The sequence below is a fragment of the Staphylococcus sp. AS1337 genome (assembly GCF_051408735.1).
GTDB classification, from domain to species: domain Bacteria; phylum Bacillota; class Bacilli; order Staphylococcales; family Staphylococcaceae; genus Staphylococcus; species Staphylococcus xylosus_B.
The window spans coordinates 57,075-114,745 of sequence record NZ_JBOIHZ010000007.1 but is presented as its reverse complement, the minus strand read 5'-3'; the positions used below and the strand labels follow the sequence as shown (position 1 = coordinate 114,745).

Below are 57,671 nucleotides of genomic sequence, written 5' to 3'. Positions count from 1 at the left end.
TAAATAAGTTGCACCAGTTTGATTGATCATCTCAATGTGAATAGGTGTGAACATATGATGCAAGCCTAACATAACTAATGGTAGGAAAAAGGCGCCAATAATAAATCCACTAAAGACGCCACCAATATCGATAATTACATTGATAACTGAGACAAGTCCATCTGAAACGAAGCCAGCTAAAGGCATAAAAATAAAGATTGTTAGAAGTCCTATAATAAACAGAGTAATTGTTGGCGTAACGATAATATCTATGGCATTTGGAACAATTTTATGTAATCGTTTCTCAACGATACTAAGGAGCCATACTGCAAAAATTACGCCAATTATACCACCTTGACCAGCTTGTAACGGTTCGCCTGTGAAAATGTTGGTAATCATATTTTCATCAGTTAAACCCGTTAATAATGTTGTACCACCAATAACACCACCTAAACCTGGTGTAGCGCCAAATTCTTTAGCTGCATTGATACCAGTAAAGATTGCCAAATATGCTAGCATACCATCTTTAATAACATTAAAAACTGTGACGAGTTGTGTTACCCACTCGCCAGAAATCTGACCAGCTGCTAAAAGGTTACTTAAGACAGCTGCTATACCACCAATTAAACCTGCCCCAATAAATGCAGGGATAAGTGGTATAAAGATATTAGCAATTGTTTTTAGTAATTTATTAAATTTACCACGTTGCTGTTTACTTTGGAACGAAGTTTTATTTTCTTTAGCTTTCGCTTCAGCATCTGCACGGTAATTTTTAGTGTTATGGGGGATAGTTTCACCTAAACGTACACCACTTAAGTCGGACATATGAGTAGCAACTTTATTCACCGTTCCTGGTCCGACAACAACCTGTACGCGATCGTCTTTTACGACACCCATCACGCCTTTAATTGCTTTCAGTTTCTCATAGTCAACCTTATCTTCAGTGAGTACTTTTATTCTAACTCGAGTCATACAATTAATAACGTTATCCATATTATCAAGTCCGCCTACAGCGTCTATGATATTTTCGGCAAGTATTTGCTCTTTTGTCATAAAATGACCTCCTTTTTTGTCATTAAAGATTTATGAAATGTGTAAATAAGTGACAGTTGTATTTAAAAATAATTAGTCTTTAATGGCTTGTTTGATAATATTGTCGTTTTGTTGTAAACGTTTTGAAGCTTTCGATTTGGATATATCGCATAGGTGCATGACAACAGCAACTTTTAAATTTCGGTCTGCGTCTTCATATAATATTTGAGATTGCTCGTATGTGGTATCGCAAATATCTTGAATTATACGAATAGAGCGATCAATTAATTTTTGATTTGTTGCTTTAACATCAACCATAAGGTTGTCGTACACTTTACCAACACCAACCATTGTGATAGTAGATATCATATTCAATATTAATTTTTGTGCAGTTCCTGATTTTAGTCTAGTAGAACCAGTTAATACTTCTGGTCCAACATTAACTTCAATAGGGTATTGGGCTAATTTGCTAATTCGAGTGTCTACATTACAAGAAATTGCTACGGTAGATGCACCAACTTTGTTTGCGAATTTTAGTCCTCCTTTGACGTAAGGGGTACTACCGCTTGCAGCAATACCAATAACAACATCTTTTTCAGAAAGATGGATGTGTTTTAAATCTTCCTGTGCGAGGTTTTCATCATCTTCTGCACCTTCAACTGCAACAGTCATCGCGCGTTGTCCACCAGCGATTAAACCAATGATCTCATTTTTATTCGTATTAAATGTCGGTACGCATTCGGCGGCATCAAGTACGCCTAACCGACCACTTGTACCTGCTCCCATATAGATAATACGGCCACCTTGTTTAAACTGTTGTGTGGTAATTTCAATTACTTTTGTTAATTCAGGCAAGATGACTTTTATTTGCTCTGGTACCTTTTGGTCTTCTGCATTCATTGTTTCTAAAGCTTGTTGAATAGTCATTTCATCTAAATGCATGGTTGCTTCATTTCTTGATTCGGTTATTGATTTATTCATGATTTCTACTCCTTAGCATTTATAGTGAATTCAAATGAATCATTAGGTCGCATACAGTTGATGATGGGTATGTCGTCGGTATCAATTTGCGCTACAACATTGATATTTTTATGAGGTGGTAATACTTTCTTAATGATTTGTAATTCACCTTGATAACGTCCGTTATGTTTATTGTCTAAAGTTATTGCTCCGAGTGTCCTTTCGGTTATTAATGATGGCTGTATGTCAGCTTTACAGTAATGGCGTGCTTCTTGAGATCTGATTAAATTACCGGGATTGTCAGGACGAACTGTGTGAGGTTTTAGTAAAATCTCTTCCGCCTGTGTATCAAGTAATGTTATTGATAAGTTAAAATGTCTCTGCTTTAAAAATGAAATAAGTTGTTGCGCACGATGACAGTTTAAATACGGATCACCAATCATAATATGTTGTGTATTTAAGTCTTGAAGCAATTGGGCGCTCTCAATTGTATGCAAATATCTTGTAGTTTCTATTGTTGGTAAGCCTTTGAAAAGTGGCCCGCGAAGTGTAGTTCCTGCAATAAATCCATAAATATTAGCCTGAGGATTATACGCTAAAATCAAGTCGTTTTGTGATTTAACAAATTGCGTTTCTAACCCTGTGTCAGGCCGAGGATAATAGTTATGGCAATAACATAAATAATTAAAATGATTTAAGTGTTGATATAAATGTTGGAGTAAATGATCTGAAATAATACTAGCGTTTAAACAACATTGAAAATCATTACTTATAATTTCATTAACAATGTCAATGGAAGTACTATGATCAATTCGAATAATAAATTGCGCAGAGTCATATTGTTTTAAAAATTCATAAAAATGATGATCCAGCAATGAAGGATTAATATCAATCATATAGTTCAGCTGGTCGTTTGATAAAAAATCTAAAAGTTCTCCCAAATGGCGATATTTAGTGTCATCATTATCTTCAGGTATTTGAACTGAAGTAAAAATCGTTTTGTACCCTAGATCGACCATGCGTCGTATATACGACTTATCGATGGGGTGGCCGAGATAAATGGAAAAGCCATGCATCAGTTATCACTCCTTAATTACTGTAATCGTTTTCATTGTACAATACATGAAAAACTATTACAATTTCATTTTCAATAAAACCTTAAAATGAAATTTTATTACAAAATAAAGGAGAGTGATTTTAGTATTTTGAGTAATTGTCCTTGGTTAATTTCAATATGTTTAAGCGTATTGCCAATTGTGAACTCATCCATTGGATTTTCTATTTGATTGGATAGAAAGTTGAAATAGTTATAATGAAAAAGTGAATTGTGTTGTAAATTATTTTGAATAAAGTCGTTATAGTCGTGTTCTATGTATATATGTAAGTCTTGCTGAAATTTTAATTTGTCTCTATGATTGGTCATAATGCCATATTTGTATAATTCGATTAAATTTAATAATTTCATTATACGTTGTTCTAAGTTGTGTAATTCTAGGTGATACATAAAAAGACATCCTTTCGTAATTTATGATTTTAATATTAGATAGATTTTAAAGCGTAGATAAATATTTAAAATAAATGGATATTATTTAGTGGAATGTAGTAGAGGTTGTTATATTAGCTTAGTTTCAAGTTCAATTTACTTAATGGTAAATTGAACTTGGAACAAAACAGAAAATAATGAAAAATCCAACTGGCACATTAGGACTCAGTTGGATTTAAAAATTGCTGATAGTTGTTTATATTTATATCTTGTGTCTTAATTGTTTTTTCAAATGAATACGAAATATCATGAATATCAATAATCGGAATTTCATTTGTTTTACCGAGTCCAATTTCAAAGATAATTGCTTTCCATAATCCTTCATCACATAAAAGGCCAATAAAAATTACATTTTCTGTTACAACTTGATTGTTGTTGTAAAATTCCATCGCCATTACGTTTCTTTCGGTACTATAAATGAGTACATCAGAAAAGATGGGTGGTAAGTTTGTGTGTTGTTGTTTGTCAAATTTAATATAACGATCTAGTTTTTTTAGCGATCGTCTCATTTTAGTATAGGGTAAGTTGAGACATTTTTTAATAATAGCATTAATTTCTTCTCTGTATGGAAGCGTTGTATATGATTGACTTTCATTGAGTACCAAGAATAAAGCGGATAATTGATTCTCAGTCAGCTCAATTTCATAACTATTTGGCGTTTCTTGCAGTTGATAACCACCAAGTTTGCCATGTTTTGCTAGTATTTTAACACCTTGATCTTCTAAATCTTGAATATCTCTTAAAATAGTACGCTTTGACACATTTAAATTTGAAGCTAACTCTGATGCTGTAATTTGTTTATTCTCTTGAATGGCTAGAACAAGTTTATTTTGTCTTTCGCGTTTATTCATTAGAAAGTCACCTCCCGAATGATTACATATTACATTTATTATAGCATAAAAGTGACAATGACGACATTTAGAAAATAAATTTTTAAAAAATTAAAGAAAACGCTTACATTTTCAAACGGATTATGTTAATATGAATTTAGTAACAAGGGGATAGCGATTAGATGACAAAGGGGTAGGCTATTACATAATAGTTTTGTTAGCATCTATTCGTACGAGTTACTAATCAAACATCTTCAATATTTATTACTTACTTTCCTTTCTATTTAACCGACTAGCATCGCTAGTCGGTTTTATTTATGTTATAGATGGACTTTAAAAGCCTTATATTTAAATATAGGAGTTTTCAAAGTTAGTTTCTATCATATATTTCTTTGATAATTCTATGATAGAATATAACAAATTATACATAGCGATTATTTTGTTAACATACTATTTAAAAGAGGTGTACTACACATGGAAAAAACACAATTAAATTACATAGATGAGTCAGTAATAACTTGGTTAGAAACTTTGGACGAGATTATTCCTAGCCTTATACAAGAAATGGTAACGAGCACGAAACAGAATAGATTTGATTTAGTGACAAATGTTGATAAATCAATTCAACAAAACTTTGAACAATTTTTAGCTGAAAACTTTCCAGACCACCAATTATTTGCTGAAGAAAAATCTAATATTAATATCAATGCCAAACAAGGGCACGTATGGATAATGGATCCTATAGACGGTACGACAAATTTAGTTAAACAACAAGAGGATTATTGTATTATCTTAGGCTATTTTGTTGATGGAGAGCCTGCTTTGTCTTATATCTACGATTATCCACATAGAAAACTATATAAAGCAATTAAAGGACACGGTGCTCATGTAAATGGAGAGCGACTTGTAAAACCAGAACTTATAGATTTACAAGAGGCGATTATTTCATTTAATTCATTAGTGATTAATGATGAAACTATTCATGATTTACAGGAGGCATCATTTGGCTATCGTTGTATTGGTTCGTGTGGGCTAGATTCAATTCGTGTTATTAAAGGACAATTTGGCGCTCATATAAATACAAATCCTAAACCATGGGATATTGCAGCGCAATTTTTATTTGCAAGTGAACTTGGTTTGAAAATGACAACATTGGACAATACAGCGTTAGATTTTGCTAAAGCCGGTCCATTTATAATTAGCAATCCAGCATGCCATGAAAAAGTATTAGCAATTTTGAATTCAGGTAATGGATATAAGAAATAAAACTAATTTACTATATAAATATTTTATTCAATAAATAATAGGTCTTAAGAACTATGTCATCTTAAATGTAATACTATATAATGTATTATTAAATAGAATAGAAAATTGAATACGGAAATGGAGTATGATAAGAGTGAATCGTTCTGAGAAGAATAGGAAAATGGGCTTACCTGCTAAAATATTTTTATGGTTTTTTGGGATATTAGTTTTATTTGCTTTACTAGCAGTGATTTACCTAGGTTTCAAAATATTTTCTGTAGGTGGGTCAATACACAACCCATTAGATAGAGATAAATCATCATTAAGAGATAAAAATGTGAATTTAGATGATGGTGATCCATTTACTATAGCATTATTCGGTGTAGATTCAGATGCTAAAAGGGATGCAGCTGGAGGCGGACAACGTAGTGATACGGTGATGGTACTATCGATAAACCCACAAAAGAAAACAACTGAAATTGTAAGTATCCCTAGAGACACACAAGCTGATATAGTAGGTAAAGGAACTACTGAAAAAATTAATCATGCCTATGCTTATGGCGGTCCAGATATGGCAGTAAAATCAGTTGAAAAATTATTGAATGTCCCAATCGATCATTACGCAACGATAGATATGGATGGTATGAAAGATATGATAGATACGGTTGGCGGTATCTCAGTAACAAGTAACGCTACATTTTCTTATGATGGCTACCAGTTTAACCAAGGTGAAAACACAAAAATGGATGGCAAAGAAGCAATGGCATTTATTAGAAGTCGTAAAGAAGATGGCGCAGGCGGAGACTTTGGACGTCAAGAACGTCAACAATTAGTTATACAAGGTCTTGCGAACAAGTTAACAAGTGTAAGTTCAGTTACACACTTTAATTCATTGATGAATCACATTGAGGACAACGTTAAGACAGATCTAACAGTTGGACAATTAAATAAAGTTAGAAGTAATTATAAAGATGCTAATGACACTGTCAATAGACATCAATTAGAAGGTCAAGGTGGCATACAAGATGATGGACTTTATTACTTCATTCCAAGTGAAAGTTCATTAAGTGAAATAGAATCAACAATTAAAGATAATCTAGGTATATAATTTATAAAGCTATATGTTTGCACTATATGTAAATATATAGCTTTTTTATTTTGGCTATTGTAATGGTAATAGTTTAATGTTCTATACGTTTTATTTTGCGCTATATACTAAATAAAAAATAAAAAACAGTGAAATATAATAGAATACCTTAACATTTAATGTAAATACATATACAATGTAAGTAACATTATCTTAAAAAAGTGTGGGGCTTTTTAGGTGGAATGTTGACCAACATCTTATGAAGTTTTTACATGGGTAGAATAAATAATAGGGGTGAAGATTATGCAAGAACATTTAATTGTCTCTTTAGACGGTAAAGACTATCTTGTGGAACCCGGAACAAATTTACTTCAGTTTATTAAATCACAAGATACTTTTGTTCCGTCGATATGCTATAACGAATCGTTAGGTCCTATCCAAACTTGTGATACATGTACTGTGGAAATTGATGGTAAAATGCAACGAGCATGTAGCACGACGATAGACAGACCAATGATTGTTAATACGCAAAACGACAAAGTACAAACAAGTCAAAAAGAAGCACTTGATAGAATTTTAGAAAAGCATATGCTTTATTGTACAGTGTGTGATTATAACAATGGTGATTGTGAAATTCACAATACAATGGATCAATGGGGATTAGAACATCAAACTTATGAATATAAGGAAAAACCTTATGAAAAAGATTACGGTCCATTCTACCGTTATGATCCAAATCAATGTATTTTGTGTGGTCGTTGCGTTGAAGTTTGCCAAGACGTTCAAGTTAACGAAACACTTACAATTGATTGGGAACGTCAACAGCCACGAGTAATCTGGGACAATGATACAACGATAAATGATTCATCATGTGTAGGCTGTGGACAATGTGCAACGGTATGTCCATGTAATGCAATGATGGAAGTGAATATGGAAGGTAACGCAGGTTACATGACAGATTTAGAGCCAGGTTCACTTGCAGCGATGATTGATTTAACTAAAAAAGCAGAGCCAGGTTATGGTCCATTGTTTGCTGTTTCAGACTCAGAAGCGGCTATGCGCGAAGAACGTATCGAAAAAACTAAGACAGTGTGTACATACTGTGGTGTAGGTTGTTCTTTCGATGTGTGGACAAAAGATAGAGAAGTGTTAAAGGTTCAGCCACAACACGAATCACCAGCAAATAAAATTTCTTCTTGTGTTAAAGGAAAATTTGGTTGGGATTATGTTGATTCAGATGAACGTTTAACGAAGCCTTTAGTACGTAAAAATGGGCAGTTTGAAGAGGTTGAATGGGAAGAAGCATTGAAAGTTGTTGCGGATAATTTTAACAAGGTGAAAGCATCGCACGGCTCTGATGGTTTAGCATTTATTTCTTCTTCTAAAGCTACAAATGAAGAATCTTATCTCATGCAAAAACTCGCTAGACAAGTTATTGGTACAAATAATGTAGATAATTGTTCACGTTATTGTCAAGCGCCAGCGACTAAAGGTTTATTTAGAACTGTAGGACATGGCGGTGACTCAGGCTCAATAGACGATCTTGAGATTGCAGATATGGTTGTATTGATAGGTACAAATACAGCAGAAGCACATCCAGTAATTGCATCTCGTATTAAACGAGGACATAAATTATATAACAATACTTTAAATGTTTTTGATATACGTAAACATGAAATGGCAGAGCGTGCCGACAATTTCTATCAACCAAAACCAGGTACAGATTTAGTGTGGTTATCCGCTGTAACAAAATATATTATTGATAATGAATTGCATGATAAGTCATTTATTGATGAATGGGTAAACCATTTTGAGGATTATTATAATTCATTAGCACCATATACTATGGAATTTGCAGAAGAAACTACAGGTATTTCTAAAGAAGAATTAATCGATTTTGCACAACAATTAGTAGACGCTAAGTCAGTATCTATTGCATGGGCTATGGGTGTTACACAACAAGATATAGGTAGTGATACGTCAACTGCAATTTCTAATTTATTGTTAGCAACAGGTAACTATAGAAAACCAGGCACAGGGGCTTATCCTTTAAGAGGGCATAATAATGTTCAAGGATGTAGTGATATGGGTAGTATGCCTGATCAATTCCCAGGCTATCAAAAAGTTGTAGACGGCGAAATTAGAGCTAAATTCGAACGTGAATATGGCGAAGCATTACCAAGCAAAGTTGGTAAAGATAATCATCAAATGATGGAAGGTATACACGAAGGTGAAATCGATTCCTTATATCTATATGGTGAAGATACAGGGATTGTCGATTCTAATATCAACTATGTACAAGCAGCATTAGAGAAAGTTGGATTCTTAGTAGTACAAGATGAATTCTTTACATTTACAGCAACGTTTGCAGATGTTGTATTACCAGCAAGTCCTTCACTTGAAAAAACTGGAACATTTACAAATACAGAGCGTCGTATCCAACGTTTATATCAAGCTTTAGATACTAAAGGCGATTCTAAACCTGACTGGGAAATTATCCAAGCAGTAGCCAAATCATTAGGATATGATTGGGGCTACACACATCCAAGCGAAATAATGGATGAAATTGCTAGAGTTACACCGCTTTATTCAGGTGTAAGTTACCACAGACTTGAAGGATATAATAGTTTACAATGGCCAGTTGCTGAAGATGGTACAGATGAACCAACCTTATATCTTAATGGATTTAATTTTGAAGATGGTAAGGCTAATTTCTATCCATTAACATTTGATAACTTCTTTAAAGTGAACGAAGAGTATGACTTACATGTTAATAACGGACGTTTATTAGAACATTTCCATGAAGGTAATATGACTTATAAAGTACCAGGTTTGGAATATAAAATGCCACATGCATTCGTAGAAATATCTCCTGAACTTGCTAAAGAAAGAGATATTCATGAAGGCGCAGAAATTAAATTGATTTCTGAAACTGGCGAAGCAGAATTAATTGCTCACGTAACAGATAGAGTAAAGGGTAAAGAAATTTATATTCCTTTAAATAATAATGCAATGGTTCATGGTGATAAAGGTGCAATCAACTTATTAACTAATAGTGATGTTGATAAAGATACAGATACGCCATCATACAAACGCACAAGTTGTCGTATGGAAGTTAAAACGCGTAGGGGTAAATCACCACTGAATCCTACGAACTTCCGTGTTAATAAACAACGTCAACCACAATATAGTGTTCGAGTTCAAGACAAATGGAAACGTGAGGATTATACATTCCCAGGAAGTCAGGTGGATAAATAATGGCTGAAAGAATAACTAATATTAAACGTATGCAAAAGTCCGAAGAAGAACTGAAAAAAGATAGTTTGGCGGAAGTTACAGATGCAATTGTTGCCAATAAAGATAGTATCTTAAAAGCAATTAATATTATCAGTACATTAGATGATGCTAAATTATTAGATGCATTATCCGGTGCAGTGAAAAGCAGAGGCGTCATTGCTAACAAGTTTGCAGTTGAACTCAACAAAGAACAGTATACAGGGTTAATTTCAAATATGGCTTCACTTGTGTTCTTACTTGGTGACTTAGATGTAAATGACTTATCGACAATGCTTAATAAAGTAAATAAAGGTTTGAGTGTTGCTAATAAAGCAAATCCTAATCAAAAGACATCTATTACGGGTTTAATGGGTATATTGAAAGATGATGAAATGAATCGTAGTTTAACCTACATGCTGAATATGCTAAGAGGTATGTCTAGAGAATAGAAAGTTTGCAATTATAAAATTTAAAAAATAGGCGAGGCTAGGATAGTTATTATTGTCCTAGCCTCTACTATGTTCATAGGTAGGATTAATCGACATCAATTGATACATATTTAGTTACTTAAAAAGTAAATAAACAGTTAGAAATGTACAAAAATTAATCATGAAATTTGATTTTCTTTTGATCAACTTACTGTTACTGTTTTTAAAATGACATATTGAAAGATGATTAAATGTGATACAATTTCTATTATTAGTGTTTTATTTAACTTATTATATAAGGCAAGGAGTGGAAGACGTATCAATCCGAAAATGATAAAAATCTCAGCTATAATGTCTAATATATTTCTAGTGATTGGAATTGTATTTTTATTAACTTTTAATATTTTAATGGCGATGACGATGTTTGTGTTATCTCTAGTCATTAGTTTAACTATATTTAACACATTATTTAGAGATCGAAAAGGTATGAGAATAGTAATTAATGTTTCCTTTATAATCGTTTTAATTGCTATTGTATTTGCTTATGTTACATTAACAAAATAAGTGTAGGATAAGGGGTTATTTCACATAATGAATGAAAATCTAAAGCGTAAATTACCATTGATTTTGGTGGGGCTAATTGTATTAATATTTGTTGTTTTATTGGTTATTAATGAAACAGATTTATTTGATAATCGTAAGACCCACACTTTTGATGAAGCGGTTGATAAGCAAGTTGGAGCAGGTACATTAAATATGACTGAAAAGGATGGTCAATTTGTTGTAGCTTCAAAAAATGATGTAAAGCAAGCAATGAATGTTAATAATGAGAAAGATAATTTGAACCATATGGATATTTCTGAAAAAGTGCCAATGTCTGAAAAGGAATTAAACAATATTTTAAAAGATAAGGGCATTTTTAAAAATAAAGGTAAGGCGTTTTTAAAAGCACAAGATAAATATGAAGTGAACGTGCTATATTTAGTGAGTCATGCGCTTGTAGAAACGGGTAATGGCCAGTCAGATTTAGCTAAAGGTATTAAAGATGATGGAGAGCACTACTATAACTTTTATGGCATAGGCGCATTTGATGAAGATGCTGTTCATACTGGTAGTAGTTTTGCAAAGAAACAGAAGTGGACCTCACCTGAAAAGGCAATTATGGGTGGTGCTAAATTTGTAAGAAATAATTATTTTGAAAATAAGCAACTTTCGTTATATCAAATGCGTTGGAATCCAGAATCCCCAGGAGAACATCAATATGCTAGTGATATTGAATGGGATGAAAACATCGCAACCTTTATGCAACGTTACTATAATGATTTAGGTATAAAAAAAGATCATGTAAAAAAAGATTACTATTTATAAACAATAACAATAGAGAAGACTAGGGAAATATGGAGTGGTTTGAAAATGAAAATAGCTATAGTTGGAGCAGGCATTGGTGGTTTAACCGCAGCAGCTTTATTAAAGGAGCAAGGACATGAAATAAAGGTGTTTGAGAAAAATAGTGAAATAGCTGAAGTTGGAGCAGGTATAGGTATCGGCGGCAATGTCATTGATAAATTAGGCAAACATGATTTAGCTAAAGGTATTAAAAATATTGGGCAAATTATAGATATAATGGAAGTATTGGACGACAAAGGAAACGTGTTAAATAAAGCAAAACTTAAAAAGAATACTGTGAATTTAACTATGACAAGACAAGGGTTATTAGATGTTATTAAATCGTATGTACCAGACTCTATCATATTTACAAATCATAAAGTAACACACGTGGATAGTGGTGCCTTGAAAGTTGAATTGCATTTCTCAGAACAACAATCAGAAGCATTTGATTTATGTATTGGTGCAGATGGTATACACTCCCATGTTCGTAATACAGTAGTGACTAATAGCAAAACATTGTATCAAGGCTATACAGTATTTAGAGGCTTAGTAGAGGATGTAAATATTAAACCAGACAACGTTGCCAAAGAATATTGGTCATCTAAAGGAAGAGTGGGAATTGTCCCGCTATTGGATAATAAAGCATATTGGTTTATTTCAATTAATGCTAAAGCAAAAGACGCTACGTTGAAATCTTATGGTAAACCTCACTTACAAGCTAGATTTAATCATTTTCCCAATGAAGTTAGGCAGATTTTAGACAAACAAAGTGAAACGGAAATCTTATTACACGATATGTATGATTTACAACCATTGAAAGCATTCGTATATCAACGCGTAATACTCTTAGGTGATGCAGCGCATGCAACTACCCCAAACATGGGACAAGGTGCAGGACAAGCTATGGAAGATGCCATTGTACTTGCAAATTGTTTGGAGGCGTATCCATTTGAAGAAGCACTTCAAAGATATGATAAGTTACGCGTTAAACATACAAAGAAAGTAATCAAAAAGTCTAGAAAAATAGGTAAAGTAGCACAACTAAGTAGTAGAATATTGATTGCTTTAAGAAATAAAATTGCTAAGTTAACACCAAATCAATTGGTATCTAGAGAAACAAAATTTTTATACAAATCAAAAAGTAAATAAAATATTGTATTAAATAATAAAACCTAGAAATACGTTTAAATTGTAAAACGTGTTTCTAGGTTCTTTATTTGTTGTTAATAATTAATAGAATAAGGATATAAAACTTTAATTAACTACGTATTTAGGTTCATTATTAGTCAATTTACTAACTGTATCATTTGCAACAATCTTAGACATCATATCTCGAGATTCAAATGTTGCATTACCAATATGTGGTGTTAGTACAACATTGTCCAATTTTTTAAGTTCATCATTGATCTCTGGTTCGAATTCAAAAACGTCTAATGCTGCGCCTTCAATTTCTTTATCTTTTAAAGCTTGTACTAAGGCTTGTTCATGGACGATAGGCCCTCTTGATGCATTGATAAGGTAACTTGTTGGTTTCATCATTTCGAATTGCTCAGTGTCAATCTGATGATGCATGTTTGGATTATATGCAGCATTTATTGTTACAAAATCTGCATTTTTTAATAATGTTTCTAAATCTACATATTTTGCGCCTATTTCTCGTTCTCTATCAACTTTTTGATTAGGACCTGTGTAAAGTACATTCATATCAAATGCTTTGGCACGTTTTGCCACTGCACAACCTATTTCTCCAAGACCAATTATACCAATAGTCTTACCGGAAACTTCTCTACCACGGAAAAATAATGGCGCCCATCCATCAAAACCAGTTGTACGGCATAATTTATCTCCTTCTACAATACGTCTTGCAGCTGAGAGTACAAGGCCAAATGTTAATTCGGCTGTTGAGTTAGTTGATGCTTTAGGTGTATTAGTTACATCTATATTGAGTTGACGTGCATAATCGCCATCTATATTATTAAAACCTGCACCATAATTCGCAATTATTTTTAAATTACTTGCTGCATCAATCACATCTTTATCTACATTTGTGGAAAGTAGGCTAATTAATGCATCGGCATCTTTTATACCTTCTTTTAGTGTTTCTTTATCAATAATGCCTTTGCCCTCATACATATCAACTTCAAAACCTTGATCTTTTAATAAGTTGAGTCCTACCTCTGGAATTGGACCTGCTATATAAACTTTTACCATGTATAATCACTTCCTTTATATCAAAGTATAGTAAATTTCATTGAGTCAAACAAATAAAAGTAATGATTATATAGAAAAATATGAAAACGTTTTATAGTTTTTAAAATTTAGTTTATTAATTTTAATCCAACAATGGATAAGATAATGAGACCAATAAAGAAAATGCGCTTTATACTTCTAGATTCATTATAGATGAGCATACCAACTAAAGTGCCGCCTCCCGTACCAATTCCACTCCAAATGGCATAAGCAGTTCCCATTGATATATCGTCCATTGCTACTTTAAGTGTGCTAAAACTACAGACAAAAGCGACAGCTAAGAGTACGACTAGCCATTTCTTTTTAGTTCGTGCAATTTCATTTAAAATAACGACGCCGATGACTTCTAATAGTCCTGCGATAAATAATATAAACCAAGCCATCAGCTTTCAGCCTCCTCTGTTGATAATTTTAATCCAATAATACCAACAACTAATAAAATGATTAAGCCGACTTTTAAAAAGTTAAATGGGTCACCCAAAAAGATCATATCTACTGCTACAGTTCCAACTGCGCCAATACCAACAAAGACAGCATAAACTGTCCCAACTGGAAGGTATTTACAAGCGGAAATAACTAGAAAGAAACTAATTATAATCACGATGATTGTACTAGTCCAACTAAGTAAAGAATCAGCAGCATTTAGTCCTGTTACCCACAATATTTCAATTAGTCCGGCTAAGATAACTTTAAACCACTGCATAAATTGTGCCTCCCTTTATCACTAAACTATTCTATTTTCTCAAATAATATATAAGAATTCAATGTTATCAATTGTATAAAAGTTATAGTGATTTACTATTAATTTAATATAAAGAGAAATTAATAGTAAAAATGGGGGACGAAAAATCAAATCTGGATATTAATATATGAATGACAAGGAGGATGAGGTTAAAAAAGTTTAATAAGCATTTAATTGAAGTTAATCTGTAGAATACTGATAATTTTCATAAAAGGAACACCTGAGCTAGTGCTCATGTGTAAGAACTACTAATTTTCATAAATGAAAAAAGTAGTTCTTTAAAAAAAAGTCCGAGACATATGTTTATGTCCCGGACTCAATAGGGTATTTTCTATAAATAAGTTGAATTAAAATTACTTATAGTAAATAACAATATTTATTATTGTGTAACTATAGATTAGTTTACGTGGATATAGTTATAAGAGCTTGCTTCACCAGCTGAAATTGTACGTTCGCTTACTGAATAAGGCCCACCATTATAGTTCATTTCTGATACTGTAACAGAGCCGTCACTACCAACACTTTCAACGTAAGCCACGTGACCCATTGGACCTGAACCTGATTGTAAGATTGAACCAGCTTCTGGTTTGTTATCTACTGAATAACCTGCAGAAGAAGCAGCAGAAGCCCAGTTATTAGCATTTCCCCAAGTAGAACCAATACCTCCACCTACTTTGTCGAATACATACCAAGTACATTGTCCTGCTGTATATAAGTTAGCGCTTGAATGATTTGATTGTGTAGTTTCATTTGTTTGTTGTGTTTGTTCAGCTGCATCAGCTTCGCTTCCGTGATCTAATCCTACGATTGCTGCGCCAATACCTGCTGTTAATGTTGTAGCTGTAACTAATTTTTTCATAATTAATAAATCCTCCCAGAGATTTTAAAAAGTTTATATTTTAGCTTAAATGCTTATCTTTAAATTTATTTTTCGCTTTGCTTTCAACGACAAGTAATACTCTAACAGATGAATCAAGCTTTGTGTGGAATGTTACGCTTTTGTAAAACAATTAAAAAAACCTCACATCTCGTTGTAATAAACGAGATGTAAGGTTACAAAATCGTATCGAGCCGTAATATTTCAAAAACGGTGATATTATAAGGTTTTTGTTATGAATTTAAAATACACTTCGACGTTATTGTTACATTCATTGTAAAAAGTCACAAAATTGTGATTCAAATTATTTGAAGAATCTAATGGATAAGGGTGGTAAATAATCTTCACCATTATATGCTTTTACAGCTGCTACAATTGTGAAAATGAAATTTAAAAGTACAAGTATAGGAAGAATAATAATTCCTATAATAATAAATATAGCGATTGTAGCAACCGTTACCCAAATTAAGTAAGAAAGTAAAAAGTTCAAGTAATTCTTGCCAGCTCTATCTACAAACGGTGATTCATCCCGTTTAATTAGCCAAATAATTAATGGTGCAATTAAAGATGTAAAGAAACTTAATACATAGATAAGTGTTGCCATTAATCTAGCATCCGCATCTGGCTCTTGATTCCCATATGTGTTTGAAAACTGTTCGTCTAAATGTGTTGTCATAAGTAACAAATCTCCTTTACTTTAATATAATTATATCAAATCTAAGTGTAATTAAGTATGGAATTAAAATAATTCAAAAACTTTTAAAATATACCTATTTTGATATGACATTAGTTGTTAAAATATAGCAATGTCACTATAGATACTTACTTAATGTTATAGCCATAAAATTAAGTTGTAAACCAGTGTTTATTCAATTTCTTATTAGGCTATAGTTCAAAGTAATGATTTAATATCGTACTTAATAATAAATTTGGAAAGAAGGTTGATTATGAAAATTGCTATCGTAGGCTCAGGGAATGGAGCGGTAACAGCAGCATTAGATATGATTAATAAGGGACATGAAGTGAAGTTATATTGTCGAAATCAATCTATTAATAAATTTGATAAAGCATTGGAACAAGGTGGATTTACTTTTAACAATGAAGGCGAAGAAAACTTTGTAGCATTTACAGACATTAGTGATGACATGGAATATGTAATTAGTGATGCAGAAGTCATTCAAGTAATTATACCATCATCATTTATTGAACATTATGCACATACTATGGCTCCTTTTGTGAAAAAAGATCAACTGATTTTCTTCAATATTGCAGCAGCTATGGGTTCAATAAGATTTATGAATGTTTTAGAGGATATGCACATAGATGTTATGCCTCATTTTGCGGAAGTCAATACACTAACATACGGTACTCGAGCGAATTTTGAAGAGGCTCGTGTAGATTTATCATTGAATGTAAGAAAAGTACATTTTTCAACTTATGATAAAGATTATTTAAGTGATTGTTTCGATAAAATTGAAAGACTATATCCATATATTGTAAAAGAAGAAAGTTTATGGAAAACTAATTTAGAAAATGGTAACCCTGAAGTTCATCCAGGTCCAACATTATTAAATGTAGGTCGCATCGATTATTCAGATGAATTTGCGTTATATGAAGAAGGCATTACTAAGCACACAGTTAGGTTACTACATGCGGTTGAATTAGAACGTCTAACATTAGGTCGTAAATTAGGATTTGAGTTATCTTCGGCAAAGGAAGCACGTATTGAACGTGGTTATTTAGAAAGACAGGATGAAGATGAGCCATTAAATAGATTGTTTAATACAAGTCCAGTATTTTCACAAATTAAGGGACCAAATAATGTCAAAAATCGTTATTTAACAGAAGACATTGCCTATGGCCTCGTATTGTGGTCTAGTCTTGGACGTGAGATTGACGTTCCAACACCGAATATTGATGCAATCATAGTAATTGCTTCAACTATTTTAGAGCGCGATTTCTTTGAAGAAGGACTGACGATAGACGAATTAGGGAAAGATAAGTTAGGACTTGATTAATTAAAATAATTAACGAGGGGGATTGCGTATGAAAAGACAACCAACATTTTTAGAGTCAATCTCAACCATATTAGTAATGATTGTAATCGTAATTACAGGTTTTGTTGTTTTTGAAATCCCGATACAAGCATTGTTGATTCTATCTTCTGCATATGCAGCTTTGATAGCAAGACGTGTAGGTTTAAAATGGCAAGACTTAGAGGAAGGTATAACGTATCGTTTAGCAACAGCGATGCCTGCAATTTTCATTATTTTATCAGTAGGTATTATCGTTGGAACATGGATGTTTTCAGGAACAGTTCCTGCATTAATTTACTATGGATTAGAATTTTTAAATCCTAATTTATTTTTAGTATCAGCGTTTATTATTTGTGCTATTACATCTGTAGCAACTGGTACAGCATGGGGATCAGCATCTACAGCAGGTATTGCATTAATGGCTATTGCTACACAATTACATATTCCAGCTGGTATGGCTGCAGGTGCAATTATTGCAGGAGCAGTATTTGGAGATAAAATGTCACCGTTGTCTGATACAACTAATTTAGCTGCATTAGTTACAAAAGTGAATATATTTTCACATATCCGAGCAATGGTCTGGACGACGGTTCCTGCTTCAATTATAGGACTTATAGTTTGGTATATTGCTGGAAGACAATTTGGTGGCAATACGAATACATCAAATGTTAATGCATTACTTAATGAACTATCGCAAATTTATAATATTAATATTTTCGTTTGGTTGCCATTAATCATTATTATCATATGTTTATTGATAAAAATATCAACAGTACCAGCAATGCTTATTTCGAGTTTAAGTGCCATTATTGTTGGTGTGTTCAATAATGGGTTTAACGTGGTTGATGGATTCAAAGCAACATTTGACGGATTCAATAAAGGAATGGTGTCATCAAGTAATGGAGAATTAACTGATAGAGCGATTGGCTTAATTGAACAGGGCGGTATAATGAGCATGACTGAAATTGTCGTTACTATTTTTTGTGGTTATGCTTTTGCTGGTATTGTTGAAAAAGCCGGTTGCTTAGATGTAATACTTAATAAAATTTCTAAAAACATCAATTCTGTTGGTCAGTTAATACTAGCTACAGTACTTGGCGGAATTATTATGGTTCTTGCAGCAGGAGTGGCTTCTGTTGTAATTATTATGGTAGGTGTATTGTTGTTGGAAATGTATAATAAAATGGGATTAGATCGTACTAATTTATCTAGAACACTTGAAGATTCTGGTACTATGATTATTCCATTAATTCCATGGGGAACGTCAGGCATTTATTATACACAACAGTTAGGAGTGACTGTAGATCAATTCTTTATATGGACAGTTCCATGTTATTTATGTATAGTTTTTGCACTATTTTATGGTTTTAGCGGTATTGGTATTAAAAAAATAAAAACTACAGAATGATGGTTTTACAAAAATTCTAAAACAAGATGGTTAGAATTTTTAATATTTGAATAGCAGAATGCTAGAGAGGCTGGGGCAAATTTAATTGTCCAGCCTTAAATATTATAAAAGCCTGAACATCAAGCTTAATTGAACTTTTTTTAGAATTTTCGACATTAGTGATTTTTACTGTGATAGAACGACGAAATTTTTAAAATAAATTTTATTTCTGTCTCGCTACCTTATACTTACTCTTTCTTTACTCTGCATAGTTAATTATTAATTAGAGTGCTATTTCGCTATATTTATAGGTAGAACTTTTAACTATTATTCTTATATAAATTTCAGAGTAGAAGTTTAAAAAAATATAAACAGGATATATATAACTATGAATGAGGTGAATCTTTGTTATACATAGTAATAATTGTAGCGATATTACTATTAGACATTGAAACTCATCAATATTTCAATATAGATAAAAATTGTTAAATATACTTCCGTTATCTATTATATAATCGGTTTTGTTTTGTATATTGTAGCGATATTACATGACAAAATCGATTGATTAATGTAGCGAACGATTTTAGTTGTTATGAAAAGTACAATATGACATTTAAGTGCATCACTTAAGTAATAACTTTCTATCACGATAGCATAGATTAAATTATTCCTTTACTTAATAGATAAGCTTGAAAGAGGAAGTAATAAATATAAATATAGTAAGACATTGGTTAAGATAATCTCTAAGTGGATATTATTATCAATAATCAGTATGTGTAGTTACTATCTTAATTGTTAATATAATAAAAAGACCAAACGCTAATAATAGCATTTGGTCTTTTTTGTATCACTAATTAGTGAATATAATTATAACCTGAAGCTTCGCTTGCAGAGATAGTACGTGAAGTTATAACACCAGCACCTTGGCCGTAGTTCATTTCAGAAACGTTGATTGAACCGTCGCTGTTAACATTTTCAACGTATGCAACATGTCCCATAGCACCTGTTGAAGATTGTAAGATTGAACCTTGTGAAGGGTTGTTGTTTACTGTGTAACCTGAAGCTGCTGCTGCGCTAGCCCAGTTATTAGCATTACCCCAAGTAGAACCGATTTTACCGCCAACTTTGTCGTATACATAGTATGTACATTGTCCAGCAGTGTATAAGTTGTTTGAAGAACCTGAAGTACTTGAAATTGAGTTTGAAGAACTTGATGGTGCACTAGTTGTACTAACTTTAACATTGCTGCTTGAAGTTGAGTTTGAAACTGCGCCACTTCCACCAGTACCTTGGTTGTTTGCTGTATATGATTGAGTTGAGTTCGTGTTGCTTGTAGCATATGAACTATTGTTATTGTAGCTATAACCACTGTTTGAGTGACCTTGGTCTGCTTGACTTGGGTTCCAGTTACCTTGCCAAGTGTAGTTGTACTTACCTTGTTGATCTATTGTATAAGAATAGCTATATGAAGTAGGGTCATTTGGATTATACCCACCGTTATTGTTTTCTGCTGCGTCTGCTTCGTGTTGAGCTAAACCAAAAGTAGCGATTCCTGCAGTAGCGATTGTAGCTGTAGCGATTTTTTTCATTGTTAAATATCCTCCTAAGAATTGTAAATAAATATATCCCAGTCTCTAAACGACAATTTTTATAATTTTTTAATTCGCTGTTTTAACGACAAGCAATACTTTATCAGAAAAACTTACGTTTGTGTGGGTTGTTATCATTTTGTAATTTAGTTCTAATAATGTATCGGTTTATGTAATAAAAGAAATATAAAACTTATGCGTTTAAAAGCCGTTGTTATAGCCTTTTAAATTTTACTGGTGTAACATTGCACTACGCTTTATTACAATGATGTAAAATAACAGAAAATTTGAAACACTAAAAAACAGGGGTATTTAATATTTAAAAAATAAATTATTACTCTTACAAAGTGTAATGATTTACATTATTTAAATTAAGTAAATTAATATTTTATTTAATATTCAAGCAACGATATTGACACCTTATAGAGAAGATATTAATATAGTAGTATAAAAATTATACTTATATAGTGAGGTGAATAAATGAAAATTGAATTGGGTTTAACATCTTTCGCTGATAATAGTGATATATATATGGAAGATGGTTATCAACCTGCTATAAGTAATGCACAGAGAATTCGTAATATAATAGAAGAAATTGAAATAGCAGATCAATACGGACTTGATGTTTATGGTCTAGGAGAACACCATAGACCTGATTATGCTGTATCAGATCCAGTCACTGTATTAGCAGCTGCAGCAAGGAATACTAGGCATATTAAACTTAGTAGCGCAGTAACTGTACTCTCTTCTGACGATCCTGTACGTGTATACGAAAGATTTTCCACATTAGATGCAGTTTCAAATGGGCGTGCAGAAATTATGGTAGGTAGAGGATCGTTTATTGAATCATTTCCACTATTTGGTTATGATTTGAAAAATTATGAGGAACTTTTCAATGAAAAGATTGAGCTATTAATGCAAATTAATAAGAAAGAAGTTGTAAATTGGGAAGGTCATATGAGACCATCAATTCATAATTTAGGCGTTTATCCAAGAACAGAAAGAGGTTCACTACCGATTACTATTGCTACTGGAGGTACACCTGAATCTTCTTTAAAAGCAGGAGCATTAGGATTACCGATAACTTATGCTATAATAGGTGGCGATCCAAAAAGATTTAAAAGAAATATAGATATGTATAAATCTATTGCTGAGTCTTATGGGCATAATGTAAATGAACTACCAATAGCTACGCATTCTTGGGGATATATTGCTGAAACAGATGAACAGGCAAAACGAGAGTTCTTTCCATCAGTTAAGGCAAATCATGATATATTGGCAAAAGAACGTGGATGGCCAATGTATGATGAGAATAGTTTTGAGCGAGAAGCTGGACCAAATGGCGCGCTATATGTAGGTGATCCTGAAACGGTTGCTCAAAAAATAATTGAAACGATTGAGGCTTTAGGTATTACTCGCTTTATGTTGCATACCCCTGTTGGATCAATGCCACATGAAAATACGATTAACACAATTAAATTGTTGGCAGAGCGGGTAAAACCTATTGTAGATAAATATTTTGAAAACAAATAAAAGGAGATTTTGTAATGATATTACGTTATTTAACAAATTTAAAATTAGCTAAAGAATTATATGGTGCAGCAAAACCTAAACTTAAAGGTGACCAATCAATGAAAGAGACATTTGTAGAGGTGTTTAATTTACCTTCAAATGCAGTACCTTTAGCTGGTGCAGTAGAAGCATTAAGTGCAGTATTTTTCGTATTAAGTTTTGCTAGTAAAAGACTTTCTCGTATTGCTTCACTATTAACAATTTCAGTTTTAGGTGTAGCTGCTTACAAACATTTTGAAGCTGGCCATGGTAAAGCAGGCGCTAAACACGCTTTAGATTTATCAGGTTTAGCAGCATTAAGCTTCCTTGATACAATTGATTGTAAAAAAAAATAATTCACTAATTTAAATATATTAATAAACAGTGTCACTTTTAAAGTGTCACTGTATAAATGATAAGAGCCGGGACATTTAAGTATGTTTCGGCTTTTATTTTTGTAAAGAATGGTATTAATACACGAGTTTATTCTATTAGTATGCTACATTTGATGACATTCTAGTATAAAGAATGCATTTTGAAATTGGATGCCTAGGTTTTCTTTTATTGTTATATTGATAATAATTTGGAAAAGCTAAGAGGAAATGTTGAGTTGATTTTTACAAAGTCATAATTTGTTAAATGCAATCGATGAACATATTCTTTTTTTAGTAATAAAAAGAATGAATATCCAACTAAAATTTGAATTTGAAAAGTAAATACTAAAAAAATAGTAGTATTTTTTAATATTTCTTATACTTGGGCATATTGAATTAGCGCAAAGTAATAGTATAGAATTATTATATTAATATTGTTAAAAATCACTTTGACATATTAACATCATGAAAAAACAAAAGGAGTGGTTTTATGATTGAACAAAATTTTAAAACACTGAACGAACTAATTACAACTTATCAAAAGGGTAAACATTTTTTCAAAACAACTAAAAAGCAACACAAGCTTAACTATGAAGAAATATTTATTTTAAACTATATCTATAGTTGTAACGAAAATGAAATTACAGCAAAAGAAATAGCTAAGTATTCAGAACTACAACCTTATTATTTAACGAAAGCTTTACAAAAATTGATTAAAATGGGGTATTTGAGCAAAAAGAGAAGTGAAATAGATGAACGAACAGTAGTTGTTCGTGTGAATGAAGCACAACGTGGTAAAATAAATGAGATAATTAAAACACTACAACAAACGTTGTAATGGTTGATGAACGTAATGAAAAAAATAGAATTGTACATAAGTAAAAATAAAAAGAATATTCTGAATGATGTAAAATTATAATATTTATTAAGTATTTAACTAATATTTGTTTTTAGAAACAAATTAACTGTGTTATACTAATATTTGTTGAATGAAAGCGCATACAAAACGACTGGAAAAGGTGTTATTATGAATTTACTAATTGGAGTTATATTTTTAGGAATTGTTTTATGTTTGTTTACATTATTCACAAGTAAAGCGCCTAATGGTGGTAAAGCGATGGGAGCACTTGCCAATGCCGCAATTGCGTCATTTTTAGTTGAAGCATTTCATAAGTATGTAGGTGGAGATTTGATTGGTATACCATTTTTAGGAGATTTAGGAGATATTGCTGGCGGTCTTGGTGGTGTTGCAGCTGCTGGTTTAGTCGCATTAGCAATGGGCGTGTCTCCTGTATATGCATTCGTAATTGCTGTTGCTTGTGGCAACATGGATTTACTACCGGGGTTCATTGCAGCTTATATCGCTAGTTTTGGTATGAAGTGGATGGAAGAAAAATTACCAGACGGACTCGATTTAATCGCATCAATCATTGTTATTGCACCAATTACCAGATTAATTGCAATTGCAACTAAACCTTTGGTTGATGCAAGTTTGCTTCAAATCGGTAATATTATTAAAGAATCAACTACATCAAGTCCAATATTAATGGGTATTGTTTTAGGGGGTATTATTACGGTGGTTGCGACTGCACCATTAAGCTCAATGGCATTGACTGCATTACTAGGGTTAACTGGTACACCAATGGCTATAGGTGCATTAGCAGTATTTGGATCTTCATTTATGAATTTCGTACTATTTAAGCAGATGAAGTTTGGAGATCGTAAAACAACGATTTCAGTAGCTATTGAACCGTTATCTCAAGCAGATATTGTAACTGCAAACCCGGTGCCTGTATACATAACTAACTTTATGGGTGGTGCAATTTCTGGTGTGATTATAGCTATGTTTGGATTAGTTAATGACGCAACAGGAACTGCTACACCAATAGCTGGACTTATGGTTATGTTTGGGTTTAATAATGCGTTAACTGTGATTATAGTCGCAGTTATGTGTGCTCTCAGTAGCGCAATTTGTGGATATTTAGGTTCACTAATATTTAAAAATTACCCAATTATCACTAAAGATGAATTACAAAATGGTACGATGCCTAAAAAGGTCAAAAAATATTATAAATTAAAAAAGCAATATGCTAAAAGTTTAGCTTTATAAAATTTTGTAAGTAAAATGTTGACTGATATAGAAAGGATAGAGACAATAAGTGCTATTTAGAAATTATTCATTTTTGTCATTTCCTTACATATATTATATGTACAAAAATTATTAAAAAACAAAGGATACAAAGTTCAAGATGTAAAAGCTTGATAATGTATCCTTTGTTTTTTATGAGTTAAATTCCTTAATTGTAATTATTTTGAAAGTGATTTTGTATTTATGATATTAAAGGGACTGAGTTAAACGTATAACCATTGAATATTTTTAATTATGGTAAGTTAAATAATTTAGTGAAAGAATAAAACTACCAATAAAGCAAAAACGTTGGCAGTTTTAAAGGTAAAAGCTGTATTACTTTAGTAATGAATTTATCCATCCTTTAAAGCTATTTAACAGCCTATTAACCTATATTAAGTTGTACGCGTATTTAAATAACGTGTTGTTCTATTTTCCATTTTTGAAAAAAAGAACTCTAATAAAATCGCTAATAACCAATAAAACGCTGCAGCAACTGAATAAACTGTTATAAATCTATATCCTTCATTAGCAATTACATGACTTACTGCCATAATTTCAGTGACTTGTACGGCAAATGCCAGTGAGGTTCCTTTTATTAGCATAATAAATTGATTTTCTATATTAGGCAGGGCATACGTAAAAGCTTGAGGCAAAACGATTTCTTTATAAATATGAAATCTTGAAAGACCTACACTTTGAGCTGCTTCTATTTGAGCAAATTCTACCGACTGTAATCCACTTTTTATTGATTCAGATAGATAAGCTATCGCATGTAATGAAAAAACAATAAAAGCAATAATTAAAGGTGAAAAAATATCTGGATTAATATTCCATTTGAATTGATCGTTTAAAAATATAATAAATGTAGGTAATCCATAATATAAAATAAACAGCTGAACGATTAATGGTGTACTTCTGAAAAATGAATTGTAGACAATGATAATTTGTGATAGTACGAGAACGCGTTTTAAGCGAATCAGTGCAAAGCATAATCCTACAATTAGACCTACGATTATGGCAACAATAGAAATCATTATTGTATTAGGAACTCCTTTAAACACTTCAGTTATTGTATATAAAACAAAGTCCAAATGAATATCCTCCTTAAATGCGGTATGGTTTTTGTGCGCGTTTATCTATTAAAGTAAATGTGCCTTGTATAATTAAAGCGATAATCCAATAGATGATTGAAATGACAATATAAACTTCTAACATGCCTAAACCATAATTATTCCCGATGATTAATTTAACTTGTCCCATCATGTCAATGATACCTATGGTAAAAGCTAATGAAGTATCTTTTACTAATTCGATAATTTGCGTTGTTAAATTTGGAATACTATTTCTTAAAGCCTGTGGAACGATTATTTCTTTTAGTATTCTAGGGTAGGATAGGCCGAATGATAAACCGGCTTCTATTTGATGGTAGTCTACAGATTGATATCCAGCACGTATTATTTCTGATAAATAAGCTCCAGTATGTAATGTGAAGGCTAAGATAACGAAAAACAATCTACTAAAATGATTAATATCTATATGAATCAATAACAATAGTTGTGGTAATGCAAAGTAAACTAAAAATAGTTGTAAAAGTAGTGGCGTGCTACGTATAAAAGATAAATAAATTCTTACAATTGGTGAAAGTACCTTAATCTGTTTAATGCGAATAAGAGCTAACATAAAACCTAGAATCAACGCACATATTAATGACATAACAATCATTAACAGAGTTAACGGCAATTGCTGTAATACTTGTCCAAACAAATCTAACCAATTTACAGATTGCATTATCGTTGCACCTCCAATTGCGATTTTTTGTGATTTATTTCATCTAAGTCATCGAATACATTAATATCAAAATATTTTTCTGAAAGCGCTTGTAATTTACCTTCCTTTTTAAGTTCTAATGTCGCTTGATCAATGTCATCATGTAATTTTTGATGTTTTTTATTATAAACGATATGCAGAGGCTCTTTTTTTACAATACCTCCAATTTTAACATTTTCTTTGACTTGTTTTTGAATGGCTTTATAAGTGTTCCAGTTTAATAACATAGCGTCACGTCGCTGCTGACTGACCATTTTTAAGTTGTCTCCATTAGAAGGTTCTTGAATGGTATTAATATTGATTTTTGATGAATTATTTTTGTTGTACTGAGATAAGATGGAATATAGTCCACCACTAGGCGTCATGGGTGTAATTGATTTTCCAGGTAAATCATCTAAACTGTGTATATCCGTATTGTTACGATTGACTACTAACATAGGCAAGGCATAACTATAGGGCACATCTTGGTACAGAAATTGTTTTTCACGTTCAGGTGTTTTGAAAAACCAGTTAATTCCCATATCAAATTTACCAGCACCAATACCAACTAAATTTGATTCTTCTTCACCTACTTCATATTTAAAATCATATTGGGGTAACTTTTTTTCGATTAATTTCATATAGTCCATATCTAACCCTACAAACTCATTTTGCTTATTGGTATACAAGTAGGGTGGATTGACCTCTGCTGACAGTGCTACTTTAACTTCTTTTTTGTGAGATTCTTTATTTGAATTATCATTTTGAGTACAAGCAGTTAAAACGAAAATCGATGAAAGTATAATGGCGGTAATAAATCTTTTTTTAAATGTCATTGTTCATCACGCTCCGTGCTTACTTTGTTTAAGAAGCGATTTATTCTTTCTGAGTTATTATTATCTAATACTTCTTGAGGTGTGCCATGATGAATAATTTGACCATCATCAATAAATATCATTTGATCGGCAATAGCTTTAGCAAATTCAATTTCATGTGTTACTAAAACCATCGTCATACCTTCTTGTGCAATAGATTTAATGAGAGATAGTACACCTTGTATAGATTCTGGGTCTAGTGCAGAAGTTGGCTCATCCAACAGTAATACATCCGGATTAAGAGCAAGAGCACGGATGATACCAATGCGTTGACTTTGACCGCCAGACAATTGAATTGGGTATTTGTCTTTTTGACTTGCTAAATTAACACGTTCTAAATAGGAGAGCGCTATTTCTTTTGCTTGAGTTGTACTGTGATTTTTACCATGTATTAAACCGACAGTTATATTTTCTAAGATAGTTTTATTCTTAAATAAATTATAATTTTGGAAGACCATTGCAGATTTTTGTCGTAATTTTGCAATGTCTTTTTTAGTATGTTTTGAAGTATTAAATGTTTCATTGCCAATAGTAATAGTGCCAGATTCTGGTAGTGCTAATGCATTTAAAGTCCTTAACAGCGTTGTTTTACCAGAACCACTTGGCCCGATAATTGCAGTGACAGTTCCTTGTTCTTGGTAAAAACTTACGTCATTGAGTATCGTATTTTCATTATATTTATGTATAAGATGTTTAACGTTAATCATTCAATTTCCCCCAATATTTCATTAAGTATAAATTATCATAATAAATCTTATCGGTAAAGTAAGGATTTTGTGCTTGAAAAGCTTTATTTCAATCATGGCGAGTGTTAAACTTGTATTTAATAAGGAAAAAGTGATAATCGAGGTGAAGGAAATGAATACGTCCGCATTAATACATACGGAGATTCAAGAAAAATGGATTGCTAAATTAGATACTGTAAAAGACGATTTTAGAGCGAAAGCGGAATATAATGATATACATTCACATTTTCCCTATGAAAATATTGAATGGCTTGTAAATGAAGGTTATACATTGTTAACGTTGCCTAAAGCATACGGCGGTGAAGGTGCGACTATTGAAGATATGGTGATACTTCAAAGTTATTTGGGATCAATCGATGGTGCAACTGCTTTATCAATAGGTTGGCATTTGAGTGTAATTGGACAATTATATGAACAACAAATGTGGGAACCTGATATGCTTGATCAATTTGCTGAAGCAGTAAAACAAGGGGCATTGGTGAATAGGGCTGTTAGTGAAGCGGAAACTGGTAGCCCAACGCGTGGAGGTAGACCTGCAACAAACGCAGTAAAAGTAGACGGTGGATTTGTACTTAATGGGGTGAAAACATTTACTTCTATGAGCAAAGGGCTTACACATTTTGTAGTAAGTGCTTATTACGAAGCAATTGACCAAGTAGGATTTTTCTTAGTTACTAAGGATACTCCAGGTGTGGAGATAGCTGATAACTGGAATATGGTAGGTATGCGTGCAACAGAAAGTCATGACCTTGTATTAAATGATGTATATTTACCAGAAGGAAATTTTGTTGAAATAAGGGGAGCTGGTGGTAAAAAGCCAAATGGCTGGATATTACACATACCAAGTGTTTACTTAGGTATCGCTCAAGCAGCACGCGATTACGCAGTAGATTTTGCGAAAACTTACAGCCCTAATAGTATAGAAGGAACTATTGGTGATTTACCTACTGTGCAACAAAATATTGGAAAAATGGAAACACTTTTATTATCTGCACGTCATTTTTTATGGAGTACAGCTGCTTTGTATAATAATGAAGGTTCCGAAAAAGTGAAATGGAATGAAACATCTGCCAGTAAAGTAATGGTGATGAACCAAGGTTTAGAAGTTATTGATATTGCCATGCGAATTGTAGGAGCGAAAAGTCTTGAAATGGAACGCCCTTTACAACGTTATTATAGAGACATGCGCGCAGGTTTGCACAATCCGCCTATGGAAGACATGGCTTATACAAACATTGCACACAGTGTATTAGATCATTTTTAAATATTAAGAGCAATACAATAACCATGCATTTAGACAAATTGTCTAAATGCATTTTTTAATAATTAAAAAAATAAAAAATTCACTTGTTTACTATTGTAAAATTACTAGACTCATTATATAATCAATTGGTACTGATAATCATTTTCATTGGAGGAGAATTATGAAAAAATTATTGTTTCCGTTACTTGTTTTAGTACTCATTTTAGCTGCATGTGGTAATAAATCAGATAGTGACAAAAAAGAAGAAACAAAATCTTATAAATTAGATAGTGGTAAAAGCATAGATATACCTAAAAAACCCGAAAGAATAGCAGTTGTAGCACCTACATATGCAGGTGGTATTAAATATCTTGGTGGTAATATTGTAGCTGTCAACGAACAAGTAGATAGTAGTAAATTGCTAAAAGGTAAGTTTAAAGGCGTAGAAAAAATTGGGGAAAATGATGTAGAAAAGGTAGCAAAAGCAAAGCCTGACTTAATCATTGTTTATTCTACGGATAAAAACATTAAAAAATACAATAAAATTGCACCAACTGTTGTTTTTGACTATGGGAAGCATAAATATTTAGATCAACAAAGAGAATTAGGTAAATTACTTGGTAAAGAAGATAAAGTAGCTTCTTGGGAAAAAGAATGGAAAGCTCAAACTAAAAAAGATGGACAAGAAATCAAAGACAAAATTGGTGAAGATGCAACAGTCTCTATCTTTGATGAATTTGATAAAAAATTATACAGCTACGGACCGAATTGGGGACGTGGTGGCGAAGTATTATATCAAGCATTTGGTCTTAAAATGCCTGACAAATTAAACGACTTAGTTAAAAAAGAAGGTTGGGCAGAAGTGAAACAAGAGAAGATTGCAGATTATGCAGGTGATTATATTGTTTCAACAAGTGAAGGTAAATCGAAACCAGCTTATGAAAAAACAGATTTATGGCAAAATATACCAGCTGTTCAAAAAGATCAAGTGATTCAAGTTCAAGCAGAAACATATTGGTATAATGATCCTTATACATTAGAATATATGAGAAAAGATTTAAAAGAAAAATTTTTAAATAAATAGAAATTCATATTCTTTAAATGTATAAGATAGCAAATTTAATAACGAAATAGTCTCTAAGGGGCGAGCATATGAATTCAAAGGTAAACTTTTGATTTATAACTCGCTCCTTAAATTGTGACTTCACAAATGTAAACTAGTAGTTTTTATTAGTTTACATTTGTGGTATAATTTTTTCATTGAAGGAGGAATCACTTTGACTACAAAATATTTAGTATATACAGCTTTGATGACAGCAATTATAGCTGTTCTGGGGTTTGTGCCTGCCATCCCATTGCCTGTCATGCCTGTGCCAATTGTATTACAGAATATCGGTATATTTCTAGCGGCAATTTTGCTTGGTCGTAAATATGGTACGTTAAGTGTCATTGTCTTATTATTGCTAGTAGCTGCTGGATTACCTTTACTATCAGGTGGCCGAGGGGGCATCGGTGTATTTGCAGGACCGTCAGCAGGATTTTTATTTATGTATCCAGTTGTTACATATATTATTGGCTTGGTAAGGGACTTATATTTTAAAAAAATTAATTTTGTTGTACTATTAATTACAACAATAGTTTTTGGTGTCTTATTATTAGATATCGCAGGTACCATTATAATGGGCTTAATAACTAATTTACCTATCACGAAATCTGTTACATTATCACTATTATTTATACCTGCTGATATTCTAAAAGCGATTGTCGCAAGTTTAATTGGTAATATTATGTTAAATCATAGCCAATTTAAACAGTTATTAAAATAAACTTTTAGACATTCAATTAGATAAGAATTGATGGGGCAGAAGAAGATAGGATAGGGTGACGGTTCATGGCAATTTCGATGGCAAACATATTTCAAGAGGGTAAAATTTTTTCTGATGACCAGATTAAAACAATTTATTTAACACCTGAAGAACCTTTAGTATATGATGCGAATAAATGGGTGTATAAAGAAATGCCTACAATCAAGGATTGGAAACAACATATGGAAATGCAACAAAGTTTACATAGACAACAATATTCCGACCATTTAGCATTTACTTTTCCAGAGAATACACCTTTAAGCCAAGCTTGGTTAGATGAAATTAAAGCTTGTGGTTTCGAATTAGGGTGTATGGAACTTTATGCAATTGAATCACAGAATATTCGTAGAAGCCAAAATAACCATGTCGAAGTAAAATTTGTCGCGGACCAAAACTTAGAAGATTATATTGCAATCTATCGACAGTTTTCAGAACCTTTTGGACTTGAATATACAGAAGAAAGTATACGAGTAATACGTGATCAATTTCAAAATGAAAGTAAATCACGTATTATTGCCTATGAGAATCACACACCAGTAGGTATTTTAGATTTAATAATTACTAATAAAACAGTTGAAATAGATGGCTTTGGTGTATTGGAAAATTTTCAAAGACGAGGGATAGGTCAAACAATGCAATCATTTGTAGCTGATGTCTCGGATGATAAAGTAATTATACTTATTGCTGATGGCGAGGATAGTGCCAAACATATGTATATCAAACAAGGATACATTTTTATCAGTTATTGTTATCAAATATTGAAAGAACAGGCTTAAATATAAATTACAAAGCGATCCTAAGACATACAGCTATGTCCTAGGATCGCTTCGTATTTATTAGTGGATTATTTATTTATATGCTCTAATTGTACACGTTCAGGGCGGCTATATATATTGAAATTTCCATCTCTAATAAATCCGACTGCAGTAATATTTAAGTCTTCAGCCAGTGTAACAGCTAATGTGGTCGGGGCAGATTTCGAAAGTATAACACCTACGCCTATTTTAGCGGCTTTAATTAGTATTTCAGAGGAAATACGACCACTGAAAATTAGTACTTTATTTCGCACAGGAATGTGTCTTTGGATACAATAACCATAAAGTTTATCTAGCGCATTATGACGGCCGATATCTTGACGATGTTCGAAGAAAGCCTCTCCGTCACTAATAGCTGCATTATGAAGACCACCAGTTTGTTTGAAAACGGCACTTGCACTTTGTAAACGCGTCATCATGTTTAGAATTTGTTTTGGGCTAATAACAATTTTTGACATAGAAGTTTTTGCTACAGCAGCATCATTTTGAAAATAAAATTCTCTACTCTTACCACAACATGATGCAATCATCCGTTTAGTTGAATATTCAAAACGTTCCCCTAATGGTCTTGTTAATTCAACGTGAGCAAAGCCTTTACTATCATCTATTTGCACTGATTTTAAGTCGTCACTTTTTAGAATAGCCCCTTCAGACGCTAGAAAACCAAGCACAAGTTCCTCCATATGGTTTGGGCTACAGATTACAGTAGCAAATTCTTCTCCATTAACCATAATTGTTAATGGGAATTCGGTTACATAGTGATCGGTTTTATTAATAAGTTCACCATTTTCGTATCGTACGATTGGTTGGTTGGTTAAAACGTCTTCATTCATTCGTACACCTCTTTTCGTATTCACTTTATATTTTAGCGCATTTTTAATTATAAAAAAATAATTCGGTTTTACTCATGTAAATTGGCATACATCGATGTAGTGCTTAAATCAAAATTAGGAATAGTCAAGATTGATTTACGAACCTAATGAAAGTAAACTTAGGGTAAACAAACTAAAGAGGTGAATTTGACATGGTTAGTATACGAGATATTGCACATTTAGCAGAAGTTAGCCCAGGAACTGTATCCAGAGTATTGAATAATGACCCAACTCTTTCGGTATCGAAAAATACTAGAGAGCGTATCCATCAAATTGCGAAAGAGAAACAATATCTTAAGTCAGCAAGAAAAAATAAAAGTATTCAAATCATTACTTATGCATCAAGAGCTAAAGAAATGTCAGATCCTTATTACAGAGAAATTCGATTGGCAATTGAAGCGGAAGTTAAACGTTTAAACCTATCGTTAAAGCGAACAATACGTATAGATGGTAACCAAAATAATAATGAGTTAAATACGATAGAAAAGTCAGGCGCAATAATAGTTATAGGTAATTTTTCTATTGATGCTCTACACAAACTCCAATCGTATAATCCTAATATGGTAGTTATTAATAATCCCCATGTACCTAAATCTATAGATGCAGTATATTCAGATCTTCATTACTCTATGACTCACTTGCTAGATAAGATAAAGGGGTTAGGTTTAACACGCATAGCATATATAGGTGGGTATCATACAATAAGAGATTTAGATGGCACCCCAACTTCAAATGCAACTGATGTAAGGTATAAAGCTTATAAAGCTTGGTGTGAAAGACATCAATTAGAAACGACAGCATTGCTTAATGGATGGAAAAAAGAACACGGTGAGATGGCGGTTAAAACATTTATAGAGAACAAACAGGAGCTACCACAAGTTTTTGTTGCGGGAAATGACATGGTTGCAATAGGCGTTTTACAGCAAATTCAAGAGAATAAAATTGAAATACCTGAAAGCGTAAAGTTAATCAGTTTTAATGATTTAGAAGTTATTCAATATGCTGTACCTTCTATTAGTAGTGTACATATTCCTGTAGATGAATTTGGTAGAACGGCAGTAAGGATGGCAGAAGAACGTATTAATCAAACAAGAAAGCTTGCTATTCATATAGTAGTAGAAGCGCCATTGAAGTCTCGTAATACTTTTAAAGTCTGAGTGAAGTATATTACGTTGACAAAACTTTTAGTAAACAAGTAAACTTTGTTTGTGTTTACTAATAAAAGAAGAAAAGAATTAATCACTTTGCATTTAATGTAGATAAAAAGGAGTGGGAATCTTATGTTACAGGCAATGCACGAAAAGTTTGAAACGTTATTTGGTGTAGCAGCTGAAGTTAGCGCTTTTGCCCCTGGAAGAATCAATTTAATTGGGGAACATACTGATTATAATGGGGGATATGTTTTTCCAGCGGCAATAGAATTAGGAACTTATGGATTAGCAACTAAAAGAGACGACCGTAAAATTCAACTTTACTCTAACAATTTTGAAGGAAAAGGTATTATCACTTTTACTTTGGATGATTTAGTATTTAACCAAGATGATGACTGGGCAAACTATCCCAAAGGCGTCGTAAAATATTTAACTGAAACATTCGATAAAATTGACCACGGATTTAATATTTTAGTAGAAGGTAACATTCCAAATGGAGCCAGTTTGTCGTCGTCTGCTTCAATCGAAATACTTACAGGTTGGTTATTAAAAGATTTATTTGATTTAGAATTAGAACATCTGCAGCTTATTAAAATAGGTCAAGTTGTCGAAAATAAATTTATGGGTGTAAATTCAGGCATTATGGATCAATTTATTATTGGTATGGGGAAAGCAAATCATGCAGTATTACTTGATACTGCGACATTGGATTTTGAATACGTTCCAGCCAAATTTGGAGATTATGTGATTTCTATAATGAATACGAATAAACGTCGTTCATTGACTGAAAGTAAATATAATGAGCGCAGAGCAGAATGTGAATCTGCACTTGCTGACTTAAAAGAAGAATTGAATATAGAAGCACTATGTGAACTGACATTAGCTGAATTTGACCAAAATATGCATCTTATTAAAGATGAAGTATCACGTCGTAGAGCTAAACATGCTGTATCAGAAAATGAACGTACAAAACTTGCGCGTAAAGTACTTGCTGAAAATGATTTTGACCAGTTTGGCAAACTACTTAATATGTCGCATGCTTCATTGAAAGATGATTATGAAGTTACAGGAATTGAATTGGATACATTAGCTGAAACGGCTCAACAAGTTAATGGTGTATTGGGTGCAAGAATGACAGGTGCCGGGTTTGCAGGTTGTGCGATTGCCTTAGTGCATAAAGATAGTATCGAGCGATTAGAACATGAAGTTTCCCAAATGTATTTAGAAAAAATTGGTTATACACCTTCTTTTTACCACGTAGGTATTAGCGGTGGCGTAACATCTTTATAAGTGATACAAAATAAATGAAGGAAGGTTTTTATATGTCTGTTTTAGTGTTGGGTGGGGCAGGTTATATAGGCAGCCATGCCGTAGATCAATTGATTGAGAAAGGTTACAAAGTTGTAGTTGTAGATAATTTAGGAACGGGACATAGAGAGGCAGTACATCAAGATGCAAGTTTCTATGAAGGTGATATTCGCGACAAAGCATTTTTAGACCGTGTTTTTACAAATGAACAAATTGAAGGTGTTTTTCATTTTTGTGCATACTCGTTAGTTGGAGAATCTGTAGAAAAACCATTAGCTTATTTCAATAATAATGTATATGGCTTACAAGTACTATTAGAGGTAATGTATGAGCACCAAGTAAAACATATTATATTCTCGTCAACGGCAGCGGTATATGGAGAGCCTGAAACAGTTCCAATAACTGAAGAAGATTCTAAAACACCAACGAGCCCGTATGGTGAAAGTAAATTAATGATGGAGAAAATGATGCATTGGAGCCATGGTGCTTATGATATAAACTATGCTGCACTGCGTTACTTTAATGTTGCTGGCGCCAAACAAGGTGGATGGATAGGTGAAGATCATCGTCCTGAAACGCATTTAATTCCTATTGTATTACAAGTAGCGTTAGGACAACGTGATGCTTTAACTATTTTTGGTGACGATTATGATACTGAAGATGGTTCTTGTATACGCGATTATTTACATGTTGTAGATTTAATTGATGCACATATTTTAGCTTATCAGTATTTACAAAATGGGGGAGCATCGGGTGCGTTTAATTTAGGTAGTAATCATGGTTATTCTGTTTTTGAAATTTTAGAAGCTGCACGTAAAGTAACGAAAGAATCGATTAAGGCTGAAGTTGGCCCAAGAAGAGCAGGTGATCCAAGTAAATTAATTGCGGCAAGTGACAAGGCACAATCTGTCTTGGGTTGGAAACCACAACATGATAATATTCATGAAATCATTGATTCAGCATGGCAATGGCATCATCAGCATCCTGATGGTTATCATCAAAGTATGGAGGGATAACGCATGTTATTAAACCAACAATTAGTGCAACAATTTATTGCACAAGCAATTTCATTTGGCGATTATGAACAAGAAGATAGCATCTATATTCAAAATCAAATATTGCGTATTTTAAATGCACGAGGGATAACTGAGACGTTAGAATCACCTTTACCTAAAAATGCTACAGCAAATGATATAACACAATATTGGATTAATGAAGCTACAAATGAAAATTGCATTGAAGATGCGTTATACAATAAAGAAATTGTTGAAGCACAACTTTTAGACATAATCACGCCAAGACCGTCTGTTATTAATAGAAAGTTTAGAGAAGCTTATGAACAATCACCGGAAACAGCGACAAAATATTTTTATGAAATCGCTAAACGTAATCATTATGTGAAAGAAGACGCGATAGCTAATAATATTAATTATGAAGTAGGCACTGAATATGGTGATATAGAAATCACCATTAATTTATCCAAACCTGAAAAAGATGCAAAGCAAATTGCAAAAGCTAAAGCTGCGCCGGCTACTGAGTATCCAAAATGTGCTTTATGCATTGAAAATGAAGGTTTTCAGGGGTCTGTTACGCAAGCAGCACGTACTAACCATCGTGTGATACGTTTAAATTTAGATAGTCAACCATGGGGGTTTCAATATTCTCCATATGCTTATTTCTTAGAACATAGTATAGTGTTTTCTGAAAAACATGTTCCGATGGAGATTAACAAGCAAACCTTTGTTAATTTAATTGATTTTATAAAACAATTCCCACATTATTTTATAGGATCTAATGCGGATATTCCGCTTGTAGGCGGTTCTATATTATCACATAACCACTATCAAACAGGGCAACATATATTCCCGATGGATAATGCAGCAGAAATTGAAAAATTTATTATAACAAGTTTCCCAATAGTAGAAGCAAGTACTTTAAATTGGCCGATGAGTGTGATTCGATTAAAAAGTGAAAATAGTGATGAGCTAATCCAAGCGGCAACACATGTTATGGTACAGTGGAATCAATATTCTGATAATAGTGTAGACATTAAGGCTTATAGCAAAGATGGAGAGAGACACCATACGATTACACCTATTGCCAGGTATAGAAATGGATTGTATGAATTGGATATTGTACTGAGAGATAATCAGACTTCTGCGGAGTTTCCAGATGGTATTTTTCACCCACACAAAGATGTGCAACACATCAAAAAAGAAAATATTGGATTAATCGAAGTAATGGGAATGGCAATATTGCCTGGCCGTTTAAAGAAAGAATTAAAACAAGTGAAATCATATTTATTAGGTGCAGTGCATGTTGATATAGGTATTCATCAACAATGGGCCGATGACATGAAACAAACTTATGATATCGATACTAACAATGTAGATGATATTGTTGAAAAAGAAGTAGGTTACAAATTCAAACGCGTATTAGAAGATGCAGGTGTCTTTAAAAATACTGAGATTGGTCGAGCAGCGTTTAAACGCTTTATAGACATTTTATGATTAAAATAAATTATCAATTGTGACATGAATAAGGTAGATAAAGTAGCTTCTATGAAACTTTATCTACTTTTTTATTAATTAGGAGTTTGGTGAGGCTATCAAATGATGAAATTTGATAGCTATCTCTCATGCTCCTATTTTCTTACTTTTATTTTATTATATGCAAGCATATAATAAAGTGAAGGAGTGATTTTATTGAAAATTAAATCTAAATACATACTTATTACATTTATTGTTCTGACATTCATTTTGACTGGGTGTTCTAATGAGAATAAAGGTAATGAAAATGCTAAGACGAAAAAAGAAGAAAACCAAAAGCAAGTATTACACGTTGCTGCAGCAGCAAGTCTTACAGATGCAACAAAAGATTTAGAAAAAGCGTTTAAGGAACAACATAACAACGTAGATGTTGCCTTTAATTATGGAGGTTCGGGCGCTTTAAGACAGCAAATAGAAAAAGGAGCTCCTGTTGATGTTTTTATGTCAGCAAATGAAAAAGATGTAGATGCACTTGTAGATAAAAATCAAGCACAAAATACATACGAATATGCCAAAAACAAGTTGATGCTTATCGCTGATAAAGATAGTGATTATAAATCTGTAAAAGATATTAAAGATGGTGATAAATTAGCTATCGGCGAAACCAAATCAGTGCCAGCTGGTAAATACGCTGAACAATATCTCAAAAGTAATGACTTGTTTGAAGGTGTAAAATCTAATCTAGTATATGCAAAAGATGTACGCCAAGTATTAAATTATGTTGAAAAAGGTAATGCACAATTAGGATACGTTTATCAGACTGACTTATATCAAAGTCAACAAAATGGTAATAGCAAAGTTAAAGCGATTAATACAGCAAATTTAAATAACCCAATTGTTTATAAATCTGCTACGATTACAGACGATAAATCTGCTAAAGAATGGATAGATTTCTTAAAAACAGATAAAGCGAAAGCTATTTTAAAAGAATATAAATTTGAAGCATAGGAGGTTTTAGTAATGCAAGATATGACGCCATTTTGGATATCGCTTAAAGTAGCTCTAATTAGTACTATTATTGTTACTTTGTTGGGGATTTTAATATCAAAATGGTTATATAAACGCCATGGTATCATTGCTAAAATCTTGGAAAGTGTCATTGTCTTACCAATTGTCTTACCACCAACCGTAATGGGTTTTATTTTATTGATTGTATTTTCACCACAAAGTTATGTAGGTGCATTTTTTAAAGATATATTAAATATACCAGTAGTTTTCACTTTGACTGGCGCAGTTATAGCATCAGTAATTGTAAGTTTTCCACTGATGTATCAACATACCGTACAAGGTTTTCGTAGCATTGATCATAAAATGTTAAATACAGCTAGAACAATGGGGGCCAGTGAGAATAAAATATTTTTTAAACTAATTTTTCCTCTATCGAAAAGACCAATACTTTCAGGTATTATGATGAGCTTTGCACGTGCGATTGGTGAATTTGGGGCAACGCTCATGGTTGCTGGTTATATTCCAAATAAAACGAACACCTTACCATTAGAAATTTATTTCTTAGTAGAACAAGGTAAAGAAAATCAAGCTTGGTTATGGGTGATTGTGTTAGTAGCATTTGCAATCACTGTGATTGGAACTATAAATATATTAAATAAAGATCGTTTTCGGGAGGTGGACTAATTGTTGAAAATACATTTAAATCATCTATTAAAAAATCAACAATTAAAAATCTACATTGAAGACAATGAGCCTAAAATTTATGCTATTAAAGGCCCGTCTGGAATTGGTAAAACGACATTATTAAACATGATAGCTGGTTTAAGAAAACCCAATACTGCCTTTATCCAACTCAATGGTCATGTTATTTGTGATACAAAGGAAGATATAGACGTGAAAATACAAAAACGAAATATTGGCTATTTATTTCAAGATTATCAATTATTTCCTAATATGGATGTTTATCACAATATAACTTTTATGACAAAACCTTCTCAACATATAGACAGGCTTTTACAGCAATTAAATATAGAGCATTTAAAGGATCAATACCCCTTGCGACTTTCAGGCGGCGAAGCACAGCGTGTGGCATTGGCAAGAGCGCTAAGCACAAGGCCAGATTTGATTTTATTAGATGAGCCATTTTCAAGCTTAGATGATGGAACTAAAACAGAAAGCATAGAGCTTGTTAAACGTATATTTGAACAATGGCAAATACCTATTATATTTGTAACACATTCCAATTACGAAGCTACTAACCTAGCGCATGAAGTTATAAATATCAAATGAGATTAACGCTGTGTTGCATTTATACAAAATATTGAAAAATTAAACAGTTAGGGGCTTTAATGTCTCAGACTGTTTTTGTTATACAGCCTTTTATCTTTATGTAGTAATCGATGATGTCAAAGAAGCAATTTAGTAGCTCAAGTTCTTTATATATTGTGTGAAGAAAAATGAAGAAATTAAATACTTCATCATGTATGATAAATGTAATTTAAATAATTTTATGTATTTTTGAAGGCGGTGTATACATGAGAATAGAGTTTTTGGGAACTGCTGGTGGGGTACCTTCACTATATAAGTCAGTTTCTCAACATATAGATACGATTCAGCGAACTGGACCTGCTATTTACATTTACGACTTACAATTGTTGATTGATACATCAGAAGATATTTTTTATCAATTACGGCGCTCTCAAATACATGATATAAAATATGGTATATATTCACATTGGCATCCAGATCATACAATGGGTCTTAGAATTTGGGAAACACTCAATTATGATTTTATTAATAAAATACCGCAATCTAAAAAGTCTAAAATTTATATTACGAAACAACAAGTGGCTGATTTTAAAAGTATTTTGGCCATTGGGATCATTTGAATTACCTGAGCGAACTCGGTGTTATTGAAAAAGAAATTATAGAAAACGACTCGCGAATAAAGATAAATAATGTGTCAATCGAGTGGATTCAATTAGCAGAGGAGTTTGCATTTGGATTTTATATTACATCTAATGCGCAACGTATTTTGATTATTCCGGATGAGATAAAAAATTATACACCTATAGAAACAGTAAAAGAAGTTGATTTGGTAATTTTACCTTTTGGTAGTAATGAAGCTAACCCTGTAACTCATGAACGTATACATGAAGTGGGGATGCTTGATGAACTAGGAGAAGTACGATTTGATGAAAGTGTAGAACTTGCTTACGAAATTAATGCAAAACATACTTATTTTACACACATAGAAGCAACAGAAAGTTTAAATGAAATGCAAGTAATGAAGTTAGAACAACAACTAAAGCAGTCTGGGCTGAATGCGACCATCGCTTATGATGGTTTAATAATACAGACATAAAAAGGCATAAAGTTCCAATTGGAACTTTATGCCTTTTACTCGTTATGGGTATTTGGAATAGGGAAATGTTCAAAAATTTCTCCACTATTAAGTGATTCAGATAATGTAGATAACCAAGCATAATATACTTTAGAATGATCTAATTGCTTTGACATTTCTTTAGCTTCTTCGATGACTTCCTCAGATGCACTTTCTGAATGAATAATGGGGTCCAATAATTTTTCTGCTCGTTGAATTGCCTCTAAATTTAATTTAATCTCTCTGTTCCATTTTTGTGAGAAAAAATTACCAAAGAAAGTAAAGAAATCTTTTTCAGCAACAAAATGCTGTTTTCTACTGCCACGCGTAAATTGTTGTTTAACGCCGTCAAATTCTTGAAGTTTTTTAACTCCTGCACTCATACTTGGTTTACTCATTTGTAATTCGGAGCGCATTTCATCTAGTGTCATGCTTTTTTGTTCGAATACCATTGTTCCATACAAATTGCCGACGCTACGGTTTACACCGTAAAGATCCATAGTCTCACCTATAGAATTAATAACGATGTCTTTAGCTTGAGTTAATAGTTGTTCATAATCTTTTGAACGTGCCATTGATTCACCTCCGAATAATATTCAACTAATTGTACCATGAACATTTAAGCAAGGGGCATGATTAATTAATATATATCGTATTGAATATGATTTCAATATAGAAATATATTTTAATCACAAATATTTAACATAGGGAAAACACTACTTTTTATAATATTAATATCAAAACATTGTTACATTGTGACCCAAGATTTATAATAGTAACAATGATGTATAGAAAGGGTAATGCTTGTGACTAAAGATCGCTATTCGAGACAAACGTTATTTAAGCACATTGGTTCTAAAGGCCAAGATAAAATTATAAACGCGCATGTCGTGATTATTGGGATGGGTGCTTTAGGGACGCATCTTGCTGAAAGTTTAGTTCGTGCTGGGTTAGGTGAACTTACAATTGTAGATAGAGATTATATTGAGTTCAGTAATTTACAAAGACAAACTTTATATACGGAAACTGATGCAAATGAAGCATTACCTAAAGTCGTAGCAGCTGAACGACATTTAATGGCGATTCGCCAAGATTTAAATTTAAGTTGTCATATTGCACATGTTGATCGACAGTTTTTGGATGAACAATGTAAAAATGTACAGCTTATATTAGATGCGACAGATAATTTTGAAACGCGCCAAATGATTAACGATTTTGCGTTTCAGCAAAGGATTCCTTGGATATATGGTGGTGTTGTAGAAAGCACATATATAGAAACCGCGTTTATTCCAGGTTTAACACCGTGCTTTAATTGTTTGATGCCACAATTACCTGTTATTAATAGAACTTGTGATACAGTTGGTGTCATTCAACCAGCTGTAAGTATGACTACAAGTTTACAGATGAGAGATGCGTTAAAAGTATTAACTCAGCAAGATATTAGCACCAAAGTAACATACGGAGACTTATGGGACGGAACACATTTTACGTTTGGTTATAGTAAATTACAGCGACTACATTGTCCAACATGTGGGGAATCACCTACATATCCATATTTAAACGAAACAAAGCGGCAATTTGTCAGTTTATGTGGAAGAGATACGGTACAGTATGAAAACCCTAACATTTCCCAGGAAATATTAGAAGCATTTTTAACAGAATATGAAATTCCATTTAAACGAAATGACTATCTGCTTCAATTTAAATACAAAGGGTATCGCATGGTAAGTTTCAAAAATGGGAGAATGCTGATACATGGTATGACCAAGCCTGATATAGCTATTACACTAATGAATCAACTTTTTGGATAAAGGAGAATTAATAATGATGCATACAAATGTAAAGTTAGATAAAGATATTAATTGTGCAATATTAACTGTATCTGACACAAGAAACTACGATACAGATAAAGGTGGCCAATTGGCAATATCTCTTCTTTCTGAATTGAACGTTCATATTGCTGATAATCATTACTGTATTGTAAAAGATGATATAACTGCAATACAAACTCAGTTAAAGCAATGGTCAACCGAAGAAATTGACGTTATTATCACTACGGGTGGCACGGGTATTGCACAAAGAGATGTGACAATAGAAGCAGTGTCCTCTCTTATCACAAAAGAAATTGAAGGATTTGGAGAGTTGTTTAGGTATCTTAGTTATACTGAAGATGTTGGGAGTCGTGCATTATTATCAAGGGCGATCGCAGGCACAGTTGGTAAACAGTTAATTTTTAGTGTGCCTGGTTCTACTGGTGCAGTTAAGTTAGCATTGAACAAACTAATCAAACCTGAATTAAATCATTTAGTTCAAGAAATAACAAAATAAAATAGGAGAGAGATAAAAATCAAAAAATTTCAATTGATTTCGTCATCACTCTCCCAAAAGTTTGACTCAATAGTCAAAATAATTGTGATACATAGTGGCATTTATTACCAAACACGATATTGAATTTAAGGTCATATAATACCTAAGTCATATTGTGATATGTAATATAGTTTTGCAGGTGTCTATCAAGCATGTATAACCAGATATTAATTCGGTCGTTGGAAATCACCGGATTTACCACCAGTTTTAGATAGCAAATATGTTTCACCAATAATCATACTTTTATCTAAAGCTTTCGTCATGTCATATACAGTTAACGCAACTGCAGATGCTGCGGTAAGTGCTTCCATCTCGACACCAGTTTTTCCAGTTGTTGAAACGCTCGCTTGGATATTTAAAGTAAATGATGTTTCATTTTCTTTCCAGTTAAATGAAATATCAATCCCAGTAAGAGGTAGTGGATGACACATAGGAATAATATCAGCAGTATTTTTAGCTGCCATGATACCTGCGATTTGTGCAGTATTGAGTACATTGCCTTTTTTATTTGTATTATCGACAATTTGCTGATAAATTGCTTGATTAACTGTAATACTTGAATGCGCAATGGCTGTGCGTTTGGTAATGTTTTTTTCTGAGACATCAACCATTTTAGCGTTACCTTGTTCATTGATATGTGTGAATTCAGACAAAGTTATCCCTCCTAATCGTTTCCTAGTATATCACGAAATCCATTTTTTTAAGGAGTAGATTTTAAATGCCAGTTGAAAAAAGAAATCCAATACCAGTAAGAGAAGCAATCGAGCGTGTTGTGAGCCAAGATATATATACAAAACAAATCGAAGTGCCTTTAGAAAACAGCGTTAATTATATATTAGCGGAAGATATTGTAGCTACATATGAAATCCCGAGATTTAATAAATCACCTTATGATGGATTTGCACTGAGAAGTAGAGATACTGAAGGTGCCAGTGGAGACCATAGAATTACTTTTACAGTGGTTGACCATATTGGTGCAGGATCAGTTTCTGAAAAGGAAGTAGGACCTTTTGAAGCGGTACGTATTATGACAGGAGCTGAAATGCCAAAAGGTGCAGATGCAGTAGTAATGTTAGAACAAACAGTAGAAGATGAACAAAGTTTTACTATAAGAAAGTCATTTACTGCTTATGAGAATGTGTCTTTAAAAGGTGAAGAAACACAGATTGGTGATACAGTTCTAAATAAAGGACAACAAATCAACCCAGGTGCTATAGCAGTTCTAGCAACGTATGGTTACACACAAGTTAAAGTGTTTGATAAGCCTAGTATCGGCGTTATTGCGACAGGGAGTGAGTTGCTAGAAGTTGGCGATGACTTAGAACCAGGTAAAATCAGAAATTCAAATGGACCAATGATTGTTGCTTTAAGTCAAAAGTTTAATTTAGATGTAGCATCTTACCAAATTCAAGAAGATGATTTAAAAAGTAGTATTCAAGTTGTAAAAGATGCTATGTCTAAACATGATATTGTTATTACAACAGGAGGCGTTTCTGTTGGTGACTTTGATTATTTACCACAAATTTATGACGAGATTAATGCCAAGGTGCTATTTAATAAAATTGCAATGCGACCTGGTAGTGTTACAACAGTCGCTGTAGCTGATGGTAAATATTTATTTGGTCTATCTGGTAATCCGTCGGCATGTTTTACTGGTTTTGAACTATATGTTAAACCTGCTGTACTGCATATGATGGGAGCAACAGCTATTTATCCTCAAATAATACAGGCAACCTTAATGGAAGATCTAACCAAAGCCAATCCATTTACACGTTTCGTACGAGCAACGGCTACTTTTAATGGGAAATCAATGACAGTCGTGCCTTCAGGATTTAATAAATCAGGGGCAGTCGTTGCTATTGCGCACAGTAATGCAATGATAAAGTTGCCAGGGGGAACAAGAGGATATCAAAAAGGGTATACAGTAGATGTTATTTTAACGGAGTCACAAGCTTATGAAACGGATTGTTTTATATGATTCTACAAATAGTAGGTTTTAAAAATTCAGGAAAGACCACTTTGATGTCTCATACAATTGAACTTTTGAAAGAACATGACTTAACTGTTGCTACTATAAAGCATCATGGACAACATCAACAGGATTTCCGAGCTGATGATATTACCTTACAAAAAGAACAAGTGGATCATATGAAACATTTTCATGCTGGTGCTGATCAAAGTATTGTACAGGGGCATTTATATCAACAAACAGTGACAAGAATTGAGGAACAAAGTCTTGAGGAAATCATAAATGAATCTGTTACAATAGACAGTGACATCATATTGGTAGAAGGTTTTAAAAATGCAGTTTTTGATAAAGTAGTTGTTTACACTAATGAAAATGAGCGCCAAGCTTTAGCCAAGCTTTCCAATGTACGGTATTATATGAAAATGAATGATATTAATGCAATGGAATATTATGAGAATTGGTTATTAACTTATTTTAAGATAAAAGGAATGCATTAAATGAAGCAGTTTGAAGTAGTGAATGAACCCATACAAACAGAACAGTATAGGGAGTTTGTTTTAAATGAACATCAGGGTGCGATTGTAGTTTTTACAGGACATGTAAGAGAATGGACAAAAGGAATAAAAACAGAATACCTTGAATATGAAGCTTATATTCCTATGGCAGAGAAGAAACTTGCTCAAATAGGTGATGAAATTGCAAAGAAATGGCCAGGGACTTTAACGGCGATTGTCCATAGGATAGGACCACTAAAGATATCAGATATTGCTGTACTTATAAGTGTTTCATCTCCCCATCGTAAAGACGCCTACCGTGCAAATGAATATGCAATAGAACGCATTAAGGAAATTGTGCCTATTTGGAAAAAAGAGATATGGGAAGATGGTGCGCAATGGCAAGGTCATCAACATGGTAATTATAATGATGCTATTATAGGAGATGATTCTAAATGAAGATATTATACTTTGCAGAAATCAAAGATATATTAGAAAAAACGTCTGAAGAGATTGATTTGAGTTATGATATTACAGTAGATGAATTTTTAACAGATTTATTTGAGCGTTATCCACAAATCAATGATAAACAATTTCAAATCGCAATTAATGAAGAATTCGTTCAACAAGATGATATAGTACATCTAAATGATACAGTGGCATTAATTCCACCAGTTAGCGGAGGGTAAATAAGACATGAAGGCTATTATACTTGCCGGAGGACAATCAGAGAGATTCGGCGAACCAAAAGCTTTTGCACAAATAGATTCCCAATATTTTTATAAGCGAATTATCAATGTGTTAGAAGCAACAAATATGTTTAACCAAATCATAATCAGTACAAATGAGAATTTAGCTTCACAGTTTGATTATGAAGATATTGTTATTGACGATGATCAAAATAAAGAGAAAGGTCCTTTGGCAGGTATTAGTTCCGTGATGAACTTATATAAAAACGAAGAGCTCTTTTTTGTGATTTCGGTTGATACACCAATGATAACGCAAAAAGCCATTAGTAAATTATATCAATTTATGGTGGAACATTTGATAGAAGATCAATTAGATGTTGCAGGTTTTCATGAACAGGGAAGACCAATACCAACTTTGGCATTTTATAGCCCACATACATTGAATACGATGAACGAAGCTTTAGCTTCGGATGATTTCAGCTTGAAAAATGTATATAGCAAAGTTAAAAGTGACTGGTTAAGTGTAGATACGATACAATCACCAGACTATTGGTATAAAAATATAAATTATCAACAAGATTTGGACTCTTTACAACAAGATATATTAAATAGATAAGGAGGCCTAACGTTATGGTAGAACAAATAACTGATAAACTCGGACGTCCGATTCGTGATTTAAGATTGTCAGTTACCGATAGATGTAACTTTCGTTGCGATTATTGTATGCCAAAAGAAATTTTTGGTGATGACTTTATGTTCTTACCTAAAGATGAACTACTTTCATTTGATGAAATGGTACGTATAGCTCATGTCTATACAAAGTTAGGTGTGAAAAAGATAAGAATAACAGGTGGAGAACCGTTATTGAGACGTGATTTGGATAAACTTATTTACAAATTAAATCAAATTGAGGGAATAGAAGATATCGGACTTACTACCAATGGTTTGCTATTAAAAAAACATGGTCAAAAGTTATATGATGCTGGTTTAAGACGTATAAACGTAAGTCTTGATGCTATTGAAGATGAAGTGTTCCAAAACATAAATAATAGAAACATTAAAGCTTCAACAATCCTACAACAGATTGATTATGCTGTTTCTATTGGTTTTCAGGTGAAAGTCAATGTTGTTGTACAAAAGGGTGTCAACGATAATCAAATCCTTCCAATGATTCAATATTTTAAAGAGAAGGAAATTGAAATTAGCTTTATCGAATTTATGGATGTCGGTAATGATAATGGTTGGGATTTTAGTAAAGTTGTTACGAAAGATGAAATGTTAGAAATGATTGAAAAAGATTTTGATATTGAAGCGGTCAAACCTAAATACTACGGGGAAGTGGCCAAATATTATAAACATAAAGGCACTGCAGCACAATTTGGATTGATTACAAGCGTTTCTCAATCTTTTTGTTCTACATGTACTCGCGCTAGACTATCATCAGATGGCAAGTTTTATGGCTGTTTATTTAGTACAGTAGATGGTTTTGATGTTAAATCATTTATGAGAGATGGTGCAACTGATGCTGAGTTATTTGAACAATTTAAGCTTCTTTGGAATATAAGAGACGATCGTTATTCAGATGAACGTACAGCCCAAACAGTTGAAAATAGAAAACGTAAAAAAATAAATATGAATTATATTGGTGGTTAATTCGATTCATACAACCACGGCCCTATTAAAGTAGTCATTTAACGCTTTGCACACTTTAATAGGGATTTTTATTTTGAAAAATAAATAAAAGCAAATAATTTAGCATAGTAAACACTATTATATATGTATCATATCATAAAGAGATTAAAGTATTATAAAATAATAATGTTAAATAAAGAGGTTAATCGAGGTTGAAACATTTTAGTGAATACAAATTTTTAAAGATATTCATTTTAAGTGATATAAATAATGTTCAATAGAAAAAAATATTTATATTTTCGATTAAAAATAATAGATTAAAAGAAGAAAGTGTTATATAATACTTTTGAAGCTTATTCATTAAGTAAAGCCAAATAAAAGAATTAAAACAACTAGAGTAGTCAATAAGGAGGCCATTTTTATGGATAGTAAAGTATCATATTTTATAACATCTGAAAGAGATTTGTGTCAGTTAAAGCATTGGTTGAAATCAAAGCATAAAATGTCGATTGAAGAATTTGTTGTATTGTTTAAAGTATACGAAGCTACAAGAATAAGTGGTAAAGAATTACGTGACGCCCTTCATTTCGAAATGCTTTGGGATACCAGCAAAATTGATGTAATTATAAGAAAGATTTATAAAAAAGAATTGATTTCGAAAGTGCGTTCTGAAACAGACGAAAGACAAGTTTTCTATTATTATAATAATGAGCAGATACAGTTGTTAGATGACATTATTAAAGAGGTTGAACAAATTAATGTTGCGCAACCATCAAAATGATACATAAGTAATATAATTACAAAAACAAAGATAAGGCTGGGACAAGTTAATTGGCCCAGCCTTAATCATAATATTGAGTTAGTGTTAGTTATAAAGTTTTTAGTTAGAAGCGAATTTTTTTACTTTTCTACCATGTAAAAAATAATAAATAATTGCAGTTATTAGTACAATGATTGCCATAATGCCGTATAGCTGCGCATAACTAACAGTAGAAGTGATAAAACCTAAAACATAAGGTCCAAAACCAAGTCCTAAATCAAGCCCTATGAAATAAGTTGAAGTAGCTATACCATATTTTGCAGGGGGCGATACTTTTATAGCAATTGCTTGCATACAGGAAGAAATATTACCATAACCGGCACCTAAGAATAGACCTGCTAGAATAAGTAACCAACCATTATTTGTAATACTCAAGGTTAAAAAAGTAATAATTAAGAAAAAGAATGCAGGATATGCAATAACATTTTCATTTTTTTGGTCCATTAAGCGACCTGCTATTGGTCGAGTAACTAATGAGGCAATAGCATAAAATATAAAGAAGTAACTAGATATGGTTACGAGATTAATTTCTTGAGCGAAGAACTGTAAAAACGTAAGAATAGATGAATAAGTCAGACCTGATATTAACATGATGATAGCGACAGGTACTGCTTCTTTTGCGATATAATTGTTTATATTAAATTTCTTATTTTTCACATGTTCAGGAATGGTTTGTGCTTTTGTTTCTAATTTGAAATCTAAGTTTACAAAGAATGAAATGATAAAACTAACAATGCCACAAACTAAACAAATTAAAAATAATAATTTAATTGGAAAAGTATTGATAAGTAAGAGACCAAAGAATGGACCTATTGCAGCACCAATAACAAGACTTAGCGAGAATAAGCTAATACCTTCACTTTTTCTATCATTTGGTGTTACGTATGCTGCAATTGTACCAGTTGCAGTAGTAGTAATACCTGTAGCAATCCCATTAATTAATCTAGTGAACATTAATAGTGCCAATGAGCCTTCTATAAAATAAAAGAGCTGTGTGATGATTAAGAATATTAAACCTACTAATAAAATGGTCTTTGGACCTATTTTATTAACATACTTACCTGTAGCAAATCGTCCAATTAAGGACCCTATTATAAAAAGGCCTGAAACGAGCCCAGCTATACTATCGGACACATGGTATTCTGATTTAGTATAACTCGCTATAATAACTATGAGTAAATACATGCTAAGATATATTGCAAAGTTCGTTATAAAATTGATATTAAAGCTTTTAGTCCATATAGGTGATCTCACGGATGATGATTGATTCATTTTTACATTTCCTCCATTTTAGTTATTTCTTCATGAATTTTTTGAATGACTTGAACTGTATGATTCAGGTCAGCTTCAGATAAATTAGTTTTTTGAAGTATTTCTTCTTGTACGATAGAAACGCGTTCATTTATATTGTCATAAAGAGTTTGTCCTTCTTCAGAAAAAGATAATAATTTTTCTCTTTTATCTTCTCCAGTTTCAATTTTTAACAATGATTTTTCAGAGAGTACTTTTAAGATTTTTCGAGTTGTAGGTTTTTCGATTGCACGGCGTTTAGAAATTTGAACTAATGTTGTTGGTGCATTATGTGCAATGTCTTTCATCACTAACCATTGTGCAGGATATAAGTCATAGTCTTCAAATATAGGTGAAAATAACTTTGTATAAGGTCGATAAACTGCAATTAAATTATTGAATATGCTTGGTATATTCATAATGGCCTCCTAAATTAGTTAGCAAAGCTAACTTTTAATAACAGATAATATTCTAAGCCTTTTTATGAAATAAATCAATAGCATCGTTTTAAAATAATAATTAAAACTTACGGTAAAGGGTTAATTAACAACTTCCTTAGCCACTTATAAGAAGTAAAGTAGTACGCAATTTGTTATGATAAGGTTAAAGATGAAAATAGGGGAGAAAAGTTATGCAAAATTTTAAATTAGATCATTTAGTACACTATATTCAACATTTAGACAACTTTAAATACCCAGGACATTTGCTAACTTTACAACAAGGTGGACAACACGAGAGATTAGGTACATACAATAGGTTGGCTTATTTAAGCAATGCATATATTGAATTGATAGATGTTTACAAGCCAGACGTCTTACAAAAAATTATTAAAACTGATGAAGGTAGAGTGTCATTTCCTTCTAAAATAGTTCAAGATAATTATGCACAAGGTTTAAAAACATTGGCATTTCGTACGCAAGATATCGACCAACTAAAAGTAGATTTAGAGGAAAAAGATGTAGAGGTTATTGGACCTGTAAACATGCAAAGAGAGAATATGAAAGGCGATAAAACATCATGGAAATTATTATATATTGCAGACCCAGACTATAGAGTGAAACCCCCATTTTTTATCCAGTGGAATGAACAAGAAGATACGCGAAATGAAAAGTTAGAGTCACTGCGTCAAAATGAATTCATAATTCAATCAGTAGAATTGACTAGTACTGAGCGCAAACATACAGTGAATAAGTGGCAACGTTGGTTTGATATGGAAATAATAAACGAAACAGAAAGTGTCACAACATTAAAATTAAAAGGGGATGAGACATTATTTAACATTAGTGATGGCACTGACTCAGGTTATAAATCAGTCACTATAAAAGATAATAAAACAACGTCCCCTTACACATTAATTATACGTGGATTAAGTTACAAATTTATAGCAGACTAATAAATATACAGGTATGCGCTATGTGCGATTATGAATATGTGTATCAAAGATGTGATAAGTGTTAAAATAGCTAAGTAAGTAGAAATTTTTTGAGTGCGCAATAGTAGTAAATAAACAGTTATTATAAATGTAAATGCTGCTAAAATAATTCTTAAACTTAAATATGAAATTGTAAGTGGTTCATTGATAGCTTGAAAAATGAAAATTAAATTAATTAATAATAGTAAGCCAATAATAAAAATTCGCATAAAAAAACCTCATTTCTATATTTATTATAGTATAGCAAATGATAGTTTGTATGTGAAAATTAGAATAAAACAATATATAATATCATAGAATTGAATTGATAAAGGAGACATCAGTTTTTATGGAAAAGATGAATATCACTAATCAAGCGCATGATGCATTTGTTAAAGCTCATCCGCAAGGTGACTTATTACAATTAACTAAATGGGCTGAAACCAAAACATTAACTGGCTGGTATTCAAGACGTATCGCAGTTGGAGAAGATGGAGAAATTGTTGGGGTAGGTCAACTACTATTTAAAAAAGTGCCTAAGCTACCTTATACACTTTGCTACATTTCACGTGGGTTTGTTACTGACTATAGTAATAAGTTAGCTTTAGAGACGTTATTGGAAGCTGCAATGCAAATCGCTAAAGAAGAAAAAGCATATGCCGTTAAGATTGATCCAGATGTAGAGGTAGATAAAGGTGCAGAAGCCTTAACCAATTTACGTGCATTAGGCTTTAAACATAAAGGGTTTAAAGAAGGACTATCTAAAGACTATATACAACCAAGAATGACAATGATAACGCCTATCGATAAAACAGATGAAGAATTGATTCAAAGTTTTGAACGTCGTAATCGTTCGAAAGTAAGATTAGCATTAAAACGTGGCACTACAGTTGAACGTTCAAATAGAGAAGGTTTAAAGACATTTGCTAAATTAATGCAAATTACAGGCGAACGTGATGGATTTTTAACAAGAGATATCAGCTATTTCCAGAATATATATGATGCCTTACATCCTGACGGAGATGCAGAATTATTCCTAGTTAAGTTAGAACCAAAACCAGTCCTACAAGAATTAAGAAAAGAGTTACAAGAAATTGAAGCTGAAAAAGTAAAATTAGCCGATAAGAAACAAGATAAAAAGACACTTAACAAACTTAACGATGCAGATAATAAAATAAGTAAAACACAAGAACTCATTGATGAAATGGTTGAATTAGAATCCAAACATCCTGAAGGTATATATTTATCAGGCGCATTGTTAATGTTTGCAGGTAATAAATCGTACTATTTATATGGTGCTTCTTCAAATAAATATCGTAATTTCTTACCAAACCATCATATGCAATTCGCAATGATGCAGTATGCTAGAGAGCATGGCGCAACGACTTATGATTTTGGTGGTACAGATAACGATCCAGATAAATCTTCTGATCATTATGGCCTATGGGCATTCAAAAAAGTTTGGGGCACTTATTTGAGTGAAAAAATTGGTGAATTTGATTATGTGTTAAATCAACCACTATATCAAGTTATCGAAAACTTTAAACCTAAACTTACAAAAGCAAAAATTAAATTATCACGTAAATTAAAAAATAAATAAGCAGTCTAAATTCAAATGCATGCACGTTATAAAGTTTTAGAATTAATTTAATAAACTATATAACGTGCGTTATTTATGTATACATATTTTACTGTTATTTATATTAATTAATGTTAATGCGGCAAAAAGGGAAATGTTTGTTATTACAATGAAATATACGATATTTAAGAATTGAGAGTGGGGAAACAATATGATAAAAAAACTGTTACAGTTTTCACTAGGGAACAAATTTGCCATATTTCTAATGGTGCTATTAGTTATTCTAGGTGGCTTATATGCTAGTACAAAAATGAAACTAGAATTATTACCAGATGTAGAATCTCCAATGATTACAGTACAAACTTCTATGCCTGGTGCCACACCAGAAACAGTTAAAGAGGACGTTAGTGATAAAATTGATGATCAAGTTAGATCGATGGCTAATGTAAAAAATGTCACAGCACAATCTATACAAAATGCTTCTATGGTTACAGTAGAATATGAAGAAAGTGTAGACCTGGATAAAGCAGAAAATGATTTAAAAAAAGAAATTGATAAAATTAAATTTGCTGAGGGTGTTGAAGAACCTGAACTGTCAAGAAATTCTATGGACGCCTTTCCAATCGTAGCGTATTCATTTACGACTAAAGATAATAACTTAAAAGATACAACTAATAAAATTAATCATCAATTAATACCGAAACTACAAACAATAGATGGTGTACAGAATGCACAACTAAATGGACAAACATCTCGTGAAGTTTCCATTAAATTTGATCAAGATAAACTTGAGAGCAGTGGTTTAACAAAAGATAGTGTTGAACAATATTTGAAAAGTGCTACAAGTGAGACACCACTGGGATTATTCCAATTTAATAACACAGAAAAATCCGTAGTTATTGATGGTGAATTCACATCTGTAGACGCACTTAAAAACTTAAATATACCACTATCTGCAGGCGCAAACTCAGGTGCTCAGTCGCAATCTGACGGTGAATCAAGCGATGCAATGATGCAAGAATCTAAAGGACAAAGTGTGTCGCAAAGCTCGCTTGACGCTCAGTCGCAATCTGGCGATTCGTCAACAAGTAGTCAAACTGGAGGGGCAGAGATACCTTCAGTTAAATTAAAAGATATCGCTGATGTAACAGCCGGGGATGAACGCGAGTCTATTTCTAAAACTAATGGTAAAGATGCTGTAAATGTTCAGATAACAAAAGCGCAAGATGCAAATACAGTTCAAGTAGCAAAAGATACGAAGAAAGAAATTGATAAACTTATTAAAGACAACCCAGATATGGTTGCTACAAAAGTAATGGATACAGCAAAACCTATTGAAGACGCACTGTATACTATGATTGAAAAAGCGATGTTAGGTACGATTGTGGCAATTATCGTAATACTATTATTCTTAAGAAATATTAGAACAACTGCAATAGCTGTTGTTTCAATACCGATGTCTATTTTGATAGCGATGATTGCTTTGAAATTATCTGATGTATCACTAAATATTTTAACATTAGGTGCATTGACGGTCGCAATCGGCCGTGTCATAGATGATTCAATTGTAGTAGTAGAAAATATCTATCGGAGATTATCAGATCGAAAGGAATCATTGGCAGGAGATCGATTAATTGTAAGTGCAACGAGTGAAGTATTTAAGCCAATCATGTCATCTACAATCGTAACGATTATTGTATTCTTACCTTTAGCGTTCGTTACTGGATCTGTTGGTGAAATGTTTAGGCCGTTCGCATTAGCGATAGCATTTAGTCTATTAGCATCATTACTTGTTTCTATTACAATCGTGCCTGCTTTAAGTGCTACACTTTTTAAAAAGGGCGTTAAACATCATAAAGAAGAGTCTTTAGGATTTATTGGTGAAAAATACAAAGTAATTTTAAAATGGTCTTTAAATCACAAATGGATTGTCATCCTAGTTAGTACGATCATTTTAATAGCAAGTATAGGATTAGGCGCAGCTAAATTAGGAACTAGCTTTATTTCTACAGGTGAAGATAAGTTCATGGCATTAACCTACACGCCTAAGCCAGGGGAAACAGAAAAAGGTGTGTTAAATCATGCGGAACAAGTTCAAAAATATCTAAATAAAAAAGATAAAGTGAAAACTGTACAATACTCTGTTGGTGGTGCATCACCTACTGATCCAACCGGAAGCTCAAACAGTATGGCTATTATGGTAGAATACAATTCAGATACACCAAATTTTGAGGAAGAGCCCGATAAAGTATTACAACACCTAGAAAAATATAAGCATCCAGGTGAATGGGCAAATCAGGACATGGGTACAGGTGGTAGTAATAATAAGTTAGAAGTTTCAGTTACAGGACCAACACTTGAAGCTATTAAAGGCACAGTTAATAAAGTTGAAGATGAGATGAAAGGCGTTAGAGGTATGGCGAATGTCAAATCTGATTTAACGCAGACATATGACCAATACAATATTAAAGTTGATCAAAATGAAGCAGCTAAATATGGCTTGTCAGCAGCGCAATTAGCGATGATTCTCAATCAAAATACACCTGAACAAAGTGTGACTACCGTCAAAGAAAAAGGTGAATCTATTGATGTGAAGATTAAGGAAGATAAAAAAACAGATTGGTCGAAAGAGAAGTTAGAAAGTACAGAATTACAAACACCGATGGGGCAAGCTATAGAGTTAAGTGATATTGCAACATTAGAACAAACTAAAACGCCGAATAAGATCGAAACAAAAGCAGGTGATTATACTGCTACCGTTTCAGCTAAAGTGACGAATGACGATGTAGGCGGTACATCTCAAAAGGTATTATCTAAAGTGAACAACCTTGATACGCCTACGAATGTAAAAATAAACGTTGGAGGCGCGAATGAAGATATTGGAAATGCCATTACTCAATTAGCCTTCGCAATGTTAGCAGCTATTATCGTAGTTTATTTAGTGCTTGTATTAACATTTAAAGGGGCACTTGCACCATTCACTATATTATTCTCTTTACCATATACAGTGATTGGCGTAGTTCTAGCATTAGTCATTACAGGAGAAACGATTTCTGTACCAAGCATGATAGGCATGTTGATGTTGATAGGTATCGTAGTTACTAATGCAATTGTGTTAATAGATAGAGTAATTAATAAGCAAAAGCAAGGCCTAGAGATGAAAGAGGCGCTATTAGAGGCTGGTGGAACACGTATCAGACCAATATTAATGACGGCATTAGCCACAATAGGTGCACTCGCGCCAATGTTATTTGGTGAAGATAGTTCAATTATTATTTCTAAAGGCATGGCAGCAACTGTTGTCGGAGGATTGATATCTTCTACACTATTAACATTGATTGTCGTTCCAGTTATTTACGAAATATTGTTTACATTAAAAGATAAAGTAACATGCAAAAAGAAATAGTTTGAATAAGTATAAGGAGAGTCTGAGGCATAAGTAGGTGTCTCGGACTTCTATCTATATAAGTATATTCACTAACGTGGCGCTAATAGAATAAAATCATCTTAATAGAAGTTGTTTCTGACTACACTTACTTAATTCGTGTGAAAAATACGAGACCGCAATCAATACTAAAAGTTTGATTGCGGTCTCGCATTTGTGTAAGTATTCAAATGTTATATTAATATAATACTAAAGTCAAAATGACATATATTACAAATATGATCACTGTAATAATATTTAAAATTTGAACAGCTTTTTGGTCTTTTTTACCACTTTTGAAACCTGTAATTTCCACGTTACCAACTAATAGTAAGAGTAGAATAAATACCCACCAGTTAATTGCGGGGAATGAGAGTGTTGTAATTGCTACTACAAATAGTAATAATAGAGCCATAATTATTCTTAAAATACGAGTGATAATTGTATTCATTTTAAATATGCTTATGTAACTCACAATTAGATAAAGTATTGGTAACAAGATAAGATATAGTTGCATATGTTGACATCCTTTCTATATTCGCTCTTAATCTTAGCATGTAAAAAATAGATTGACTAGGATGTTATTTATGATCTTTTCGACTAATTTCTGAACGCACAGATGCAATTTCTTCTTCTATCTCTTCAAGTTGTCTTACCAATGGGTCAACATCTTGATTGACGGATTCTCTTTTTTCCAAATCGCCTTGTAATCTGACATAATCATATTTT

Annotated in this window: 61 protein-coding genes (2 of these 61 cut by a window edge); 38 read left to right on the top strand and 23 right to left on the bottom strand. The window is 32.5% G+C overall.

The window, feature by feature from the left end:
• The 5 genes from ACSUE0_RS11550 to ACSUE0_RS11530 form a co-directional block, all read right to left on the bottom strand.
• Window positions 1-1,032, bottom strand: partial view of a PTS transporter subunit EIIC gene (locus ACSUE0_RS11550; RefSeq protein WP_119613090.1) — the 5' portion only. The gene continues 408 nt to the left of window position 1, outside the view; the window shows 1,032 of its 1,440 coding nt (coding positions 1-1,032); its start codon is at window positions 1,030-1,032; its stop codon lies off the left edge, out of view.
• A 72-nt stretch (window positions 1,033-1,104) separates the two neighbouring features.
• On the bottom strand, window positions 1,105-1,992 hold the full coding sequence (gene murQ / locus ACSUE0_RS11545) for an N-acetylmuramic acid 6-phosphate etherase (RefSeq protein ID WP_119613091.1): 888 nt from the start codon (window positions 1,990-1,992) through the stop codon (window positions 1,105-1,107).
• 5 nt (window positions 1,993-1,997) lie between these two features.
• Window positions 1,998-3,047: a MupG family TIM beta-alpha barrel fold protein gene (locus ACSUE0_RS11540; protein WP_436957458.1), complete on the bottom strand. Its 1,050-nt coding sequence runs from the start codon at window positions 3,045-3,047 to the stop codon at window positions 1,998-2,000.
• Window positions 3,048-3,145: 98 nt separating this feature from the next.
• Entirely contained in the window at window positions 3,146-3,475 is a 330-nt protein-coding gene (locus ACSUE0_RS11535; RefSeq protein ID WP_436957456.1) for a hypothetical protein, read from the bottom strand.
• Between the two features lie 197 nt (window positions 3,476-3,672).
• Window positions 3,673-4,365, bottom strand: a complete 693-nt coding sequence (locus ACSUE0_RS11530; protein ID WP_436957454.1) for a helix-turn-helix transcriptional regulator — start codon at window positions 4,363-4,365, stop codon at window positions 3,673-3,675.
• A 453-nt stretch (window positions 4,366-4,818) separates the two neighbouring features.
• Here ACSUE0_RS11530 and ACSUE0_RS11525 point away from each other — a divergent pair, with 453 nt between their 5' ends.
• The 4 genes from ACSUE0_RS11525 to ACSUE0_RS11510 all read left to right on the top strand — a co-directional run bounded on the left by ACSUE0_RS11525 (window position 4,819) and on the right by ACSUE0_RS11510 (window position 10,401).
• A complete protein-coding gene (locus ACSUE0_RS11525) occupies window positions 4,819-5,610 on the top strand; it encodes an inositol monophosphatase family protein (protein ID WP_436957452.1) in 792 nt (263 codons plus the stop codon).
• Between the two features lie 133 nt (window positions 5,611-5,743).
• Window positions 5,744-6,697 carry an LCP family glycopolymer transferase gene (locus ACSUE0_RS11520; protein WP_436957451.1) on the top strand — a complete coding sequence of 318 codons (954 nt, stop codon included), beginning with the start codon at window positions 5,744-5,746 and terminating at the stop codon, window positions 6,695-6,697.
• A gap of 282 nt (window positions 6,698-6,979) precedes the next feature.
• Entirely contained in the window at window positions 6,980-9,934 is a 2,955-nt protein-coding gene (fdhF, locus tag ACSUE0_RS11515) for a formate dehydrogenase subunit alpha (protein WP_119613096.1), read from the top strand.
• Window positions 9,934-10,401, top strand: coding sequence for a DUF1641 domain-containing protein (locus tag ACSUE0_RS11510; RefSeq protein WP_119613097.1), 468 nt, complete (start codon window positions 9,934-9,936; stop codon window positions 10,399-10,401). The genes fdhF and ACSUE0_RS11510 overlap by 1 nt, the downstream gene beginning before the upstream one ends.
• 182 nt (window positions 10,402-10,583) lie before the next feature.
• Here the strand turns inward: ACSUE0_RS11510 and ACSUE0_RS11505 are convergent, their stop codons facing one another.
• On the bottom strand, window positions 10,584-10,823 hold the full coding sequence (locus ACSUE0_RS11505) for a hypothetical protein (RefSeq protein ID WP_436957479.1): 240 nt from the start codon (window positions 10,821-10,823) through the stop codon (window positions 10,584-10,586).
• Between ACSUE0_RS11505 and ACSUE0_RS11500 the strand changes: the two genes are divergently transcribed.
• Genes ACSUE0_RS11500 through ACSUE0_RS11490 form a run of 3 tightly spaced genes read left to right on the top strand, consistent with a single transcriptional unit; the run spans window position 10,711 to window position 12,918 of the window.
• The gene (locus tag ACSUE0_RS11500; RefSeq protein WP_017722865.1) at window positions 10,711-10,944 is read left to right on the top strand and encodes a hypothetical protein; all 234 of its coding nucleotides are present in this window, start codon (window positions 10,711-10,713) and stop codon (window positions 10,942-10,944) included. The genes ACSUE0_RS11505 and ACSUE0_RS11500 overlap by 113 nt on opposite strands.
• Before the next feature lie 27 nt (window positions 10,945-10,971).
• Window positions 10,972-11,748 (top strand): N-acetylglucosaminidase, encoded by a 777-nt coding sequence (locus ACSUE0_RS11495; protein ID WP_119613098.1) that lies wholly within the window; start codon window positions 10,972-10,974, stop codon window positions 11,746-11,748.
• 45 nt (window positions 11,749-11,793) lie between these two features.
• Complete coding sequence (locus tag ACSUE0_RS11490; protein ID WP_119613099.1) at window positions 11,794-12,918, top strand: FAD-dependent monooxygenase; 1,125 nt, start codon at window positions 11,794-11,796, stop codon at window positions 12,916-12,918.
• 105 nt (window positions 12,919-13,023) lie between these two features.
• On the opposite strand, the gene ACSUE0_RS11485 is transcribed toward ACSUE0_RS11490, so the two are convergent.
• The 5 genes from ACSUE0_RS11485 to ACSUE0_RS11465 all read right to left on the bottom strand — a co-directional run bounded on the left by ACSUE0_RS11485 (window position 13,024) and on the right by ACSUE0_RS11465 (window position 16,314).
• On the bottom strand, window positions 13,024-13,980 hold the full coding sequence (locus ACSUE0_RS11485; RefSeq protein ID WP_436957448.1) for a 2-hydroxyacid dehydrogenase family protein: 957 nt from the start codon (window positions 13,978-13,980) through the stop codon (window positions 13,024-13,026).
• A 107-nt stretch (window positions 13,981-14,087) separates the two neighbouring features.
• Window positions 14,088-14,402 carry a DMT family transporter gene (locus ACSUE0_RS11480; protein ID WP_436957446.1) on the bottom strand — a complete coding sequence of 105 codons (315 nt, stop codon included), beginning with the start codon at window positions 14,400-14,402 and terminating at the stop codon, window positions 14,088-14,090.
• Complete coding sequence (locus tag ACSUE0_RS11475; RefSeq protein WP_119613102.1) at window positions 14,402-14,722, bottom strand: DMT family transporter; 321 nt, start codon at window positions 14,720-14,722, stop codon at window positions 14,402-14,404. The genes ACSUE0_RS11480 and ACSUE0_RS11475 overlap by 1 nt, the downstream gene beginning before the upstream one ends.
• 436 nt (window positions 14,723-15,158) lie before the next feature.
• Complete coding sequence (locus ACSUE0_RS11470) at window positions 15,159-15,620, bottom strand: CHAP domain-containing protein (RefSeq protein ID WP_436957444.1); 462 nt, start codon at window positions 15,618-15,620, stop codon at window positions 15,159-15,161.
• A gap of 322 nt (window positions 15,621-15,942) precedes the next feature.
• Window positions 15,943-16,314, bottom strand: coding sequence for a DUF4870 domain-containing protein (locus ACSUE0_RS11465; RefSeq protein ID WP_436957442.1), 372 nt, complete (start codon window positions 16,312-16,314; stop codon window positions 15,943-15,945).
• 271 nt (window positions 16,315-16,585) lie between these two features.
• On the opposite strand from ACSUE0_RS11465, the gene ACSUE0_RS11460 reads away from it, so the two are divergent.
• Entirely contained in the window at window positions 16,586-17,656 is a 1,071-nt protein-coding gene (locus ACSUE0_RS11460) for an NAD/NADP-dependent octopine/nopaline dehydrogenase family protein (RefSeq protein WP_119613105.1), read from the top strand.
• A gap of 28 nt (window positions 17,657-17,684) precedes the next feature.
• The gene (nhaC, locus tag ACSUE0_RS11455) at window positions 17,685-19,082 is read left to right on the top strand and encodes a Na+/H+ antiporter NhaC (protein ID WP_119613106.1); all 1,398 of its coding nucleotides are present in this window, start codon (window positions 17,685-17,687) and stop codon (window positions 19,080-19,082) included.
• 833 nt (window positions 19,083-19,915) lie between these two features.
• Here the strand turns inward: nhaC and ACSUE0_RS11450 are convergent.
• Complete coding sequence (locus ACSUE0_RS11450; RefSeq protein ID WP_436957439.1) at window positions 19,916-20,650, bottom strand: CHAP domain-containing protein; 735 nt, start codon at window positions 20,648-20,650, stop codon at window positions 19,916-19,918.
• Between the two features lie 480 nt (window positions 20,651-21,130).
• On the opposite strand from ACSUE0_RS11450, the gene ACSUE0_RS11445 reads away from it, so the two are divergent.
• The 4 genes from ACSUE0_RS11445 (at window position 21,131) to ACSUE0_RS11430 (ending at window position 24,685) form a co-directional block, all read left to right on the top strand.
• A complete protein-coding gene (locus ACSUE0_RS11445; protein ID WP_119613108.1) occupies window positions 21,131-22,183 on the top strand; it encodes an LLM class flavin-dependent oxidoreductase in 1,053 nt (350 codons plus the stop codon).
• A 14-nt stretch (window positions 22,184-22,197) separates the two neighbouring features.
• A complete protein-coding gene (locus ACSUE0_RS11440; RefSeq protein ID WP_119613109.1) occupies window positions 22,198-22,557 on the top strand; it encodes a DoxX family protein in 360 nt (119 codons plus the stop codon).
• A 508-nt stretch (window positions 22,558-23,065) separates the two neighbouring features.
• Complete coding sequence (locus ACSUE0_RS11435; RefSeq protein WP_119613110.1) at window positions 23,066-23,413, top strand: transcriptional regulator, SarA/Rot family; 348 nt, start codon at window positions 23,066-23,068, stop codon at window positions 23,411-23,413.
• A 189-nt stretch (window positions 23,414-23,602) separates the two neighbouring features.
• Window positions 23,603-24,685 (top strand): PTS sugar transporter subunit IIC, encoded by a 1,083-nt coding sequence (locus ACSUE0_RS11430; protein WP_436957475.1) that lies wholly within the window; start codon window positions 23,603-23,605, stop codon window positions 24,683-24,685.
• Between the two features lie 413 nt (window positions 24,686-25,098).
• On the opposite strand, the gene ACSUE0_RS11425 is transcribed toward ACSUE0_RS11430, so the two are convergent.
• Genes ACSUE0_RS11425 through ACSUE0_RS11410 form a run of 4 tightly spaced genes read right to left on the bottom strand, consistent with a single transcriptional unit; the run spans window position 25,099 to window position 28,094 of the window.
• Window positions 25,099-25,797, bottom strand: a complete 699-nt coding sequence (locus ACSUE0_RS11425; protein ID WP_119613112.1) for an amino acid ABC transporter permease — start codon at window positions 25,795-25,797, stop codon at window positions 25,099-25,101.
• A 13-nt stretch (window positions 25,798-25,810) separates the two neighbouring features.
• Entirely contained in the window at window positions 25,811-26,494 is a 684-nt protein-coding gene (locus ACSUE0_RS11420; protein ID WP_119613113.1) for an amino acid ABC transporter permease, read from the bottom strand.
• Window positions 26,494-27,348, bottom strand: coding sequence for a transporter substrate-binding domain-containing protein (locus ACSUE0_RS11415; protein ID WP_436957435.1), 855 nt, complete (start codon window positions 27,346-27,348; stop codon window positions 26,494-26,496). The genes ACSUE0_RS11420 and ACSUE0_RS11415 overlap by 1 nt, the downstream gene beginning before the upstream one ends.
• Entirely contained in the window at window positions 27,345-28,094 is a 750-nt protein-coding gene (locus ACSUE0_RS11410) for an amino acid ABC transporter ATP-binding protein (RefSeq protein ID WP_119613115.1), read from the bottom strand. Before ACSUE0_RS11410 ends, ACSUE0_RS11415 begins: the two co-directional genes overlap by 4 nt.
• 151 nt (window positions 28,095-28,245) lie before the next feature.
• On the opposite strand from ACSUE0_RS11410, the gene ACSUE0_RS11405 reads away from it, so the two are divergent.
• From ACSUE0_RS11405 to ACSUE0_RS11390, 4 genes are all read left to right on the top strand, one after another.
• Window positions 28,246-29,397, top strand: a complete 1,152-nt coding sequence (locus tag ACSUE0_RS11405; RefSeq protein WP_119613116.1) for an acyl-CoA dehydrogenase family protein — start codon at window positions 28,246-28,248, stop codon at window positions 29,395-29,397.
• Between the two features lie 160 nt (window positions 29,398-29,557).
• The gene (locus tag ACSUE0_RS11400) at window positions 29,558-30,460 is read left to right on the top strand and encodes an ABC transporter substrate-binding protein (protein ID WP_436957433.1); all 903 of its coding nucleotides are present in this window, start codon (window positions 29,558-29,560) and stop codon (window positions 30,458-30,460) included.
• 193 nt (window positions 30,461-30,653) lie between these two features.
• On the top strand, window positions 30,654-31,202 hold the full coding sequence (locus tag ACSUE0_RS11395) for a biotin transporter BioY (protein ID WP_017722886.1): 549 nt from the start codon (window positions 30,654-30,656) through the stop codon (window positions 31,200-31,202).
• 65 nt (window positions 31,203-31,267) lie between these two features.
• Window positions 31,268-32,017, top strand: a complete 750-nt coding sequence (locus tag ACSUE0_RS11390) for a GNAT family N-acetyltransferase (RefSeq protein WP_436957431.1) — start codon at window positions 31,268-31,270, stop codon at window positions 32,015-32,017.
• 68 nt (window positions 32,018-32,085) lie between these two features.
• Here ACSUE0_RS11390 and fdhD read toward each other — a convergent pair whose 3' ends face one another.
• A complete protein-coding gene (gene fdhD, locus ACSUE0_RS11385; RefSeq protein WP_436957429.1) occupies window positions 32,086-32,889 on the bottom strand; it encodes a formate dehydrogenase accessory sulfurtransferase FdhD in 804 nt (267 codons plus the stop codon).
• Window positions 32,890-33,080: 191 nt separating this feature from the next.
• On the opposite strand from fdhD, the gene ACSUE0_RS11380 reads away from it, so the two are divergent.
• The 9 genes from ACSUE0_RS11380 (at window position 33,081) to ACSUE0_RS11340 (ending at window position 41,249) form a co-directional block, all read left to right on the top strand.
• A complete protein-coding gene (locus tag ACSUE0_RS11380; protein ID WP_436957427.1) occupies window positions 33,081-34,085 on the top strand; it encodes a LacI family DNA-binding transcriptional regulator in 1,005 nt (334 codons plus the stop codon).
• 123 nt (window positions 34,086-34,208) lie between these two features.
• Complete coding sequence (locus ACSUE0_RS11375) at window positions 34,209-35,369, top strand: galactokinase (protein ID WP_436957425.1); 1,161 nt, start codon at window positions 34,209-34,211, stop codon at window positions 35,367-35,369.
• A 32-nt stretch (window positions 35,370-35,401) separates the two neighbouring features.
• The gene (gene galE / locus ACSUE0_RS11370) at window positions 35,402-36,403 is read left to right on the top strand and encodes a UDP-glucose 4-epimerase GalE (protein WP_119613122.1); all 1,002 of its coding nucleotides are present in this window, start codon (window positions 35,402-35,404) and stop codon (window positions 36,401-36,403) included.
• Between the two features lie 3 nt (window positions 36,404-36,406).
• Complete coding sequence (gene galT / locus ACSUE0_RS11365; protein ID WP_436957423.1) at window positions 36,407-37,897, top strand: UDP-glucose--hexose-1-phosphate uridylyltransferase; 1,491 nt, start codon at window positions 36,407-36,409, stop codon at window positions 37,895-37,897.
• 201 nt (window positions 37,898-38,098) lie between these two features.
• Window positions 38,099-38,884 carry a molybdate ABC transporter substrate-binding protein gene (gene modA / locus ACSUE0_RS11360; protein ID WP_436957473.1) on the top strand — a complete coding sequence of 262 codons (786 nt, stop codon included), beginning with the start codon at window positions 38,099-38,101 and terminating at the stop codon, window positions 38,882-38,884.
• A gap of 12 nt (window positions 38,885-38,896) precedes the next feature.
• Window positions 38,897-39,568 (top strand): molybdate ABC transporter permease subunit, encoded by a 672-nt coding sequence (gene modB, locus ACSUE0_RS11355; protein ID WP_436957421.1) that lies wholly within the window; start codon window positions 38,897-38,899, stop codon window positions 39,566-39,568.
• Window positions 39,569-40,174: an ATP-binding cassette domain-containing protein gene (locus tag ACSUE0_RS11350; RefSeq protein WP_119613125.1), complete on the top strand. Its 606-nt coding sequence runs from the start codon at window positions 39,569-39,571 to the stop codon at window positions 40,172-40,174.
• Window positions 40,175-40,419: 245 nt separating this feature from the next.
• Window positions 40,420-40,773, top strand: a complete 354-nt coding sequence (locus ACSUE0_RS11345; protein ID WP_436957419.1) for a hypothetical protein — start codon at window positions 40,420-40,422, stop codon at window positions 40,771-40,773.
• Entirely contained in the window at window positions 40,770-41,249 is a 480-nt protein-coding gene (locus tag ACSUE0_RS11340) for a metal-dependent hydrolase (RefSeq protein WP_436957417.1), read from the top strand. The genes ACSUE0_RS11345 and ACSUE0_RS11340 overlap by 4 nt, the downstream gene beginning before the upstream one ends.
• A 35-nt stretch (window positions 41,250-41,284) precedes the next feature.
• Here ACSUE0_RS11340 and cudC read toward each other — a convergent pair whose 3' ends face one another.
• Window positions 41,285-41,842, bottom strand: a complete 558-nt coding sequence (gene cudC, locus ACSUE0_RS11335; RefSeq protein ID WP_119613127.1) for a choline uptake/conversion transcriptional regulator CudC — start codon at window positions 41,840-41,842, stop codon at window positions 41,285-41,287.
• A 231-nt stretch (window positions 41,843-42,073) separates the two neighbouring features.
• Between cudC and ACSUE0_RS11330 the strand changes: the two genes are divergently transcribed.
• Both ACSUE0_RS11330 and ACSUE0_RS11325 read left to right on the top strand, forming a co-directional pair.
• Window positions 42,074-43,078, top strand: a complete 1,005-nt coding sequence (locus tag ACSUE0_RS11330; protein ID WP_436957414.1) for a ThiF family adenylyltransferase — start codon at window positions 42,074-42,076, stop codon at window positions 43,076-43,078.
• A 16-nt stretch (window positions 43,079-43,094) separates the two neighbouring features.
• Window positions 43,095-43,595 carry a MogA/MoaB family molybdenum cofactor biosynthesis protein gene (locus tag ACSUE0_RS11325; protein ID WP_026113504.1) on the top strand — a complete coding sequence of 167 codons (501 nt, stop codon included), beginning with the start codon at window positions 43,095-43,097 and terminating at the stop codon, window positions 43,593-43,595.
• A 206-nt stretch (window positions 43,596-43,801) separates the two neighbouring features.
• Here the strand turns inward: ACSUE0_RS11325 and moaC are convergent, their stop codons facing one another.
• On the bottom strand, window positions 43,802-44,287 hold the full coding sequence (gene moaC, locus ACSUE0_RS11320; RefSeq protein ID WP_119613129.1) for a cyclic pyranopterin monophosphate synthase MoaC: 486 nt from the start codon (window positions 44,285-44,287) through the stop codon (window positions 43,802-43,804).
• A gap of 65 nt (window positions 44,288-44,352) precedes the next feature.
• On the opposite strand from moaC, the gene ACSUE0_RS11315 reads away from it, so the two are divergent.
• From ACSUE0_RS11315 to ACSUE0_RS11285, 7 genes are all read left to right on the top strand, one after another.
• Window positions 44,353-45,612 (top strand): molybdopterin molybdotransferase MoeA, encoded by a 1,260-nt coding sequence (locus ACSUE0_RS11315; protein ID WP_436957412.1) that lies wholly within the window; start codon window positions 44,353-44,355, stop codon window positions 45,610-45,612.
• Window positions 45,609-46,100 (top strand): molybdopterin-guanine dinucleotide biosynthesis protein B, encoded by a 492-nt coding sequence (mobB, locus tag ACSUE0_RS11310; protein WP_436957411.1) that lies wholly within the window; start codon window positions 45,609-45,611, stop codon window positions 46,098-46,100. Before ACSUE0_RS11315 ends, mobB begins: the two co-directional genes overlap by 4 nt.
• Window positions 46,101-46,556, top strand: coding sequence for a molybdenum cofactor biosynthesis protein MoaE (locus ACSUE0_RS11305; protein WP_119613132.1), 456 nt, complete (start codon window positions 46,101-46,103; stop codon window positions 46,554-46,556).
• Entirely contained in the window at window positions 46,553-46,786 is a 234-nt protein-coding gene (moaD, locus tag ACSUE0_RS11300; protein WP_119613133.1) for a molybdopterin converting factor subunit 1, read from the top strand. Before ACSUE0_RS11305 ends, moaD begins: the two co-directional genes overlap by 4 nt.
• Window positions 46,787-46,793: 7 nt before the next feature.
• On the top strand, window positions 46,794-47,402 hold the full coding sequence (gene mobA, locus ACSUE0_RS11295) for a molybdenum cofactor guanylyltransferase MobA (RefSeq protein ID WP_119613134.1): 609 nt from the start codon (window positions 46,794-46,796) through the stop codon (window positions 47,400-47,402).
• Between the two features lie 14 nt (window positions 47,403-47,416).
• On the top strand, window positions 47,417-48,439 hold the full coding sequence (gene moaA / locus ACSUE0_RS11290) for a GTP 3',8-cyclase MoaA (RefSeq protein WP_436957409.1): 1,023 nt from the start codon (window positions 47,417-47,419) through the stop codon (window positions 48,437-48,439).
• A 400-nt stretch (window positions 48,440-48,839) separates the two neighbouring features.
• A complete protein-coding gene (locus ACSUE0_RS11285; protein ID WP_119613136.1) occupies window positions 48,840-49,199 on the top strand; it encodes a SarA family transcriptional regulator in 360 nt (119 codons plus the stop codon).
• A 99-nt stretch (window positions 49,200-49,298) separates the two neighbouring features.
• Here ACSUE0_RS11285 and ACSUE0_RS11280 read toward each other — a convergent pair whose 3' ends face one another.
• A complete protein-coding gene (locus ACSUE0_RS11280) occupies window positions 49,299-50,510 on the bottom strand; it encodes an MFS transporter (protein ID WP_119613137.1) in 1,212 nt (403 codons plus the stop codon).
• A 2-nt stretch (window positions 50,511-50,512) separates the two neighbouring features.
• A complete protein-coding gene (locus ACSUE0_RS11275) occupies window positions 50,513-50,947 on the bottom strand; it encodes a MarR family winged helix-turn-helix transcriptional regulator (RefSeq protein WP_119613138.1) in 435 nt (144 codons plus the stop codon).
• A gap of 212 nt (window positions 50,948-51,159) precedes the next feature.
• On the opposite strand from ACSUE0_RS11275, the gene ACSUE0_RS11270 reads away from it, so the two are divergent.
• The 3 genes from ACSUE0_RS11270 to ACSUE0_RS11260 all read left to right on the top strand — a co-directional run bounded on the left by ACSUE0_RS11270 (window position 51,160) and on the right by ACSUE0_RS11260 (window position 56,924).
• Window positions 51,160-51,921: a VOC family protein gene (locus ACSUE0_RS11270; protein ID WP_119613139.1), complete on the top strand. Its 762-nt coding sequence runs from the start codon at window positions 51,160-51,162 to the stop codon at window positions 51,919-51,921.
• A gap of 367 nt (window positions 51,922-52,288) precedes the next feature.
• Complete coding sequence (locus ACSUE0_RS11265) at window positions 52,289-53,539, top strand: lipid II:glycine glycyltransferase FemX (RefSeq protein WP_436957406.1); 1,251 nt, start codon at window positions 52,289-52,291, stop codon at window positions 53,537-53,539.
• Between the two features lie 190 nt (window positions 53,540-53,729).
• Window positions 53,730-56,924, top strand: a complete 3,195-nt coding sequence (locus tag ACSUE0_RS11260; RefSeq protein WP_436957404.1) for an efflux RND transporter permease subunit — start codon at window positions 53,730-53,732, stop codon at window positions 56,922-56,924.
• A gap of 217 nt (window positions 56,925-57,141) precedes the next feature.
• On the opposite strand, the gene mspA is transcribed toward ACSUE0_RS11260, so the two are convergent.
• On the bottom strand, window positions 57,142-57,459 hold the full coding sequence (gene mspA / locus ACSUE0_RS11255; RefSeq protein ID WP_119613142.1) for a membrane stabilizing protein MspA: 318 nt from the start codon (window positions 57,457-57,459) through the stop codon (window positions 57,142-57,144).
• A 64-nt stretch (window positions 57,460-57,523) separates the two neighbouring features.
• Window positions 57,524-57,671, bottom strand: the 3' portion of a protein-coding gene (locus ACSUE0_RS11250) for an SE1832 family protein (RefSeq protein WP_017722915.1). It continues 29 nt past the right edge of the window; 148 of the gene's 177 nt are visible here — the last part of the coding sequence; the start codon falls outside the window, past its right edge; its stop codon occupies window positions 57,524-57,526.

Coding starts and splice junctions, on each gene's coding strand:
- ACSUE0_RS11405 (WP_119613116.1), top strand. CDS start 28,246: ATGAATACGTCCGCATTAATACATACGGAGATTCAAGAAAAATGGATT.
- ACSUE0_RS11410 (WP_119613115.1), bottom strand. CDS start 28,094: ATGATTAACGTTAAACATCTTATACATAAATATAATGAAAATACGATA.
- galE (WP_119613122.1), top strand. CDS start 35,402: ATGTCTGTTTTAGTGTTGGGTGGGGCAGGTTATATAGGCAGCCATGCC.
- ACSUE0_RS11500 (WP_017722865.1), top strand. CDS start 10,711: ATGATAAAAATCTCAGCTATAATGTCTAATATATTTCTAGTGATTGGA.
- ACSUE0_RS11510 (WP_119613097.1), top strand. CDS start 9,934: ATGGCTGAAAGAATAACTAATATTAAACGTATGCAAAAGTCCGAAGAA.
- ACSUE0_RS11460 (WP_119613105.1), top strand. CDS start 16,586: ATGAAAATTGCTATCGTAGGCTCAGGGAATGGAGCGGTAACAGCAGCA.
- ACSUE0_RS11325 (WP_026113504.1), top strand. CDS start 43,095: ATGCATACAAATGTAAAGTTAGATAAAGATATTAATTGTGCAATATTA.
- ACSUE0_RS11420 (WP_119613113.1), bottom strand. CDS start 26,494: ATGCAATCTGTAAATTGGTTAGATTTGTTTGGACAAGTATTACAGCAA.
- ACSUE0_RS11465 (WP_436957442.1), bottom strand. CDS start 16,314: ATGACAACACATTTAGACGAACAGTTTTCAAACACATATGGGAATCAA.
- ACSUE0_RS11540 (WP_436957458.1), bottom strand. CDS start 3,047: ATGCATGGCTTTTCCATTTATCTCGGCCACCCCATCGATAAGTCGTAT.
- ACSUE0_RS11345 (WP_436957419.1), top strand. CDS start 40,420: ATGAGAATAGAGTTTTTGGGAACTGCTGGTGGGGTACCTTCACTATAT.
- ACSUE0_RS11440 (WP_119613109.1), top strand. CDS start 22,198: ATGATATTACGTTATTTAACAAATTTAAAATTAGCTAAAGAATTATAT.
- fdhF (WP_119613096.1), top strand. CDS start 6,980: ATGCAAGAACATTTAATTGTCTCTTTAGACGGTAAAGACTATCTTGTG.
- ACSUE0_RS11445 (WP_119613108.1), top strand. CDS start 21,131: ATGAAAATTGAATTGGGTTTAACATCTTTCGCTGATAATAGTGATATA.
- ACSUE0_RS11260 (WP_436957404.1), top strand. CDS start 53,730: ATGATAAAAAAACTGTTACAGTTTTCACTAGGGAACAAATTTGCCATA.
- nhaC (WP_119613106.1), top strand. CDS start 17,685: ATGAAAAGACAACCAACATTTTTAGAGTCAATCTCAACCATATTAGTA.
- ACSUE0_RS11375 (WP_436957425.1), top strand. CDS start 34,209: ATGTTACAGGCAATGCACGAAAAGTTTGAAACGTTATTTGGTGTAGCA.
- ACSUE0_RS11475 (WP_119613102.1), bottom strand. CDS start 14,722: ATGCAGTGGTTTAAAGTTATCTTAGCCGGACTAATTGAAATATTGTGG.
- ACSUE0_RS11505 (WP_436957479.1), bottom strand. CDS start 10,823: ATGACTAGAGATAACACAAACATCGTCATCGCCATTAAAATATTAAAA.
- ACSUE0_RS11265 (WP_436957406.1), top strand. CDS start 52,289: ATGGAAAAGATGAATATCACTAATCAAGCGCATGATGCATTTGTTAAA.
- ACSUE0_RS11275 (WP_119613138.1), bottom strand. CDS start 50,947: ATGAATATACCAAGCATATTCAATAATTTAATTGCAGTTTATCGACCT.
- mobB (WP_436957411.1), top strand. CDS start 45,609: ATGATTCTACAAATAGTAGGTTTTAAAAATTCAGGAAAGACCACTTTG.
- ACSUE0_RS11390 (WP_436957431.1), top strand. CDS start 31,268: ATGGCAATTTCGATGGCAAACATATTTCAAGAGGGTAAAATTTTTTCT.
- ACSUE0_RS11435 (WP_119613110.1), top strand. CDS start 23,066: ATGATTGAACAAAATTTTAAAACACTGAACGAACTAATTACAACTTAT.
- murQ (WP_119613091.1), bottom strand. CDS start 1,992: ATGAATAAATCAATAACCGAATCAAGAAATGAAGCAACCATGCATTTA.
- cudC (WP_119613127.1), bottom strand. CDS start 41,842: ATGGCACGTTCAAAAGATTATGAACAACTATTAACTCAAGCTAAAGAC.
- ACSUE0_RS11480 (WP_436957446.1), bottom strand. CDS start 14,402: ATGGCTTGGTTTATATTATTTATCGCAGGACTATTAGAAGTCATCGGC.
- ACSUE0_RS11280 (WP_119613137.1), bottom strand. CDS start 50,510: ATGAATCAATCATCATCCGTGAGATCACCTATATGGACTAAAAGCTTT.
- ACSUE0_RS11305 (WP_119613132.1), top strand. CDS start 46,101: ATGAAGCAGTTTGAAGTAGTGAATGAACCCATACAAACAGAACAGTAT.
- galT (WP_436957423.1), top strand. CDS start 36,407: ATGTTATTAAACCAACAATTAGTGCAACAATTTATTGCACAAGCAATT.
- ACSUE0_RS11270 (WP_119613139.1), top strand. CDS start 51,160: ATGCAAAATTTTAAATTAGATCATTTAGTACACTATATTCAACATTTA.
- ACSUE0_RS11530 (WP_436957454.1), bottom strand. CDS start 4,365: ATGAATAAACGCGAAAGACAAAATAAACTTGTTCTAGCCATTCAAGAG.
- ACSUE0_RS11415 (WP_436957435.1), bottom strand. CDS start 27,348: ATGACATTTAAAAAAAGATTTATTACCGCCATTATACTTTCATCGATT.
- ACSUE0_RS11285 (WP_119613136.1), top strand. CDS start 48,840: ATGGATAGTAAAGTATCATATTTTATAACATCTGAAAGAGATTTGTGT.
- ACSUE0_RS11430 (WP_436957475.1), top strand. CDS start 23,603: ATGAATTTACTAATTGGAGTTATATTTTTAGGAATTGTTTTATGTTTG.
- ACSUE0_RS11450 (WP_436957439.1), bottom strand. CDS start 20,650: ATGAAAAAAATCGCTACAGCTACAATCGCTACTGCAGGAATCGCTACT.
- modB (WP_436957421.1), top strand. CDS start 38,897: ATGCAAGATATGACGCCATTTTGGATATCGCTTAAAGTAGCTCTAATT.
- fdhD (WP_436957429.1), bottom strand. CDS start 32,889: ATGAATGAAGACGTTTTAACCAACCAACCAATCGTACGATACGAAAAT.
- moaA (WP_436957409.1), top strand. CDS start 47,417: ATGGTAGAACAAATAACTGATAAACTCGGACGTCCGATTCGTGATTTA.
- ACSUE0_RS11485 (WP_436957448.1), bottom strand. CDS start 13,980: ATGGTAAAAGTTTATATAGCAGGTCCAATTCCAGAGGTAGGACTCAAC.
- ACSUE0_RS11380 (WP_436957427.1), top strand. CDS start 33,081: ATGGTTAGTATACGAGATATTGCACATTTAGCAGAAGTTAGCCCAGGA.
- moaD (WP_119613133.1), top strand. CDS start 46,553: ATGAAGATATTATACTTTGCAGAAATCAAAGATATATTAGAAAAAACG.
- ACSUE0_RS11400 (WP_436957433.1), top strand. CDS start 29,558: ATGAAAAAATTATTGTTTCCGTTACTTGTTTTAGTACTCATTTTAGCT.
- mobA (WP_119613134.1), top strand. CDS start 46,794: ATGAAGGCTATTATACTTGCCGGAGGACAATCAGAGAGATTCGGCGAA.
- mspA (WP_119613142.1), bottom strand. CDS start 57,459: ATGCAACTATATCTTATCTTGTTACCAATACTTTATCTAATTGTGAGT.
- ACSUE0_RS11525 (WP_436957452.1), top strand. CDS start 4,819: ATGGAAAAAACACAATTAAATTACATAGATGAGTCAGTAATAACTTGG.
- ACSUE0_RS11535 (WP_436957456.1), bottom strand. CDS start 3,475: ATGTATCACCTAGAATTACACAACTTAGAACAACGTATAATGAAATTA.
- ACSUE0_RS11490 (WP_119613099.1), top strand. CDS start 11,794: ATGAAAATAGCTATAGTTGGAGCAGGCATTGGTGGTTTAACCGCAGCA.
- ACSUE0_RS11470 (WP_436957444.1), bottom strand. CDS start 15,620: ATGAAAAAATTAGTTACAGCTACAACATTAACAGCAGGTATTGGCGCA.
- ACSUE0_RS11495 (WP_119613098.1), top strand. CDS start 10,972: ATGAATGAAAATCTAAAGCGTAAATTACCATTGATTTTGGTGGGGCTA.
- ACSUE0_RS11315 (WP_436957412.1), top strand. CDS start 44,353: ATGCCAGTTGAAAAAAGAAATCCAATACCAGTAAGAGAAGCAATCGAG.